General features: G+C 64.8%; 37 protein-coding genes (1 of these 37 running past the window's edge). 18 read left to right on the top strand and 19 right to left on the bottom strand.

Annotated elements, in window-relative coordinates:
- The 3 genes from RQH62_RS11995 to RQH62_RS11985 all read right to left on the bottom strand — a co-directional run.
- Positions 1 to 695, bottom strand: a 695-nt coding sequence (locus RQH62_RS11995) for a BapA/Bap/LapF family prefix-like domain-containing protein (protein ID WP_311268987.1), incomplete at its 3' end; no start/stop codon positions are given.
- A gap of 197 nt (positions 696 to 892) precedes the next feature.
- Positions 893 to 2,524 (bottom strand): Na+/H+ antiporter, encoded by a 1,632-nt coding sequence (locus RQH62_RS11990; protein WP_311268986.1) that lies wholly within the window; start codon positions 2,522 to 2,524, stop codon positions 893 to 895.
- 129 nt (positions 2,525 to 2,653) lie between these two features.
- Entirely contained in the window at positions 2,654 to 4,789 is a 2,136-nt protein-coding gene (locus RQH62_RS11985) for a TonB-dependent receptor (RefSeq protein WP_311268985.1), read from the bottom strand.
- A 79-nt stretch (positions 4,790 to 4,868) separates the two neighbouring features.
- On the opposite strand from RQH62_RS11985, the gene RQH62_RS11980 reads away from it, so the two are divergent.
- On the top strand, positions 4,869 to 5,405 hold the full coding sequence (locus RQH62_RS11980) for a hypothetical protein (RefSeq protein ID WP_311268984.1): 537 nt from the start codon (positions 4,869 to 4,871) through the stop codon (positions 5,403 to 5,405).
- Between the two features lie 29 nt (positions 5,406 to 5,434).
- Positions 5,435 to 6,376: a cytochrome-c peroxidase gene (locus RQH62_RS11975; RefSeq protein WP_405053543.1), complete on the top strand. Its 942-nt coding sequence runs from the start codon at positions 5,435 to 5,437 to the stop codon at positions 6,374 to 6,376.
- Between the two features lie 3 nt (positions 6,377 to 6,379).
- On the opposite strand, the gene RQH62_RS11970 is transcribed toward RQH62_RS11975, so the two are convergent.
- The 4 genes from RQH62_RS11970 to RQH62_RS11955 form a co-directional block, all read right to left on the bottom strand.
- Positions 6,380 to 8,275: a methyl-accepting chemotaxis protein gene (locus tag RQH62_RS11970; protein WP_311268982.1), complete on the bottom strand. Its 1,896-nt coding sequence runs from the start codon at positions 8,273 to 8,275 to the stop codon at positions 6,380 to 6,382.
- A gap of 99 nt (positions 8,276 to 8,374) precedes the next feature.
- A complete protein-coding gene (locus RQH62_RS11965; protein WP_311268981.1) occupies positions 8,375 to 9,121 on the bottom strand; it encodes an SDR family oxidoreductase in 747 nt (248 codons plus the stop codon).
- Positions 9,118 to 10,059, bottom strand: coding sequence for a 2-hydroxyacid dehydrogenase (locus RQH62_RS11960; RefSeq protein WP_311268980.1), 942 nt, complete (start codon positions 10,057 to 10,059; stop codon positions 9,118 to 9,120). Before RQH62_RS11960 ends, RQH62_RS11965 begins: the two co-directional genes overlap by 4 nt.
- Positions 10,060 to 10,074: 15 nt before the next feature.
- On the bottom strand, positions 10,075 to 10,836 hold the full coding sequence (locus tag RQH62_RS11955) for an SDR family oxidoreductase (RefSeq protein WP_311268979.1): 762 nt from the start codon (positions 10,834 to 10,836) through the stop codon (positions 10,075 to 10,077).
- A gap of 140 nt (positions 10,837 to 10,976) precedes the next feature.
- Between RQH62_RS11955 and RQH62_RS11950 the strand changes: the two genes are divergently transcribed.
- The 7 genes from RQH62_RS11950 (at position 10,977) to RQH62_RS11920 (ending at position 16,737) form a co-directional block, all read left to right on the top strand.
- Positions 10,977 to 12,032, top strand: a complete 1,056-nt coding sequence (locus RQH62_RS11950) for an L-idonate 5-dehydrogenase (RefSeq protein ID WP_311268978.1) — start codon at positions 10,977 to 10,979, stop codon at positions 12,030 to 12,032.
- Entirely contained in the window at positions 12,029 to 12,364 is a 336-nt protein-coding gene (locus RQH62_RS11945; RefSeq protein WP_311268977.1) for a hypothetical protein, read from the top strand. The genes RQH62_RS11950 and RQH62_RS11945 overlap by 4 nt, the downstream gene beginning before the upstream one ends.
- Before the next feature lie 45 nt (positions 12,365 to 12,409).
- A complete protein-coding gene (locus tag RQH62_RS11940) occupies positions 12,410 to 13,495 on the top strand; it encodes a LacI family DNA-binding transcriptional regulator (RefSeq protein WP_311268976.1) in 1,086 nt (361 codons plus the stop codon).
- Position 13,496: 1 nt separating this feature from the next.
- Entirely contained in the window at positions 13,497 to 14,378 is an 882-nt protein-coding gene (locus RQH62_RS11935; protein ID WP_311268975.1) for an NAD(P)-dependent oxidoreductase, read from the top strand.
- On the top strand, positions 14,375 to 14,869 hold the full coding sequence (locus tag RQH62_RS11930; RefSeq protein WP_311268974.1) for a gluconokinase: 495 nt from the start codon (positions 14,375 to 14,377) through the stop codon (positions 14,867 to 14,869). The genes RQH62_RS11935 and RQH62_RS11930 overlap by 4 nt, the downstream gene beginning before the upstream one ends.
- 34 nt (positions 14,870 to 14,903) lie before the next feature.
- Positions 14,904 to 16,256, top strand: coding sequence for an MFS transporter (locus RQH62_RS11925; protein WP_311268973.1), 1,353 nt, complete (start codon positions 14,904 to 14,906; stop codon positions 16,254 to 16,256).
- Positions 16,257 to 16,338: 82 nt separating this feature from the next.
- Complete coding sequence (locus RQH62_RS11920) at positions 16,339 to 16,737, top strand: DUF559 domain-containing protein (RefSeq protein WP_311268972.1); 399 nt, start codon at positions 16,339 to 16,341, stop codon at positions 16,735 to 16,737.
- Positions 16,738 to 16,960: 223 nt separating this feature from the next.
- Here the strand turns inward: RQH62_RS11920 and RQH62_RS11915 are convergent, their stop codons facing one another.
- The 3 genes from RQH62_RS11915 to RQH62_RS11905 all read right to left on the bottom strand — a co-directional run bounded on the left by RQH62_RS11915 (position 16,961) and on the right by RQH62_RS11905 (position 21,003).
- Positions 16,961 to 17,905, bottom strand: coding sequence for an oxaloacetate decarboxylase (locus RQH62_RS11915; protein WP_120251673.1), 945 nt, complete (start codon positions 17,903 to 17,905; stop codon positions 16,961 to 16,963).
- A 29-nt stretch (positions 17,906 to 17,934) separates the two neighbouring features.
- Positions 17,935 to 20,781, bottom strand: coding sequence for a TonB-dependent receptor (locus RQH62_RS11910; protein ID WP_311268971.1), 2,847 nt, complete (start codon positions 20,779 to 20,781; stop codon positions 17,935 to 17,937).
- A gap of 90 nt (positions 20,782 to 20,871) precedes the next feature.
- Positions 20,872 to 21,003 carry a hypothetical protein gene (locus RQH62_RS11905; protein WP_311268970.1) on the bottom strand — a complete coding sequence of 44 codons (132 nt, stop codon included), beginning with the start codon at positions 21,001 to 21,003 and terminating at the stop codon, positions 20,872 to 20,874.
- Between the two features lie 59 nt (positions 21,004 to 21,062).
- Between RQH62_RS11905 and RQH62_RS11900 the strand changes: the two genes are divergently transcribed.
- The 6 genes from RQH62_RS11900 (at position 21,063) to RQH62_RS11875 (ending at position 30,245) form a co-directional block, all read left to right on the top strand.
- Entirely contained in the window at positions 21,063 to 22,166 is a 1,104-nt protein-coding gene (locus RQH62_RS11900) for an NAD(P)-dependent alcohol dehydrogenase (RefSeq protein ID WP_311268969.1), read from the top strand.
- Between the two features lie 180 nt (positions 22,167 to 22,346).
- On the top strand, positions 22,347 to 22,820 hold the full coding sequence (locus RQH62_RS11895) for a hypothetical protein (protein WP_311268968.1): 474 nt from the start codon (positions 22,347 to 22,349) through the stop codon (positions 22,818 to 22,820).
- 53 nt (positions 22,821 to 22,873) lie between these two features.
- Positions 22,874 to 23,998 carry a hypothetical protein gene (locus tag RQH62_RS11890; protein ID WP_311268967.1) on the top strand — a complete coding sequence of 375 codons (1,125 nt, stop codon included), beginning with the start codon at positions 22,874 to 22,876 and terminating at the stop codon, positions 23,996 to 23,998.
- 66 nt (positions 23,999 to 24,064) lie between these two features.
- Positions 24,065 to 29,047: a hypothetical protein gene (locus RQH62_RS11885; RefSeq protein ID WP_311268966.1), complete on the top strand. Its 4,983-nt coding sequence runs from the start codon at positions 24,065 to 24,067 to the stop codon at positions 29,045 to 29,047.
- Positions 29,047 to 29,571, top strand: a complete 525-nt coding sequence (locus RQH62_RS11880) for a hypothetical protein (protein WP_311268965.1) — start codon at positions 29,047 to 29,049, stop codon at positions 29,569 to 29,571. The genes RQH62_RS11885 and RQH62_RS11880 overlap by 1 nt, the downstream gene beginning before the upstream one ends.
- A 14-nt stretch (positions 29,572 to 29,585) precedes the next feature.
- On the top strand, positions 29,586 to 30,245 hold the full coding sequence (locus RQH62_RS11875) for a PilZ domain-containing protein (RefSeq protein ID WP_311268964.1): 660 nt from the start codon (positions 29,586 to 29,588) through the stop codon (positions 30,243 to 30,245).
- A gap of 5 nt (positions 30,246 to 30,250) precedes the next feature.
- Here RQH62_RS11875 and RQH62_RS11870 read toward each other — a convergent pair whose 3' ends face one another.
- Positions 30,251 to 30,550 carry a hypothetical protein gene (locus RQH62_RS11870; RefSeq protein WP_311268963.1) on the bottom strand — a complete coding sequence of 100 codons (300 nt, stop codon included), beginning with the start codon at positions 30,548 to 30,550 and terminating at the stop codon, positions 30,251 to 30,253.
- 183 nt (positions 30,551 to 30,733) lie between these two features.
- Here RQH62_RS11870 and RQH62_RS11865 point away from each other — a divergent pair, with 183 nt between their 5' ends.
- Genes RQH62_RS11865 through RQH62_RS11855 form a run of 3 tightly spaced genes read left to right on the top strand, consistent with a single transcriptional unit; the run spans position 30,734 to position 34,298 of the window.
- A complete protein-coding gene (locus RQH62_RS11865) occupies positions 30,734 to 31,390 on the top strand; it encodes a response regulator transcription factor (protein ID WP_311268962.1) in 657 nt (218 codons plus the stop codon).
- Entirely contained in the window at positions 31,387 to 33,903 is a 2,517-nt protein-coding gene (locus tag RQH62_RS11860) for an ATP-binding protein (RefSeq protein WP_311268961.1), read from the top strand. The genes RQH62_RS11865 and RQH62_RS11860 overlap by 4 nt, the downstream gene beginning before the upstream one ends.
- Complete coding sequence (locus RQH62_RS11855; protein WP_311268960.1) at positions 33,900 to 34,298, top strand: response regulator; 399 nt, start codon at positions 33,900 to 33,902, stop codon at positions 34,296 to 34,298. The genes RQH62_RS11860 and RQH62_RS11855 overlap by 4 nt, the downstream gene beginning before the upstream one ends.
- Here RQH62_RS11855 and RQH62_RS11850 read toward each other — a convergent pair.
- The 8 genes from RQH62_RS11850 to ccoO form a co-directional block, all read right to left on the bottom strand.
- Positions 34,295 to 34,510, bottom strand: coding sequence for a hypothetical protein (locus RQH62_RS11850; protein WP_311268959.1), 216 nt, complete (start codon positions 34,508 to 34,510; stop codon positions 34,295 to 34,297). The two genes, RQH62_RS11855 and RQH62_RS11850, sit on opposite strands and share 4 nt — an antisense overlap.
- Positions 34,511 to 34,566: 56 nt before the next feature.
- A complete protein-coding gene (gene ccoS, locus RQH62_RS11845; RefSeq protein ID WP_311268958.1) occupies positions 34,567 to 34,710 on the bottom strand; it encodes a cbb3-type cytochrome oxidase assembly protein CcoS in 144 nt (47 codons plus the stop codon).
- Positions 34,707 to 36,833, bottom strand: a complete 2,127-nt coding sequence (locus tag RQH62_RS11840) for a heavy metal translocating P-type ATPase (RefSeq protein WP_311268957.1) — start codon at positions 36,831 to 36,833, stop codon at positions 34,707 to 34,709. The genes ccoS and RQH62_RS11840 overlap by 4 nt, the downstream gene beginning before the upstream one ends.
- Positions 36,833 to 37,297 carry a FixH family protein gene (locus RQH62_RS11835; RefSeq protein WP_311268956.1) on the bottom strand — a complete coding sequence of 155 codons (465 nt, stop codon included), beginning with the start codon at positions 37,295 to 37,297 and terminating at the stop codon, positions 36,833 to 36,835. Before RQH62_RS11835 ends, RQH62_RS11840 begins: the two co-directional genes overlap by 1 nt.
- Positions 37,298 to 37,300: 3 nt before the next feature.
- Positions 37,301 to 38,728, bottom strand: a complete 1,428-nt coding sequence (gene ccoG, locus RQH62_RS11830; protein WP_405053542.1) for a cytochrome c oxidase accessory protein CcoG — start codon at positions 38,726 to 38,728, stop codon at positions 37,301 to 37,303.
- 150 nt (positions 38,729 to 38,878) lie between these two features.
- On the bottom strand, positions 38,879 to 39,790 hold the full coding sequence (gene ccoP, locus RQH62_RS11825; protein ID WP_311268954.1) for a cytochrome-c oxidase, cbb3-type subunit III: 912 nt from the start codon (positions 39,788 to 39,790) through the stop codon (positions 38,879 to 38,881).
- Positions 39,783 to 39,953: a cbb3-type cytochrome c oxidase subunit 3 gene (locus tag RQH62_RS11820; protein ID WP_311268953.1), complete on the bottom strand. Its 171-nt coding sequence runs from the start codon at positions 39,951 to 39,953 to the stop codon at positions 39,783 to 39,785. The genes ccoP and RQH62_RS11820 overlap by 8 nt, the downstream gene beginning before the upstream one ends.
- A protein-coding gene (ccoO, locus tag RQH62_RS11815; RefSeq protein ID WP_311268952.1) for a cytochrome-c oxidase, cbb3-type subunit II crosses the window boundary here: on the bottom strand, positions 39,950 to 40,603 show its 3' portion. It continues 81 nt past the right edge of the window; 654 of the gene's 735 nt are visible here — the last part of the coding sequence; its start codon lies off the right edge, out of view; the stop codon is at positions 39,950 to 39,952. The genes RQH62_RS11820 and ccoO overlap by 4 nt, the downstream gene beginning before the upstream one ends.

Here is a 40,603-nt window from a genome sequence, read left to right as displayed (position 1 = left end):
GCATCAGCATCAGCATCAGCATCAGCATCAGCATCAGCATCAGCATCAGCATCAGCATCAGCATCAGCATCAGCATCAGCATCAGCATCAGCATCAGCATCAGCATCAGCATCAGCATCAGCATCAGCATCAGCATCTGCATCGGCATCGGCATCGGCATCGGCATCGGCATCGGCATCGGCATCGGCATCCGCATCTGCATCTGCATCTGCATCTGCATCCGCATCTGCATCTGCGTCTGCATCGGCATCCGTGTCATCGATCGACGATCTGCCGTTGGCGGTGGTGCCCAAGACGGTGGCGCCGGTAACGGCAATACCGCTGATGACGGCCGCCGGGATCAAGCCAGATCCCGCGGCGCCTGCACCACCGGCCGCGCCCATCAGTTCATCGAGATCGTTCAGCAGGGAAAAGCGCGGGAAGCGGCTGCCGGAGCGGGCCAGCCACTGGTTGCCATCATTGTCGCGCAGCACCAGGTCGCTGTGGCCGGCATCGAACGGCTCGTAGAAATTGGCGACCTTGATGACATTGCCGTCGGCCAGGTGGATGACCAGATCGTTGCCATTCTGCTCCAGGGCGGACACGGCTTCCCGGTTCAGTTGAAGGCGTACAACGCTGGGATCGTCCAGGGTTATCGTATCGATCGGCGCCTGGCTGACTTGACCCGTCGCCTTGTCGATAACTTCGGCCGCCATTGTCGATCCCTTTCCCTCTCGCGCACGCCGCTGCCGGGCGTGCGCCGGATACGTCATCGCGCTTCCGCACCCCCGGACAGGGCGCAGGATTGCGCGTCATAACGATCCAACGGAGGACAATCGGGGCAGGCCCCAAGGATTCCGAATTCGGATGTGATTTCACATCCGGCCGCCGTCACGCGGCCGGATGCAGTATATCAGCCGCGATAGCGGGCTTCGGCCAGATCCAGTTCGCGCGTAATCTTGCGCGCGGTTTCGCTGCTGAGCAGACGGTCGCGGACCAGCACTGCCAGCGCCGTCCGCTCGGCCTTCACCCCGACCAGGCTCAATTCGCTGACCAGCCTGTTGCCCGCACGCGTCTCGTCGGCCTGCTGGCCGCTCAGCCCTTCGATCCGTTCACGATAGCGGTCCATCACCCGCCCGCCCGCAGCGGCGTAGATATCCGCCTCGCCCCGATCTTCGGCCAGCGCATGCTGGTGCCGTTCCACCGCGCGGATAGCGGCTTCGGCGGTAACGATGCGCGCGCTGTCTTCTTCCGCCTGCTTCGACGGCTCGGGCGGCATGGTCAGCCCCTTGAGCAGCACCGGCAGGGCAATGCTGGCCAGGATGAGCGACACCACAATCACCCCCGCCGCCAGAAAGATGGCCAGATCACGCGCGGGAAAGGGCGTGCCGTCATTCAGCACCAGCGGCAAAGTGAGCACACCCGCCAGCGTGATGGCGCCGCGCACCCCCGCGACGGAGGTCGCCGCGACCAGCCGCCAGCCGGGGCTTTGCACGCCCACGCCCTGCTTCGCCTTGCGCAAGATGGTGAGGCGCAGCGAGGCCCAGACCCAGGCGAAGCGCAGCAGCGCCAGCCCCGCCACGATCGCGCCGGTATAGACGGCCAGCCACCAGGGCGAGCTGTGATTGGTCAGCGCCACCGTCTGATGCGCGCCCTCCAATATGGCGGGCAATTGCTCGCCCAGCAGCACGAAGATGATGCCATTCAGCGTGAACTGGATAGTGTCCCACACCGAGTTGCGGCGCATGCGGGTGGAGGCCATCGCCGCGCGCGAGATTTCGGCGTAGGTCATGGTGACGCCGGCAGCTACCGCCGCCAGGATGCCCGACGCATGGACATGTTCGGCCAGCATGTAAGAGCCGAAGGGAATGAGCAGGCTGACCAGGATCTGCGAACCGACATCCTCGCCCCAGCGCTTCGTCACCCAGGCCTTGACCCGCGACACGGCCAGCGTGACTGCCACGCCGATCAGCAGGCCAACCCCTGCCACCCACAGGAAATTGAGCGTCGCCGCCCCGGCGGAGAAGCTGCCGGTCAGGGCCGCGGCGATGGCGAAGCGCAGGCAGACCAGGCCCGACGCATCGTTCAGCAGCGATTCCCCTTCCAATATGTGCATCATCCGCTTGGGAATGGGCACGCGCGCGGCAATGGCGGACACGGCGATCGGATCGGTCGGCGACACCACGGCGGCCAGCGCGAAGGCGACCGCCAGCGGCATGGCTGGAATCATCCAGTGGATGAAGAAGCCCATGCCGACCACTGTCAGGAGGACAAGGCCCAGCGCCAGTTCCACCACGGTGGACACGTCCTTGAGCAGTTCATCCTTGGGGATGCGCCAGCCGTCGAGGAACAGCAGCGGCGGCAGGAACAGGAAGAGAAAGAGTTCGGGGTCCAGATCGACACGATGCGACGTCGACAGGCCAATCACCGCGCCGAGCAGGATCTGCACCAGCGGGGTCGGAATGGATATGGGCAGCATTCGGGAAATCGCGCCGCTGACGACGACCGCCAGCAGCAGAAAAAGCACGATCGAAACTGTTTCCAAACCAATCCTCCGTTCCTTAGCGCAAGGAACCTAGAGCATTTTTTCTGAAATGGGGAAAGAAGTTGGCTTTTTTATCGTCAGGGAATCGAGCGGCCGGCTCCAGCGACTTGGAACCGGCCGCCCGTTCGATCAGTAGCGCGCCCGGATGCTGGCGAAGAGCGTGCGGCCCGGCTCCGGGAATCCGTCGGTCAACGTGTAATAGTCATCGAATAGATTGCGACCGCCCACGCCGATCTCGACATTGTCGGTGATGGCATAATCGATGCGCAGCCCGGCATTCACATAGGCGCCGGTGCGATAATAACGCTGCGGCGCGCTGGCCGGCAGGGCGGTGAACAGGGTCCAGCGGTTCGACGCCAGATCAATGCTGGGGACGATATGCAGCTTCTCGATCGGTGCCCAGTCGAGATAGGCAAAGCCCTTATGCGTGGGCACGCCGGTCGGGTGGAACAGCGGGTTGGCGGCATAGTCCAGCTTCCGCTTGATCCCGGTATAGTTGAAGCCGGCGTCCAGCCCCGGCAGGATCGTCGCCGACACCGACAGTTCGACGCCATAATATTCGCCCTTGCCGACATTGCGGCTCTGCGACAGGTTGGTCAGCACGCAGCCCGCGACCGGCACCGCCGGCGCCGTGGTCGACGCGGTGCAGGGATAGGTCGGCGTCGGCACGCTGAATATGGCATTGCGCACCCAGCTATAGAAGAGAGCGCCTTCGACCCGAAGCTTGCCCGCCGCCCAGCTGCCGCCGATTTCCGCATTGGTGGCGCGCTCGGCTTTCAGTTCGGGATTGGGGATGGCGGTGTTGAACCGCTGGCTGAACCGTTCGAAGATGGTCGGGAAGCGCGCGCGCGACGACAGGCTGGCGTGCAGGTTGACCGCTGCATTGGCCTGCCAGTCGAACCGGCCCTGAAGATTCCAGGTGTCGGCATCGCGGCGCGGATAATTGTAGATCACAGACGCGCCGGTCGTGCCAAGCGGCGCGCCATATTCCTCCGCCTTGATGAGGTTGCGCCAGTCGAAGCTGCCGCCCAGGGTGAAACGCAGGTCGGGCGTCAGGCGCAGCTCATTTTCCAGCGCGGCGGAGAACGTCTCTTCCGTCTGGGTCTGGCGCGGCTCGGTGGTGCCGACGCCGGCAGTGGAGAAGCTGGTCTGGAATTCGACATGCTTGTCGTGCCGATAATGGAAGGCCACACGCAACGTATCCGCCTCGCTCGCCTCGAAATCCAGCTGCGCCGATCCGCCCCAGGCGCGGTCCTCATAGGGGCTGTCGAACGTATAGGGCCGGGTCTGCGTCGTCATCGTGCGGTCGGTGAAACTGCGCAGGATCGAATCGAACTGGTTGTAATAAGCGCGGGTCTTGAGCGTGGCCCGATCGCCCAGCGCCGTAGTCGACAGGAAATAGATGCTGGTGATATTCCATTCCGGCCAGTCCCAATAGCGCGGCGTCGTCACCGTGTCGCTGATATGCAGCGGCGCGCCCTTCGCCCCCTCCTGATAGGTATAGCTCAGCGCATATTCGTCGGTCGCATTGGGGGTGAAGCCGACCTTGGCATTGATGCGCCAGTCGCGGGTGCGCGAAAAATCGCGCGCGCCGCCATCTTCCAGCGCTATGTTGCGCGGGGTAAAGTCGTTGGGCAGATCCCAATGGTCGGTGAAGCTGCGCGCATAGCTGGCCTGCGCATACCAGCGGTCATGGCGCGTCCCGACCATGGCGGAGACATTATAGCCGGCATAATCGGCATCATTGTCGAAATTCACCGTACCGCGCATGTCGATATCCAGCGCCTTGGTCGGCTTGGCCGTGACCAGGTTGATCGCCCCGCCCATCGCGCCCGGCCCGTCCAGCACCGACGCATAGCCCTTGGCCACCTGCACTTCGGCGATGTCGGTGGTCAGGAAGCGGCCATAGTCCAGCCGGTTGTCGGCGGGCAGGTAGACGCGGATGCCGTCGATCGACAGCGGCACCTGAAACCGGTCGAAGCCGCGCACGAACACCAGCCGTTCGTTGCGCGTGCCACCGCTGTTGCCGGCCGATACGCCGGGCATCAGGTTGATCGCATCGTCCAGCGCATTGCGGCTGAAGGTGTAGATGGCGTCGGACGACAGCGTGTTGCCGTCAATCTCGATCCCCTGCGTCCGTGGCGCGGTGACGATGATCTGGCCCAGCGAGAAGCGATCGCTCCCCTCCTCCGGCTCGGTCTGTGCCTGGGCTTGGCCCGCAAGGGCACTGCCCGCCAGCAACAAAGCGGTGAAAGCGATACGCATAGATTTTCCCCCTTTATCCGGTCATTCGACTCGATATATCCGGCCGTATATAGCGAAATATTTCGGAGGGAAGTCCCAGATGCCGTTCCGCGCCCCGTTCCAGCGCCTCGCGCCTGCCGCCGCAGTGCTGCTCTGCACCGCCCCCGCCGCCGCGCAGATGGACCATGCCCCGGCGCAATGCGTCGCCCCGGCAGACCTGCCCGCGCCCATGGCCTCTTGGCGCAATCCGGTGGCGCTGAAGGCCGGCGCCAATCGGAAGGCCGCCGCGCGCGCCGTCCTTACACCGGGCCAGACGGTGACGCTGGCGCTGCTCCCCACGCCCAAGGTCGACTATCCGGTGCGGCCGGCCAAGCCGGGCGGCAGCGTCAGCCATGGCGGGTTGGCCAGCTTCACGGTGAAAGAGGCCGGCACCTGGCGCGTCGCGCTGGGATCGGGCGCCTGGGTCGACGTCATCAGCGACGGTCAGGCGGCAACCTCGATCGCCCATGGCCATGGCCCGGACTGCACCGGCATCCGCAAGATGGTGGATTATGACCTGAAGCCCGGCCGCTACACGCTCCAGATCGCCGCCAATGGCGAAGACAGCCTGACCCTGCTGGTGACGCACCTGCCGTGAAACCCCTTTTGCTGGCGACCGCGCTGCTGATGCTGGTCGCGGCCGGCAAGCCATGGCGCTGGGATCTGCCCACCGGGGTAGCGCCGCCGCCCGTCCCCGCCGACAACCCGATGAGCGCGGCCAAGATCGAGTTAGGCCGTCGTCTCTTCTACGATGCGGACCTGTCGGCCAACGGCACCATGGCCTGCGCCGCCTGCCACGAGCAGAAGCGCGGCTTTGCCGATGGCAACGCCACCCGACCAGGCGTGCATGGCGATCCGGGCCGGCGCAATGTGCCGGGGCTTGCCAATGTCGGCTGGCTTTCGCCGCTGACCGCCGCCGATCCTGCCCTCACCCGGCTGGAGGATCAGGCGCTGGTGCCGTTGCTGGGCACGCAGCCCGTGGAAATGGGCATGAAGGCACTGGAGGCGGAATTGCCGCGCCGGCTGGGCGCCGACGCCTGCTATCGTACGATGTTCGCCCGCGCCTTCCCGGCAGAAAAGGGGCGAATCGACACCCGCACCGTCACCGCCGCGCTCGCCGCCTTCCAGCGTACGCTGATCGCACAGAACAGCCCCTATGATCGCTATAGCAGGGGCGAAGGCACCATGCCCGCCGCAGCGCAACAGGGCCTCCACCTGTTCGACCGCCGCTGCGCATCCTGCCATGGCGGGCCGGACATGACCGACCTGCGCTATCATGGTTTCGGACCGGCAGAAGCGCGCGACCCCGGCCTGATCGAAAAGACCGGCCGGGCGGAAGATGCCGGTCGCTTCCGGACGCCGTCGCTCCGCAATGTCGCGGTGACTGGTCCATGGTGGCATGACGGGTCGGCCCGCACCATGACCGACGCGATCCGCCGCCATGGCTTGGCGCTTCCCGAAGAGGCGATGGCCCCGCTCACTACCTTGCTCGACCAGATGACGGATGTCCGTTTCCTCACCGACCCCCGCTTCGCCATGTCCGATCGCGCCTGCGGCAAGCGGCTTTAAGGCTCAGCCCCGGCCTTCCTGCCGCAACGCCTCGGCAAATTGCCCGGCCCGCGCCTGCAACTGTTCGGACCGGTCGCGCAATTCGCCTGCCGCACTGTTGACAGCGCGGGCCGTGCGTTCGGACGATCCGATCACCCATTCCAACTGGCGGATCGCAGCGTCCGTATCGCTCATGCGCGCCTTGGTACCCATCACCGCGTCGCGGATTTCCCCAGCGACCAACGACTGATGGTCCAGCGCCGCGCGTGACGATCCGGTGACACGCGCAATCTCCCCCACCAGATCGCGCACCGCATGGACGCCCGATGCCGCGGTCTGCGCGGTATCCTGCATCATCCGCAGCACGGCGGTGATCGACGCGGTCGACTGGCTGGTCAGTTCAGCCATCTGGCGCACCTCATTGGCGACGATGGCAAAGCCCTTGCCGCTTTCACCGGCCCGCGCAGCCTCGATCCGGGCATTGAGCGCCAGCGTGTTAGTGCGCGCCGCAATCTCCGCGACCGACGATACCACCGCTTCCACCGCGATCGTGTTGGCGCTCAGGTCCGCCAGCCGCGCGACCAGATCGTCGATCGTCCGTTCCGCCCGCCGGGTGGAGGCCACCGCCGCGCTGACATTGCCGTCCAGGCTGACGGTTGCCTGGCTCAGCGCCTGATTGCCATCGACCACGATATCAATCGATTCGGTCGAATGTTGCGCGGAACTGGCGACGATCGCCGCCGCATCGCGCCCGGCTTCCGCCCCACGCTCCAGTTCGCCCGACTGGCTGTTGAGCGCCATGGCAATTTCCAGCATCGGTCGCAGCACGCTATCGAAATCCTGCTCGAACAGCGCCAGCGTCGCCAGCGACCGCGCCCGGCCCTCCTCCTTGCGCCGCTCCCGCTCCTCGTCCCGCTCCTCGGACACACGGACCACCGTCTGCTCCTGCTCGCGCAGCCGGGTCATCAGCGCCTGCGCCTCCCGCTCCGCCTGCATCGACAGGTCGGACGCGCGACGGCTCTGCTCCGCCTGCACCTGCGCTTCCGCCTGCTTTTCCAGCAACAACTGGTTCAGGCGCCGGGCGAGCAGATATTGCGCCAGCCCCACCAAAGTCGTGATAACCGCCAGCCCCAGTGCCAGCAGCCAGCCATTTTTCAGCATCGCCGTGCCGGGCCGGCGCGGGTTCCAGCTGATATAGCCGGTCACCGCCGGCTCGGAAAACAGGTCCAGTTGCGGGCCATCCACATCTTGGCCACCGGTTTCCCAGCGCAACCGGTCGATCGCCATGGACTGGCCGATCTCTTCGAGCAGGCGACCGGCAACGGGTTGCAGCCAGATCAGATAGCGTTTGGGGTCGCGCGCGTCCTTTATCTTTCCATCGGTCGGCCGGATACGCGCGACGCCCAGAAAATAGGGTTGTGCCTTGAACAGGATGTGGCTGACGATCGGCGTGTCGGTACGGTCCGCCGCGCGATATAAGGCCGGCAGGTCCGCTCCGCGAAAGGCCTGCAAGGGCGGCTCTTCACCCTGATCCCAATGGCTGTAGAGGACATGGCTGGCGGCATCGCTGATATAGATGCCCCGCATCGGCATGGTGAAGGATTTCCACACGCCCGGCCCGACATTGTCGTTGGTCCACACCGGATCGACCGTCCGCACCATATGGGCATAGAGTTCGTCCCACAGCGCATAGCCTTTCAGCCAGCTGCGGAAATTCTTCGCTTTCGCGTCGATGGCCGACTCCACCGCCTTGCTGGTATAGGCGATTTCGGTGCGGTCTTCCTCCCGCGCCTGATGGATGCCGAACAGCAGCAGCGATCCGATCAGCAGCAACGCCGCCAGCGCATAGCTGGTCAGGATCTTGGCCGGAAAGGACAGGTTAACCGGACGCCGACCCGAATGGACAATCTTGAAGTGCAACGGGCCGAACTCTCCACGGTTTCCCCATGCCCTAACGTAAGATCGTAAATAAGCCTTTAGTGCTCACGCATGAGCAAGACGAAATGCAGACGGGTTATATTAGCCCCGGCCGACAAAGGGCATGTTGGTCGCCATCAATGTCATGAACTGCACATTGGCCTCGGGCGGCAGTCCGTCCATATAGGCGACGGCTTCCCCCACTTGACCCACGTCCATGACCGGTTCGGGCTTCCGTTCGCCATTGGCCTGCGGCACGCCGGCCGACATGCGATCGCCCATGGCGCTGCTGGCATTGCCGATATCGATCTGGCTGCACGCAATGCCGAACGGACGGCCATCCAGCGATGCCGATTTGGTGAGGCCCGTCACGCCATGCTTGCTGGCGGTATAAGCGATCGAGTCCGGGCGCGGGCTATGTGCAGAAATGGAGCCATTATTGATGATGCGCCCGCCCTGCGGCACCTGCGCTTTCATCGCGCGGAACGCCGCCTGAAGGCACAGGAAGGCCCCGGTCAGGTTGGTGTCGATCACCCGGCGCCAGTCGCCTTCCGCCAGCGCGTCGATCGGCACGTCGACCACATTGACGCCGGCATTGTTGAACAGCAGGTCAATCCGGCCGAATGCCGCGACCGTCGCGTCGAACAAAGCGGTCACGCTGGCCGCATCGGTGACGTCGGTGGGGACCGCCAGATGATCCGCCCCCCCCAGCAGCGCCCGCGTTTCCGCCAGTCCCTCCGCGCGCCGCCCGGCCAGCGCCAGTCGATAGCCGCGCCGGTCGAGCGCGACCGCCACCGCCCGGCCAATGCCGCTGCCCGCGCCGGTGATGACAGCGACGCGCCCGGTCATTTCAGCGCACTCGGTAGCGGCGCCCCGGCCAGCAGCGCATCCACATTGGCCAGCACCAGATCGGCCATCGCCTTGCGCGTTTCGGCGGTGCCGCTGGCGATATGGGGCGCCAGCACCGACCGGTCGCTGGCGATGATCCCGGCGGGCACGACCGGTTCGTCGGCGAACACATCCAGCGCCGCGCCCGCGATCGTCCCGCGCTCCAGCGCCGCCACCAGCGCATCCTCATCCACCACGCTGCCGCGCGCGACATTGACCAGATAGCCTTCCGGCCCCAGCGCCTCCAGCACCGCGCCGTCGATCAGGCCGCGCGTCTCCTCCGTCGCGGCGCAGGCCAGCAGCAGCACATCGCTGTCCCGCGCCAGTGCATGCAGGTCAGGCTCGAACCGATAGGGCGCATCTTTGGGCATACGGCCATGATAGGCGATCGGCCCGAATGCCGCCAGCCGATCCGCCGTCGCCCGACCGATATGGCCCAGCCCGACGATGCCGAACCGCCGCCCCGTCACCTTGCGCTTCAGCGGAAAGCCTTCCTCCAGCCAGCGCCCGTCGCGCACGAAGCGGTCCGCCGCGGCAAGCCCACGCAGCAATCCGATGGTCAGGCCCACCGCCAGATCGGCGACGTCATCGGTCAGCACGCCGGGCGTCGTACTGACGGCCACGCCGCGCGCCTGTGCATAGGGCACATCGACCTTGTCGAACCCCACGCCATTGATGGCGATCAGCCCCAGCGACGGCAGCGCGTCGATCAGATCATTGGTGCAGCCCAGATGCCCGCCGGTCACGACGATATTGGCACTCTCGGCCTCCGTCGCCAGCCACGCGCGCTGCGCCGCCGCGTCCAGTTCGAACCAGCGCACCACCGGGCCACGTTCGGCCAGTTGCGCCTCCAGATAATCCGACAGCGGGCAAAGCTGCAACGCGACCCGTTTTTCCATGATCCCGTTTCCCCTTTAGATGACGGACAAGATGCCGCCATCGACGTAGATGGTCTGGCCGTTGACGAAATTGGATGCGGACGACGCGAGGAACACGGCCGCGCCGTGCAGTTCCTCCAGCCTGCCCCAGCGGCCCGCCGGCGTGCGCTGGCACAGCCATGCGTCGAACACCGGGTCTTCCACCAAAGCCTTGTTCAGCGGCGTATCGAAATAGCCCGGCCCGATTGCATTGACCTGCAACCCGTACCGCGCCCAGTCGGCGCACATGCCCTTGGTCAGGTTCTTCACCGCGCCCTTGCTGGCGGTGTAGGGGGCGATGCCGGGGCGGGCCAGTTCGCACTGGACGCTGCCGATATTGATGATCTTGCCATGGCCGCGCGCGATCATGTGCGGCGCCACCGCCTTGCTGACATAATAGACGCTGTCCAGATTGGTCGCCATCAGCTCGCGCCAGTCATCGTCATTGAAGCTGTCGAGCGGCGCGCGGCGCTGGATGCCGGCATTGTTGACCAGGATGTCGATCGCCCCGACCTCCGCCTCGACTGCCGCGATGCCGGCGTTGACCGACGGCTGATCGGTGACGTCGAACAGGCTGGTGGCCACCGCAATGCCCTGCACCGCCAGTTGCGCGGCCGCTTCATCCAGCGCCGCCTGACTGCGACCGTTCAGCACCACTCGGGCACCGGCCTGCCCCAGCGCCGTCGCGATCGAAAAGCCGATACCGCGCGCCGCGCCGGTGACGAGCGCCGTGCGCCCTTCAAGAGAAAAAAGGGACATGTGGGAAACCTCCATACTTGTCGTTGAGCCTAGAAAGTGACCGGTCACATTGCAATCGGCAATTTTCAATTTTTTATGGTTCATAACTCCATTGCGGCACGATGTGACAAATGATATCGGTCCCATCAAAGGAGAGACTCATGCTGGCTGCGATATGTCATGGGAAGAAGGATTTGCGGGTGGAATCCCGCGCGGAGCCGGCGCTGGCCGCCGATGAGGTCCGGGTCGGCGTTGCCTATGGCGGCATTTGCGGGTCGGACATGCACTATTATCATCGCGGCGCGGTGGGCGACTTTGCGGTGCGCGAACCGATGGCGCTGGGCCATGAAATTTCCGGCGTCGTGCTGGAGGTCGGATCGGCCGTCACCCATGTCGAACCGGGCATGAAGGCGGCGCTCGACCCCAGCCGCCCCTGCCTCACCTGCGACTATTGCCGCGCCGGCCGCATGAACCTGTGCACCGACATGGTCTTCCTAGGCAGCGCCGGCCGCTTCCCCCATGTGCAGGGCGGCTTTGCGCAAACGCTGATCCTGCGGGGCGACCAGATCATCCCGGTCCCGGCCGATGCCGACCTGCTCGCCTTGTCGGTCGCCGAGCCGCTGTCGATCGGCCTCCACGCGGTGAACCGCGCCGGTCCGCTGATGGGCAAGCGCGTCATCGTCACCGGTTCCGGCCCGATCGGTCTGCTGACCGCGCGCTGCGCGATCCATGCCGGTGCGATCGAAGTGGTCTGCACCGATGTCGAGGATGCCGCGCTCGCCGTCGCGCGCGACCGCATGGGCGCCACCCGCACCATCAACGTCGCCACCGATCCAGACGCGCTGGCCACCTATGCCAGCCCCGCCGGCCATTTCGACGTCGCATTCGAAGCATCCGGCGCGTCCTCCGCCCTGCTCTCGCTCTTCCCCATCGTCCGGCGCGGCGGCCGCATCGTGCAGGTCGGCATGCTGCCCCCCGGCACCGCCCCCATCCCGGTCAACCCGCTGCAATCGCGCGAGATCGAGTTCGTCGGCGCCTTCCGCGCCAACGGCGAGTTCCGCCTCGCCGTCGACCTGATCGTCAGCGGCGCGATCGACGTATCGCCGATCCTGTCGGGCACCTTCCCGCTCGAACAATCGGTCGACGCTTTCGAACAGGCCGGCGACCGCTCGCGCTTCGTCAAACTCCACATCGCCATCAACAAGGATATCCTGTGATCACACGCACCGCCATTTTCGAAGGCATAATCAAGCCGGGTTTCGAGGATCGCTTCCGCGAGGAGGTTCGCACCCGTCTCGCGCCGCTCTGGGGCCAGTTCCCCAATGGCAGCAACGTCCGCCTCTTCTTCGTGGATCAGGTCGATGAAGGCGCCCCGCCGATCGCGATGATCCAGCAGGTCGATTATCCTTCGCTCGCCGCACTGGACGAAGCGCTCGCCTCCCCCATCCGCACCCAGGCCCGCGCCCTGACGCTGGAATTGCTGGAGATGTTCGAGGGCCGTTTCTACCACGTCATCAGCGGCGGCAACGTTGTGGCCGCCGCCGCGTGACGCTGATATGCGACAAGCATCGCAGCCATCAGGAAAGCCCCGCCCATGAGCCGTCCCCCCCGCGAAACCGCCGCAGTTCCCGCTGAGCCGAAACCCGGCCGGCGCACGTCGCAACGCCCGACCATCCGCGACGTATCGCGGCTGGCCGGCGTGTCACGCATGACGGTATCGCGGGTGCTGAGCGATCCCGAACTGGTCCTGCCGACCACGCGGGACAAGGTGCTGAAGGCCGTCGCCGACCTGGGCTATGTCCCGGACAAGACCGCCGGCAGCCTGTCCAGCCGCCGCACCGGCTTCATCGCGCTGATGCTGCCGACGCTGACCAACGCCAACTTCGCGGCGGTCGCCCATGGCCTGACGGAGGCGCTGCGGGAGGCCAATTATCATCTGCTGATCGCCTATACCGATTATGACATGGCGGAGGAGGAACGGCAGCTCCTCAACCTGCTCGCCCGCCGGCCCGAAGCGATCGTGCTGACCGGCGCGATGCACCGGCGCAATGCGTCGCGCATGCTGATGGCCGCCGACGTGCCGGTGGTGGAGATTGCCGACCTGCCCAGCCAGCCGATCGAACATGCGATCGGCTTTTCCAACTATCAGGTCGGCCGCACCGCCGCCCGCTATCTGCTCGATCGCGGCTTCACCCGCATCGGCGCGCTGGCCGCCTCACCCGACGGCGAAGTCACCGACCATCGCGGCGAAGAGCGCATGCGCGGGTTCGAGGATGAACTGCGCCTCGCCCGCCTGCCCACCGATGCCGTTCTGCGCCATGGCAGCGCCCCGGTCAGCTTCCACCATGGCGCCACTGCCTTCCGGGCGCTGATCGAGGCACAGCCGGATATCGAGGCGATCTTCGCCGTGTCCGACCTCTCCGCCGTCGGCGCGGTGATGGAGGCGCAGCGCATGAACATCCGCATCCCCGAAGACATCTCCATCATGGGGTTCGGCGACTTCGAAATCGGGCGGGAGATCAATCCGGCCCTTACCACCATCCATGTCGACTTCCGCGCGCTGGGGCTTCGCACCGGCAAGATGCTGGTCGACATGCTCGCCAGCGATGCCACCCCGGCCCCGTCCGTCGTCGACGTGGGCCTGCGCATCGTGGAGCGGGCCTCTATCAAGGACAGATAAGATGCAGATTGCGGTCATCGGCGTGGGTGTCATGGGGTCGGCAATCGCCGGCCGGTTGTTGGACAGCGAGATCACCCTCCACCTCTATGACCGCGATCCTGCGCAAATGGCTGCGCTCGTCGCGCGCGGCGCCATCGCCGCCGCCAGCGCGCGCGAAGCCGCCGCCAGCGCGGTCCATGTCATCATCAGCCTTAACAGCGCCGCCATCGTCGAGCAGGCCGTCTTCGGCCCCGACGGCGTGGCGCAAGCCGCAGATGCCAGCAAACTCCTCATCGACATGTCCAGCATCGACGCCGGCCGCACGGCCATGCTGGCGCAGCGTCTGCGCGAGGACACCGGCATGGGCTGGGTCGATGCGCCCCTGTCTGGTGGCGCGCGCGCCGCCGCGCAGGGCAAGCTGACGCTGATGGTCGGCGGCACGGCGGAGGATTTCACCCGCGCCCGCACCGTGCTGGATCATCTCTCCACCAACATCACCCTGTTCGGCCCGCCCGGCGCGGGCCAGACGGTGAAGCTCATCAACCAGATTCTCTGCGCCAACTATTTCATGGCTGTCGCCGAAGCGGTCCGCTTTGCCGAAGCGCATGGCGTGGACGCCACGCTGATCCCCGCCGCCCTTGCCGGCGGCCGCGCCGACAGCCGCATCCTTCAGGAATATATGGCGAAAATGGCCCGGCGCGATTATTCGCCGACAGGCCGGATCGACAATATGCTGAAGGATCTGGAAACGGTGCAAGCCTCCGCGCTGGCCACCCGCACGCCGCTGCCCGTCACCTCGCTGATCGCCGACCTGCATCGCATGGCCGTCGCCGGTGGCCTCGGCCCGGCGGACAGCGCCGCCTATATGCGCCTGTTCGACATGGACGGGGAGCAGCCGGCATGACCCGCGCCATCGTGGTGATGGGCGTGGCGGGCTGCGGCAAGTCCACCCTCGGGCGGGCGCTCGCCCACAGTCTGGAGTGGTCCTTCGTGGAGGGCGACCAGTGCCATCCGCCCGAAAATGTCGCCCGCATGACCGCTGGCATTCCGCTGGACGACGCCGCGCGCCAGCCCTTCCTGCGCAATGTCGCCACCGCGCTGACCGCGTCGCACAATGGCGCCGTCGCCTCCTGCTCCGCGCTGAAACGCGACTATCGCGACCTGATCCGCCGGCAGGTAGGCGATGTGCTCTTCGTCCTGCCCCATCTGTCCCGCGCCGATCTGGAACAGCGCATGTCCCAGCGGCCCGGCCATTTCATGCCGACCAGCCTGCTCGACAGCCAGCTTGCCACGCTGGAACCGCCCGACCCGGACGAGCGGGCATTGGTCATCGACGGCAATCTGCCCGTCGCCGATCAGGTCCGCCAGATCGAGGCCGCGCTGCAACATTCATAAAGGGGCTGCCGTCGCCAGCCCGCAAGATAAGAGGATGACCATGGCCCTGATGCCCCAGCCGGACATCACCCCTGACACAGCCGACCAGCGCTCATGGCCGAACCCGCGCCGGGCGTGGACCGTGGCGCTTTTGCTGTCGCTCGCCTCGATCGCATCGCAGTTCGACCGGGTCGTCCTCAACCTGACCGTCGAACCGGTGAAGGCGGAATTTGGCCTCGACGACACCAGCTTCGCGCTGTTGCAGGGGGTGGCCTTCGGCATCTTCTACACGCTGGGCGCGGTGCCGCTCGGCCGCCTGGCCGACCGCTATGAGCGGCGCATCGTGCTGGGCATCAGCCTCTTTTTCTTCAGCCTCGCCTCCATGGCGTCGGGCCTGTCCCGCAACTTCTCGCAACTCTTCCTCTCGCGCGTCGCGGTCGGCTGCGGCGAGGCCAGCGTCACGCCCAGCGGCCTCTCGCTGCTGAGCGACCTGTTCCCGCCCGAAAAACTCGGCCGCGCCGTCAGCGTCTTTTTCCTGAGCGCCCCCTTCGGCATCGGCCTGGCCTTCATGGCCGGGGGCAAGCTGCTCCAATGGCTCACCGAACGCTGGCACGGCTCTGGCCTGCCCTTTGGCCTGGAACCCTGGCAGGCCGCCTTCCTGATCGTCGGCGCACCCGGCCTGCTGCTCGCGCCCCTGCTGCTTTTCATGAAGGAGCCGGAACGGCGCGGCCCAGGTGGCGCGGCCCCGCTCAGCATCGCCGAAGTGCTGGGCGTCATCCGCGCCCGCCGCCGCGCGCTCATCCTGATGTTCGCCGGCTTCTCGATGGTGACGGTGGTGAACTTCGCCTATAATGTCTGGACGCCCGCGCTGTTCGCCCGCGTCTATGGCTGGACCCCGGCGCAGGTCGGCATCGGCTTCGGCCTCATCATGATGATCTGCGGCACGGGCGGCACCTATTTCGCCGGCTGGCTGAGCGACCGGCTGACCCGCGCCGGCCATGTCGACGCCCATCTGCGCGTCGCCGCCTTCGGCTTCCTCGCCTGCGGCATCTTCGGCACGCTCGCCCCATTGATGCCCAACGCCTGGGCCGCACTGGCGCTGATCGCGCCGGCCATGTTCCTCAGTTGCATGCCCGTCCCCTGCGCCGGGACAGCGCTGCAACTCATCCTCCCCAACCGCGCGCGGGGGCAGGTGACGGCGCTCTACATCATGGTGATCTCGCTGGTGGGTATCGGCATCGGCCCGGTGGTGATCGGCTTCATGACCGACCATCTCTTCACCGCCCCCACCGACATCCGCTATTCCCTCGCCATCGTCGTCGGCTGCGCCGCCCCGATCATGTGCGTGCTGCTGCTGCTGGCGTTGAAGCCGTACCGGGCGCTAAGGCTGGCGGGACTGGAGGGATAGGTCAGATATCTTCCCCCCTCCCTGAAAGGGAGGGGCCGGGGGTGGGTAGGCACGCGAAGCGTGCCTTGATACCATCGCCCTCATGCGCCGCGTTCCAGAACATATGACCGCCAATGCCCGCGCCCTGCGGAATGGCCAGACCGACGCGGAACGGCTGGTATGGAAACAACTGTCTCGCTATCGGCCACGCTTTACCCGACAGCTTGTCGTCGGCCCCTATATATTGGACATGGCTTGCAGGACAGCAAAGCTAGCGCTGGAGTTTGATGGCTCCCAGCATGGCGATGCCCAAGCCTATGATGCGCACCGCACGGCTTTTCTGGAAGAAGGCGGCTGGACAGTTCTGCGATTCTGGAACAGCGATGTGTTTGAGAATCTGGACGGTGTGCTGTCTGCGATATTGGACAAGACCGCCGAATGCCTCGGCGGAACCCACCCCCAACCCCTCCCTTTCAGGGAGGGGAGAAGAAGAGCCAACTAACGGCTAATCCTGTCCTATTCCCACCCCATCTGCTATCCCTCACCCCGCTCTTTCACAACGTCCGCTCGCCCACCCCCCACGACATAAAATGTCCAACACTTATTCGAAAATGTCGCATTCAGCGGGAAATGTGCGAAGTTAGGCGCCGACGTTCCTACAACAGGCACAAAAAAAGCCCGGTCGCGTGCAGTCGACCGGGCTTCGAGGGGAGAGGATCTACGCCTTAAAGGCGGTCGTCGATCGAGGAGCGGACGAAGCCTTCGGGGAAGCTCTCCACCTGATTGCCGACGATCGTATATTCCTTGGCGCGGCCCGAGAAACGGCCTTCCAGTTCCATATAGCTTTGCGGATCGAACAAAGGCGTGGCGCTCATGCCCATGATGCCGGTCGCATCGACCTTCTCGCAGGTATAGTCGCAACCCTGCTGGGCGAAATTCCGGATGCCATGTTCCAGCATCCCGTCCATCGCGGCTTTCAGCGTATAGTGCATCGTCATCATGTTGAAGCCGAGCGGATGGATCTGGTCCACCGTCACCGCGGGCTTGCCGTTGATGTTGCGCACGTCGGGGAACATCTTCCACCCCGGCACCCGCGCCGACACATATTGCGCATGTTCCAGCGTGCCGATCTTGACCACGGTGGTCATCTTCGCGCCCAGTTCATGCGCCAGCCGCATCCGTTCGCAGCCTTCGTCCATCTGTGTTTCCGGGTCGGCATTGGTCCGGGCGATCAGGAAGCAGTTGGTGCCCTCCAGCGCCGCGAGCGCCGCCCGCACCTTTTCCAGATAGCGTTCGCGCGGCAGCAGGCCGGTGGATTCCTCCATATCGTCGGCATCCTCCAGCTGAAGCGCGGTCGCGCCCGCCATCGCCATGCGCCGGGCGCTGCGATAGACGGCCAGCGGCCCGCCAAAGCCATCCTCGATATCGGCGGCCAGCGGAATGGGCGATGTCTGGCTGATGCGGCTGGTGATCCATTCCACATCGGTCAGGTTGCTGAAACCATAGTCGATCACGCCGTTCATCGCGATCGACACTTCGCCGCCCGACAGCATCATCGCTTCGAATCCGACCATCTCCACCGCCCGCGCCGACGCACAGTCATAGACGCAGGGGGCGACGATGCACTTGTCGCTGGTTTCGAGCAGTTGTTGCAGAGACTTTTTTGCCATGTGCTTGCCAATTTCCCTTGTTGAAACACTTACATGCGGATGCGGGCGCCGACCTTGAAGTAGCGACCGATCGGATCGAAATAGACCTGGTTCGTACCACCCTGCGCGCTGGCGGCGAGCGGCGGATCCTTGTCCAGCAGGTTGTTGACCACGCCGAACAGCTCGAATTGGTCGTTCACCTTCACCGTCGCGCCAAGATCGAGATAGAAGCGGCCGGCGACACGGTTGCTGTTCACGCTGTTGGACTTGTCGGCGGAATAGCCGTCATCCTCCGGGCCGATCAGGGTGGTGTCGAAAACCCCCTTGGGGATATATTTGCCGTGCAGGTTCAGCGCCACGCTGCCCAGATCCCACAGCACTGTGCCGTCCACGATCCAGTCGGGAACGCCCGTCGTGGTGCCGGGGCGATAGCCGGTCTGGCCGGTGCGATCGATGCCGCCAATTTCCAGCTTCAGATAATGGGTGGCGAGCAAGCGGAAGTCGAGGCTGCCCAGCTTGCCGACATCGGTGCGATAGCTGGCCTCGATATCGATGCCGCGATTGCGCACCTGGCTGACATTCTGGAGCACGTCACGGACGCTGGTAAGCGCGCCGGACGAATCCCGCTGGACATAGTCGCACAGCGCCGTCTGCCCCTCGTTGCAACGATCCACCACTACCTGCGCGCCCAGCGTCGAGATCGCGCCTTGCAGGTCGATGTCATAATAATCGACCGAGAAGCGGAAGTTGCGCAGGAAACCCTTGGGCGCCAGCACCACGCCGGCCGTCCAGGTATCCGCCTTTTCCGGCGACAATTGCTGGTTGGCGCCCGAATAGCTGTCCACCTGAACCTGCTGGCCCTTATTGACCGGATCGACGATCGTCGTGCGGCCCAGCGTCACCGGACCGAATAATTCGGTCAGATTGGGCGCGCGAATGTCACGCGACCGGGTGACGCGGAAACGCACCTCCTCGACCGGTGCATAGACGCCGCCCAGCTTCCAGGTGGTCGCATTGACGCTGGTGGTATCCAGGCCGGGGCTGGAGCGGCGATAATGGGTGCGACGGACCGCGCCATTAAACTCCAGCGTCTGGGCGAAGGGCACGTCCTTCAAGACCGGCGCCAGCGCCTCGACATAGGCTTCGGCCACACGGATGCTGCCATTCACCGCCTTGCCATTGAACGACCAGAAGGCGTTGGCGGTCGATAGCGCATCGGCCGTGCCGACCGCCTTGTCGCTGCGATATTCGCCGCCTGCCGCGATCGAGAAATCGCCGCCCGGCAGCGCGAACAACGCGCCGTTGATGTTGGCGGCGATGACATGTTCGGTCGTGTCGGTGGTCTGATATCCCGCCGGTGCGATATAGGCGGCGGCAGCCTGCGAGATATTGCCGGAACCGAACAGGTTGATCGGCGCGCAACTGGCATCGTCATTGGCGGTGCTGGCGTCGGCATTGATGCCGCACACCACCTGCCCGTTCACATTGACCGCATTGGCGGCATTGGTGACGCGGGAGGCGACGACATTGCCGGTATAATCCTGCCGGAATTCGTTGCGGCCATATTGATAATAGGCGTCCCAGCGCCAGTTGTCGCTGATCTTGCCTTCCAGCGACAGCACCGCGCGATAGGTCTGGTTGTCGCTATGATTGACCGATCCCCCCAGATCCATCAGCGCGCGGCCAAGGCTGAACGACATGATATTGTTCGCATCCATGATCGCGGCCACGCCATCGGGCAGATAGGCGTTATTGCGCTGGATCGTCTGCGTCGTGCGAGCGACCGATCCGATCACCATGCCCTTCGACCGGGCATAGGACAGGTCGACGCTGGCCTTCAGCGCATCCGAAAATTCATAGGAGGCCTGGCTATAGGTCACGAAGCGCTTCACCGGCGGGATCAGCAATATGCCATCCAGAAAACCGTTGCGCACAGATTCCTCACCACCCTGGGTGAACAACGGCGATGGATTGGTGCCATAAATGGTGCCGAAATCATAAGCATGCGTCGTGCCATCGGGATTGAACGCCAGCCCGCGCAACGGCCCCGAATTGGCGACGATCAGGCCGCCCGACGAGATATTGCCGGTGCCGGCCGGACCGCCACGGATGCTAGCGGGCAGGCCACCGGCGCCCGCCGGTGTATTGCCGATCAGCTGTTCGCGCGGGCACCAGCTGCGGGTGTAGCAATCGCCCATCCCGTCCGACTTGTCATATTCGCCCGCGATCATGAAATGTCCGCGATCGTCGGCGAATTTCGTGCCCCAGGCAAGCTGGGCGTTCTGCTGCCCATAATCGCCCCGGCTGGAAATGCCGGCCTGGATCGAACCTTTGAGGCCCGTCAGGTCGCGGTCGAGAATGAAGTTGACGACGCCCGCCACCGCGTCCGAGCCATAGGCCGCCGACGCGCCGCCGGTCACGACTTCAGTGCGCGACACCAGCGAACTGGGGATCAGGTTGACGTCGATCGTCCCCTGCGTGGTCGACGGCACGAAACGCTTGCCGTCCAGCAGCACCAGCGTCCGGGTCGCGCCCAACCCGCGCAGGTCGAGCACGCGCGCGCCGATATTACCACCAACCGCCTGCTGCGTCGCCGGCGTCACCAGCGGACGGAAGGACGGCAGTTCGTTGAGCGCGTCGCCGACATTAGTGATCGCACGCTGGGCCAGCCGCTCCTCGCCCACCACTGTGACGGGTGTGGGCGCATTGAAGCCGGACCGGGCGATGCGCGATCCGGTGACGACGATATCGGCCGCCGCCACATCATCTGCCTCCGCCTGTTGCGGGGCCGGCTGCGACGCAGCCTCCTGCGCCATGGCCGGCACGACCAGCGCGCACAGTGCCGCGCCGCCGCCCATCAGCCCAACTTTGAAGCGATTCACCCAAATGCGACGCATCAATTCATCCTCCCAACACTGCCGGATCTGCCATCCGCTTGCTCGTGATATCGGTCACATTAACGAACATGCGGGAACAAGGCAATCCCCTTACAGGCAGGAAATGACATAGGCTTTAACCCTGATAATTTCGCGATTATCCAAGATTTTTGGCTTTTTGCCGTTTGATTTCGAAAATGGGCGAGCGAAAAATCCATCGGCGCGAATCACAGACTTGGCCATGAAACGACGATTTGATATCGGTCCCATGAAATGCCCATGAGCAGAAGGAAGAGGATCATATGGATATTCGCGCCGCCATCGTCGAAGCATCGGATCGCCCGATGGTCATCCGCCCCCTGACCATCGACGCCCCCCGCGCCGGTGAATTGCTGGTCCGCCTGGTCGCCACCGGCGTCTGCCATACCGATGCGACCATGTGGCAACAGGGCGTCCCCGTACCCCAGCCGGTGGTGCTGGGTCATGAAGGCACCGGCATCGTCGAACAGGTGGGCGAAGGCGTGACCGACATCCAGCCGGGCGATCCGGTTGTGATGAGCTATAATAGCTGCGGCACCTGTCCAACTTGCTGTTCGGATGATAGCAGCTATTGCCACGACTTCTTTCCGCGCAACTTCTTCGGCACCCGGCCTGACGGCAGCAGCGCGCTGAAAGCGGAAGATGGCTCTCCGGTCTTCGCCAATATCTTCGGCCAGTCCTCCTTCGCGACCCATGCCATCTGCCATGCGCGTAATGCGGTGGTTGTACCCCGCGACCTCGACCTGCGGATCGCAGGGCCGCTGGGCTGCGGCATATTGACCGGCGCCGGCGCGGTGCTGAACGCGCTGAAAGTCCAGCCGGGCCAGAGCGTCGTCGTGCTGGGCGCCGGATCGGTCGGCCTGTCCGCGATCATGGCAGCGAAGGTCGCCGGCGCGAGCGCCATTATCGCAATAGACCTCAATCCGGACCGGCTCGCACTCGCCGCCGAACTGGGCGCGACGCTGACCATCAATGGCCGTACTGGCGATCCAGTCGCCCGCGTACTGGAAACCGTTCCAGCCGGCGTGGACTATGCCATAGACTGCACCGGCCTGCCTGCCGTTATCCAGCAGGGCATCGCCATGCTGGGCGTGCGCGGCACCTGCGGCATCGTCGGCGCAGCGGCACCCGGCACGCTGTTCCAGGCCGATGTCTCGCACGTCATGAGCGGTGGTCGCACGATCCGCGGCATCGTGGAGGGAGACGCCGATCCCAAAAGCTTCATCCCCCATCTGGTGGCGCTGCATCAGGCTGGTCAATTCCCCTTCGACCGGCTGATCCGCTTCTATCCGTTCGAGGCCATCAACGACGCCTTTCATGACTCCGAGAGCGGCGCCGCGATCAAGCCGGTGCTGCTATTCGACTGACCTATCGGGCGGCCTGTCCGATGAAGCACTCACCTCATCGCACGGGCCGCTTTCCGCTACGAAAATCCCATGACCCTTAGACCATGGTCGAACTTCGCTCCAAGGCGGACCGGCCGGTAAGAGTTCGTTAGCTGCAAAATCATCCAAGGGTTCCAGTGCCTCATAGCAAGGACTGAACCCATGGCCCGTACATTGATTACCGCTCTAATCGCCGCTGCGGCCGTCGGCACGCCGGCAGTCGCTGCACAGGGACCGTTGCAGGTCGCCTCCAAGATCTTCGTGGAACAACGCGCCCTCGACAAGGCGGGCGCCGTCAGCACCTCGCTGGCGCCGGCCACCCGCGCCGTGCCCGGCGATCATGTCCTCTTCGTGCTCGCCTATCGCAACACCGGCGCGCAGCCGCTGTCCGACATCGTGCTCGACAATCCCGTCCCCGGCGCGATCACCTATCGCGCGCCCGGCGCCGGATCGACCGCGCCGCTCCTGTCGGTCGACGGCAAGACCTATGGCACGCTCGCCCAGTTGCGCGTGCCGACGGCCGGCGGCGGCAGCCGCGTGGCCACATCCAATGATGTTCGCCATATTCGCTGGCGCATCGCGACCGTCCCTGCCGGAGGACAGGGTCAGCTCGCCTTCAAGGCTGTCCTCAAGTGATCGCTCCCCCGGGCGCTCGCGCGCATGACCCTCAAGCAACAGGAACCCATAAAATGATGTCTCGCTCTCTGCGGCTGATGCTGCTGGGCGGCGCCGCCATGGTTGCGACCGGCACGGCGCATGCCCAATCCGGATCGACGGCCACCGCCGCCGGCACGGAAGTCTCGAACACCGCCACCGTCACCTATACCGTCAACGGCGCTTCGCAGACCACCACGTCCAACACCGCCAAGTTCGTGGTCGACCGCAAGGTCGATTTCACCGTCATCACCGACCAGACCGGCGCCACCCAGGTCAATCTGAGCCAGCAGGCGGCCGTCACCAAGTTCAAGGTGACCAACCATACCAACGGTATCCAGGATTTCTGGCTCGATCCCGATCAGACCACCCTGTCCGTCGGCATCCTGACCGGCACCGACGATTTCGACATCTCCTCAATGAAGGTGTTCGTCGATAGCAATGGCAATGGCGTCTATGATGCGGATGTCGATACCCAGACCTATATCGACGAACTGGCGCCAGAGGCATCGGTCGCGGTGTTCATCGTCGGCAACATTCCCTCGACCGTCGGCATCCATGAAGCGCAGGTTTCGCTGCATGTCATCGCGGCGGCCGGCGGCGCATCGGGTACGAAGGGCGCGATCCTGATCCCGACCGACCTCAGCCTCGGTAACGCCGACAATGTCGTCGATATCGTGTTCGCCGACGATGATAGCGACGGCCTGCTCAATCTGGGTGACGCCGCCCGCAACGGCCAGGGTCGCGCTTATGCCTCCTATGTCATCGGTACCCAGAATGTCGCGCTGACCGTCACTAAGTCCGCGCTCGTCCTGTCGGATGGCGTCAACGTCGCCAATCCCAAGGCGCTGCCGGGCGCGACAGTGCAATATTGCCTGCTCGTCCATAATGGCACGGCGCTGACCGGCGCCAGCGGCGTGGCATTGACCGATATCGTGCCGACAAACACGACCTATGTGCCGGGCTCGATCAGCGTCGGCCTGCCGGGCGGTACCTGCGTCCTTCTGGGCACGACCGAGGATGACGATGCCGACGATGCGGCCGAAACCGATGGCTATACCGCCAATTATAATGCCGGGACCAAGACCGTGACCGCCAATGTCGGCACCGTCGCGGGCCTCGCCTCGGTGGCTGTCGCCTTCAAAGTGACGATCAACTAACCTCCCCCACAGCAAAGGAAAAACCCACGTCGTGCGCCTTGACCCGCGCGCGCCGATAGGAAACCTATGCCCAAAATCCGCGCTTCTGCCAGCCTGACGGCTGCCCTTATGGGCCTTGTCGCCGCGACCCCGGTCGTGGCGCAGGGACAGACGCGCGTGTCCAATACCGCGACGCTGACCTGGCAGGCCCCCACCGGCCCGGTCAGCGTCGATTCCAATACCGTAATTTTCGACGTCGAATCGCGCGGCAAGCGCCCGACCCGGTTGAGCTTTCGTCTGCTCCCCGTCGGTTACAGCCTGCAAGGCATGCGATGCGACACATCGCCCGCCATCAATTTCACCCCCGCCCCGATCGACGCTGCCGACTTTGCGCGCGCACCGGTGGCCGAATCCATCGACACCCATGTCCCACTGATTCTGGTGCTGGACAATCCGGGCGGCAATCATGATCCCAATATGCGCGAAACCGCGCGGATCAATGTGCATACCCAATATCTGACCAGCACGATCCCGTTGCTGGAAACCGGCCCCGATACCGGCGTGTTCGCCGGCGGCGTACCACAGGGCAATGACGGCTCCGCTTCCCCTTGCGACCCGACGCTCGATCGCGGTGCGGAACTGATGCTCAGCTTCACCGAGGATGAGTATAGCTATGGATCGACCACCTCGATCCTGATCGACCCGACCGGCTACGTGTTCGATTCGCAGACAGGCGCACTGATCGACGGCGCAACCGTGACCCTGCTTGACGATAGCGACCGCCCTGCCAGCGTCTTTGGCGACGATGGCGTCAGCGCCTATCCCGCCACCGTCGTCAGCGGCGGCAGCGCGACCGACGCCAGCGGCCGAACCTATAAATTCCCCCAGGGCAATTACCGTTTCCCGCTGACGGCACCGGGTCGCTACCATCTGCGCATCACCCCGCCTGCCCATTATGTGGCCCCATCGACCCGTAGCCGGGCCGAACTGGAAGCGCTGCGCGACCCCAAAAACCATCCTTTTATGCTGAACGAGGCGTCTTTCGGCGGCATATTCACGCTGAAAGACCCCGAACCCTTCATCGCCGACATCCCGCTTGACCGGATCGGCGATACGCATCTGCTGCTGACCAAAACCGCGTCGGTGCGGGAGGCATCGCCGGGCGATTTCATTCAATATCTCGTTCGGGTCGACAATCGTTCGGACAGCGACGCAAGCGGCATCCACCTGACCGACATCCTGCCGCCCGGCCTGCGCTACGAGCGTGGATCGACCCGTGGCGCAGAAGAACCGATCGTCGCAACCGATGGCCGCACGCTGGACTTCAGCGTCCCTACCTTGCCCGCCGGCAAGACGGCGGAGGTGCGCTATGTCGTGTCCGTCGCGCCAGGCGCACCGCGTGGCGAAGCGCTCAATCGCGTGCTCGCCTCCGGCTCGGCCGGCGCGACCAGTAACGAAGCTGCCGCTTCCGTGCGCATCGGCGCGCTGCTCTTCACTGACGGCTTCACCGTCGTCGGTCGCGTGACCGAAGGCGATTGCAACAGCCCCGCCAGCGGTCGCAAGGGCGTGGCTGGCATCCGTATCCTGATGGAAGATGGCAGCTATGTCGTCACCGACAAGGATGGCCTCTATCATTTCGAGGGCGTGCGCAACGGCCGCCATGTCGTCCAACTCGACAGCGCCAGCCTGCCCGCCAGCCATGCGCCGTCGCTGTGCGATGCCGACACCCGTCAGGCGGGCAGCGCCATCTCCCGCTTCGTCGAAAGCGATGGCGGCCTGCTGAAGCGCGTGGATTTCCAGCTGCGCCTGACCGGTATCGCTGCCGCCAGCATGGCCGACGCCCTGCCGGTCGCGCCTGACGCGGGTGAAGCTGCGGGCAACCGCGAATGGTTGACCGGGCAGGATGCCGGCATCGCCCTGCTTTTCCCGGCACAGGGTTATAATCCCCGCTCGCCCTCCACGCGCGTCGTCGTCCAGCATCATGCCGGGCAGAAGGTTGCGCTGCGCCTGAACGGCACGCTGGTCGATGCGCTGGCCTATGACACGACCGACACGGATGGCGACATCGCCATCGCCAAATGGTCGGGCATCGGCCTGGAACCCGGCGACAATGCGCTGGAAGCCACGGTGATGAACGAAAACGGGACCGTCGCGCAGACGCTGCATGGCACCGTCCATTATTCCGGCCCGGCCGCCAATGCGGTGCTGGTTCCCGAAGCCGGCAAGCTGGCCGCCGACGGCCTGACCAGCCCGATCCTGGCCTTCCGCCTGACCGACCGGACTGGTCGCCCGGTGCGCGACGGCACCACCGTTCCCGTGACCATCGACCAGCCCTACAGCATCGCGGTCGATGCAACCGTCGCGGGCGCCCGCCCCGGCGATCGGATCGGCCGCAACAGCGGTACCGCGCTGGTGATCGGCGACGAGGGCATCGCCTATCTGGCGCTGCAACCCACGACGCAGGCCGGCGCGCTGCGCGCCACCGTGACCCTGACCGACGACCGGCAGCAGCGCGTGATCGAACTGCGCAGCCGCCTGACTGCCGTCGCGCGCGACTGGACCGTGGTGGGCTTCGGGTCGGGCACGATCGGTTACGACACGCTGCGCAAGCGGTCCGCCCGCCTGCCAGCCTCCAGCCACAACAGCCTGATCACCGACGGGCAGTTGGCGCTCTATGCCAAGGGCCGGATCAAGGGCAGCTGGCTGATGACCATCGCCTATGACAGCGACCGCCAATATGACCGGTCGCGCGGCTTGCTGGGTCAGATCGACCCGGACCGCTATTACACCGTTTATGGCGACGCCACCCGTCAGGGTCAGGATGCGCCCACCGCCCGCAAACTCTATTTGCGGCTGGAGCGGCAGGATTTCAGCGCCCTGTTCGGCGATTTCGAAACCGGCATGACCCAGACGCAGCTGACCCGCTACAGCCGCACGCTGAACGGCATGAAGGCCGATTTTGCCAATGATCGCCTCAGCTTCAGCGCCTTTGCCGCCAACAGCGACGACCTGCATGCTCGCGACGAGATTCAGGGCAATGGCCTGACCGGCCCCTATCGCCTGTCGGGTCGCGACATCGTGCCCAACAGCGACAAGCTGAGCATCGAGGTCCGCGACCGCCTGCGCCCCGAGCGCATCCTGTCCTCGACGCCAATGACCCGCCATATCGACTATGATATCGACGCCACCATCGGCACGATCCGCTTCCGCGAGCCGGTGCTGGGCCGCGATGCCGCCAACAACCCGGTCTTCATCGTCGTCGATTATGAAACCTATGGCAAAGGCAAGAAGCTGACCGCCGGCGGCCGCGCCGCGATCAAATTCGCCAAGGGCAAAGCCGAAGTCGGCGTTTCGGCGATCAAGGACAATAGCCATGGCAACGGCCTGCTGCTCGGCGCGGACCTGAGCGCCCGTGTCACCGACACGACCCAGTTGCGCGCCGAAGTCGCCGCCGGCAGCCGCGATGGCCTGTCCGACGGCCGTGCCTATCTGGCGGAGGTCGAACATCACAGCAAGGGCGCCGATGTTCTGGCCTATGCCCGCCAGCAGGACGATGCCTTTGGCCTTGGGCAGCAGAATCTGGTGGAGGCCGGCACCCGCCGCGTCGGTTTCGACGGCCGGGTGCAGATCGCCGACAAATGGGCCGCCACCGCTTCGGCCTGGTATCAGGACCAGCTGATCGGCGCGGGCAGCCGTGTCGCTGGCGAAGCGCGCATCGAATATCGCCGCGAGAGTGGCACGCTGTTCGCCGGCACCCAGTTCGCGATGGATCGCGGCATCGACGGCAAGGACCGCGACAGCCGCCTGTTCACGCTGGGTGGCACGCAGGCGATGCTGGGCGGCAAGCTGACCCTGACCGGCCAGACCCAGTTCGCACCGGGCGGCGACAAGGACAGTGTCGACTTCCCCGCCCGCCAGCAACTGATCGCCGCCTGGCGCGTCAAGCCCGGCATCCGCCTGATCGGCGGTTACGAGATTGCGCAGGGTGCCGACTTCACCGCCCACACCGCGCAGATCGGCTTCGACGTCCAGCCGTGGAAGGGTGGCAAGGTCACCACCGCCATCAACAACCAGACGTCGGGCGAAAATGGCGGCCGCCTGTTCGCCAATTACGGCCTGATCCAGTCGCTGCCGATAAGCGAACGCTGGACCATCGACGCGACCTTCGACGCCAGCACCACGGTGCGCGGCAAGATCCCCGCCGGCGGCGTGGTCCAGCCCTTCCAGACCAGCGGCTCCGGCAGCGTCAGCGGCGGCGCGCTGAGCGGCCTCTATGGCAATGACGGCGATTATGCGGCGGTGACGCTGGGCGCCAATTATCGCGCCGACCTCTGGTCGTGGAATGGCCGGGTGGAATATCGCAAGTCGGATCAGAACAGCCGCTTCAACATCACCAGCAATGTCGTCCGCGCCCTAGGTGAGGGCAAGACGCTGGCCGGCACCGTTCGCTACTCCACGCTGGGCCGGACCAGTGGCGCACAGGCCAAAAGCCTGACCACATCGGTCGCGCTCGCCTGGCGCCCGCTCGACAGCCACTGGTCGCTGTTGGAGCGCTTCGAATTGCGCAAGGAAAGCGCGGATTCGGGTATCACCGGCGGCAATGTGCTGGGCGTGCCGGCGGGCAGTGGCGTTGGCCAACGCACGCTGCGCCTTATCAACAACTTCGCCGTCAATTATCGCACTGGGCCGGAAGGCGCCCGCCACGCTGTCGAGGCGACCGTCTATTATGGCGCCAAATGGGTGCGCGGCAGCTATGGCGCGGACGATTATGCCGGCTATATCGACGTCACCGGTTTCGACCTGCGCATGGATATGGGCAAGCGGTTCGATGTCGGCGTGCAGGGGTCGGTGCAACATGCCTGGAGCCGGGGCGCCTTCGCCTTCAGCGGTGGACCGTCGGCCGGGGTGTCGCCTGCGCCGAACGTGTGGATCAGCGCCGGCTACAACATCGCCGGCTATCGCGACCGCGATTTCGAGGATGATCGCTATACGCGTCGCGGCCCCTATGTGACGATGCGCATGAAATTCGATCGCGGCACCGTCGCCGGGCTGCTTGGAAAGGGACGCTGATGCGCACGCGCGCCCTCCTCCTCTCCGCCTTGCTGGTCATGCTCCCTACGGCAGCACTGGCCGATCCGATCACAGCCACCAAATCGGTAGCCATGGTGTCCGACCCGATGGGCAATCTGATCCCCCGCGCCATTCCCGGCGCGGTGCTGGATTATACGGCCACCCTCGCCAACCCCCTCGCCAATGCCGGCAAGACGGTGCGCGGCATCGCGTTCGAGGACCAGTTGCCCGCCAACGTCATCCTGCGCGTCAGCGATCTGGGCGCCAGCGGCAGCGGGCCAGTGATCTTCACAAATGGCGCGATCGTGCTGGGCATTGGCGACAGCGGCCTGACCTACAGCTTCGGCGGCTTGTCCAGCACAAGCGATGGAATCGAATTTTTCAACGGCACCAGTTGGACCTACATCCCGGTGCCCGACGCCGACGGCTACGACGCCAATGTCCGCGCCATCCGCATCAAACCCGTGACCAATTTCAAGGCGGGCGGATCCTTCACGGTCCGCTTCCGCGTCAAGCTGCGCTGAAACAGGAGTAACCCATGCCGCACGGACTGGAACAGGCATCGCCGACACCGATCCTGACGATATTGCCGGACCTGACCGACGATCTGCCGTTCAATCCGATGGAGCGGCGGCAGGACTGGCGCGCAGCCACCGTCTTTACCATCGGCAAGATCAGCTTTGCGGGCCGCAGCCTGCCCTGCATGGTGCGCGACCTGTCCGACGGCGGCATGCGGATCCAGATGCCCTTCCCGCCAGCGCCCGGCACGCGCATACTGATCGAGATGCGCGGCCTCGAACCCCGGCTCGCTCGCATCTGCTGGACCTCCGGCCATGAGGCCGGGCTGATGTTCGACCTGCGTTGCAGCCCCGCAGACATTTTCGCCGCGCGCAGCAACAAGGCAGGCCGGATCGCACGCCAGCCCCGCTTCGCCTTCCGCCGCGATGCGTCGCTGATTGTCGATGATATACCCGTGCCCGCGCGGATCGAAAATATCTCGGTAGGCGGCGTTCGGCTGGCCGTGCCGACCCTGTTGGAACGTGGCAAGCCGGGGGTACTCGACCTGATGCTGGGCGATCGGCAGGGCATGGCCGGCGAAATCTGCTGGGTGCAGGAGGACAGTTGCGGTTTCCGTTTCATCCAGCCGGTGAGCAGCGTGGCCTTGGCCAACATGCTGGACACACCCGATCTGATCTGACCGGCCTATTCCCCCTGACGCAGCCAGCCGTCGATCGCCACCAACGCGATCCGGCTGTCGCGCAACGCAATGTCGATATCGCCGCCACTCTGATCCACCGCTTGCCAACTGGCGCTCGCATCGACAAACCCCAATGTACCCGCCAACCCGGCAATCCGGTGCGCATTGGCGGTATCCGGCTGGTCGATTGCCTGATGCAATTCCGCCTCCAATCCCTGCACCACTGGCAAAAGAGCGGCGCGCCCGAAGAGGGCAGCCATCCGCGTCAGCGCTTTCGCAGCAAAAGGCGTATCTTCATCCTGCATGATTTCAACAAGTCCCGCCGGTCAAAATATCCAACCCCGGCAATATGCAACCAGACGGGCACTTTTGAAATAAAGATGACAACCAATGTATTTTGCGATTGATACATAGGCGCATTACCATCACAGTCCGGAACAGCGTCATAAACACATTCCTCTTGGAATGAATGAACACAAGGCTGGAGGATGGCAGAAACCATAGCCGGCGGCCGCGTATTGATTGCGGACGATCACCCCTTGATTCGCGAAGGCCTGGGCATGGCCGCCCGCGCGGCGATGCCCGGCGTCACCGTCGATACGGCCGGCACGATCAGCGAGGCGCTCGACTCCCTGTCGCGCCATGGCAAATATCGCCTGATTCTGCTGGACTTCGTGCTACCCGACGCGCGCGGCTTTTCCGGCTTCCTGCAATTGCAGCATCAAGCGGGGCGAATACCGATCGCCCTTATTTCTGCCAATGAAAGCGCCACTTTGGTCGAAAGCGCGCGCGCTTTGGGCGCGGCCGGCTTTCTATACAAGACCCGCCCCTTCGACGATCTTGCCCGCGACATCCGCCGTATCGCGGAAGGACAGACCTGTTTCCCGACGGCCGAAACGGCCGGGGACGGCAGCACGTTGCGCGATCGTATCGCCAGCCTGTCCGGCGCGCAGTTGCGTGTATTGATCGCTTTGTCTGACGGGCGACTGAACAAGCAGATTGCCGCCGATCTCGACGTGTCGGAAGCCACGGTCAAAGCGCATCTGACCGCCATTTTCCGCAAGCTGGACGTCGGCAACCGGGCGCAGGCGCTGCTGGCAGTACAGCCGTTGCTGGGCGACGTCACGGCCGCGCGCCCGGCATGAACGGCGCACCGCCCCGTCCTCCGCGTGGCCTGCCCTTCCTGCTGCTTGCCCTGTTCGTGCCACTGGGCCTGGCCGCCCTTCTCTTCTGGCTGGGCGGCGAATATGGCCGCTGGAACGGCCTGCGTGAGGATGCCGACAGGAGTTTCGAACGGCGCGTGCTGCTGATCGACATTCTGTCCCAGTTGCGCGCCGCGGAATCCAGTCAGCGCGGCTATGTCATCACCCATGACCCCGAATTTACCGCCCGCTATGGCGAATGGCATGCCCATATCGAGCAGGCCTTCGCGAACGCCGACAGGCTTTATCGTGACGTTCCCGTACAGAGGGCAGGCTTTACCGGCCTGCACCGCCTGGCCAAAGCCAAGATCGCGGAAATGGACGAGGTATTGCGCCTCTACGCCACCCAAGGGCCGGAAGCCGCACGCAGGCGCGTCACCGACGGTGAAGGCAAACGGTTGATGGCGCGATTGCAGCATCAATTGGACATGGTGATCCGGGAAGAGCAGCGCATGGGCGACGCCCGTGTCATCGCCTATCGCAGCCGCACCGAGACGTTGCAGCGGGTGATGTGGATCCTGGTCGCGATCAGCAGCCTGTCGCTCGCCATCGCGCTGCTGGGCCTGTGGCGCCAGCGCCTGTCCCAATATCAGATCGAATTGCGCGGATATGCGGCGGCACAGCGTAACGAGACAATCCTCGACAGCACGATCGATCCGATCATCATCATCAATCCCAGCGGCACGATCGAAACGATCAACAAGGCCGCGTCGAAGATGCTGGGCTATGAACCGGCCGATCTTACACGACGCGATTTCGACGTGATTTCGGACATCGCACCTGGCGTCGGCAGCTTCCTCGATCGGATCGGGCTGGTCGATGGCGAGTTGAAAATGCCCTATTGGACCGATCGGCAGGTGCGTCATCACAGCGGCCGCCTGCTGCCCGTCGACATCGCCCTCGGCCTGATGCCACTGCCCGATGGCGACCATATCGTCATGTCGCTGCGTGACATCGTCCAGCGTAAGCGGATCGAACGGCTCAAGGATGATCTTATCTCCACCGTTAGCCACGAATTGCGCACACCGCTGACGTCGATCGTCGGCGCATTGGCACTGTTGCGGCTGGATACGGGCAACCATCTTCAGGAAGAGCAAGCCGGCCTGGTTGCCATCGCCGAAAACAACGCGCAACGGCTCATCCGTCTTATCAACGACATGCTCGACATCGACAGGATCGATTCAGGCAAGCTGCGCATGACCCTGGTCCCGACCGATCTACATCATGTGCTGATGCGCGCCTGCGACGATAATGGCGGTCTGGTCCATGCCGCCGGAGCGACGCTGCACCGGGCCGTCGCCGACGAACCCGTGATGATCCAGGCCGACGAGGAACGCCTGTTGCAGGTAGTCACCAACCTCCTGTCCAACGCGGTCAAGGCTGCGCCGGAGGGCAGCAAGGTCACGGTTGGCCTGCGCCGCAGCGCGGACGGTCGCCGCGCGACCGTCTATGTCGACGACCAAGGGCCGGGCATCCCGCAGGAATTCCGGTCGCGGATTTTCGGCCGGTTCGAACGCGCCGACGCCGATACGGCGGCGCCCGGCACAGGCCTTGGCCTCGCCATCGCGCGCGAGATCGTCAGCCAGCATGGCGGCGAATTGTGGTTCGAGGATGTCGCGGGCGGCGGTACCCGTTTCGCCTTCTCCCTGCCAGTCATGCTGCCCGTCTCCATCCCCCGCGACCGCCTGACCGACAGGGACGGCAGCGCCAGCATCCTCATCTGCGAAAGCAACCCTGCCATCGCCCGGCAGTTGCAATCGCAACTGTCGGAAGAAGGCTATGCCTGCCGGGTCGTCACCACCGCCCGCGCTGCACGGGATGCGATCACCGCCAATGGCTATAATCTACTGCTGCTCGACATGGCGCTCGACGACGCCGATGCCTTTCATTTTGCTCGCGAAGTGCGGCGGATCGAGGGGCCGAAGGAGTTGTCGATCCTGATGGTGTCAACCCCGGCCGGCGATGAAGCCGCGCCGCTTTCCCTCGATCTGGTCGACTGGATCGACAAACCGATCGACCCCAGCCGCCTCAAGGCCGCGATCGCTGCGTCCTTTCGCCATTCCGGGATCGACCGGCCGACCGTACTGCATCTGGACGATGACCAGGACACGCTGGAAATCACGGCCTCCGCGCTCAAGGGCATTGCCTATATCCTCAAGGCGACGACGCTGGCAGAGGCGCGCGCGCTGCTCCGCGTCGAAACGCCGCATCTGGCGATATTGGATGTCCATCTGGAAAGGGGGCTAGGCCTCGATCTGCTGCCCGACCTGGTGGACGAACAGGGCGTGGCCATTCCCACCATCATCTATTCCGCGCATGACATCGACGTGGAAATTGCGGGACAGATCGACGCCATATTGGTCAAGTCGCGCACATCGCTGCCCGATCTCAAGGCAACGGTGCGCCGTGTGGTCGCGACCCGCCATGCCAAGGGAGCAGGAGACGAGGGAGCATGAGCGAAGCGGACAGATTGCGCATTCTCTATGTCGATGACGACAAGGATATCCGGCACATCGTCAAATTGTCGCTCGCGCTCGATCCCGGCATCGAATTGCGCCTTTGCGCCGATGGGGCGGAAGCATTGCATGCAGCGAAAACAGACGGCTGGCGACCCGACCTCGTCATGCTGGACGTGATGATGCCGCGCATGGATGGCCCCACCCTGATGGTCGAGCTGCGCGACCTGCCCGGTTTTGCCGACAAGCCCTTTATCTTCGTCACCGCGCGCGCGCGCGAGGCCGACGTGCAAAGCTATCACGAAGCCGGCGCCAAGGGCGTGATATTAAAACCGTTCAACCCGCTGACCCTGGCCAGCAGCGTCCGTACGTTTGTGACTGGCTCGCAACCCTAGCCGACCTCCTGAATCACATTGCCATTGACCTGATCGGCACCGGTCTGATCCGTCTCGAAAAAGCCAAAGCCCATGGCGATGGCCAGCACCGCGATCACCAGCACAAGGCTGACCACCAATATATTGCGTGTCACCCGTGTGTGCGATCCGCTGCGCGCTTCCGTTTCCGACACATGGGTGACGACCTCGCCATCTTCCCGTTCCTTGTGCATCCCATATCTCCTTCATAGAGAGACAACAGGGGGCAACGGCACGAGTTCCGGATCAATCATTCATCCCCATCGGCCAGCATCCGCATGGCAGCCCCGTCCAAATCGTCATATTGGCCGCTCCGTAGCGCCAGGAAGAAAGCGCCAAGCGCCACCAGTCCGCACATCAGGGCGATGGGAATGAGGAGGACGAGGCCAGTCATTTCGCACTCCCGTTCAGGCGCAGGGCATTGGCGACGACGATCAGGGAGGAGAGCGACATGGCCACCGCAGCCACCAAAGGCGTGACTTTGCCCGCGATCGCCAGCGGCACCGCCAGGATATTATAGCCGATGGCGAGGCCAAAATTCTGCTTCACTACCTGCACCGTCCGGCGCGCAACGCGCAGAGTGACCACTACGGGCGCCAGCCTGTCGCCCAGGAAGACGGCGTCGGCAGTCAGCTGGCTGGCATCGCTGGCCGATGCGGGCGCCATGCTGGCATGCCCCGCCGCCAGCGCAGGCCCGTCATTGAGGCCGTCGCCGACCATCAATATCTTCTGCCCGCGCCGCTTCAGCCGTTCGATCAGCGCCAGCTTGTCGGCGGGGCGCAGATGGCCGATCGCGGTCGTGCCGGTCGCGCGCGCGACATCTTCCAGCGCTTCGGGCCGATCACCGCTGGCAATCAGGATCGTTAGTCCATCCGCGCGCAGCGACGCCACGACCTCAATCGCATCGGGCCGCAGCGTATCGGCAAAGCCGAGTAAGATCGCATGGTCGCCCCGCCGATATTCGCTGGCTAGACCGAACAAGCTGATAAGGCTGCGCGGCCGGGCGAGCGACACATTTTCATGCCCATGGCGCGCAAATATGCCTTCACCGGCAATCTCGCGCACATTCTCGATCGCGGCCGCCTCGCCCCCGTCCAGTGCCTGCCGCAGCGCATTGCTGAGCGGATGGCGACTGACGCATGCCAGCGCGAGCAGGATAGCCCTGTCCTGCGCATCCAGTCGGTCGAGATCGCGCGGCACCGGCCGCCCCAGCGTCAGCGTGCCGGTCTTGTCGAACACGACTTCGTCCACCTCGGCCAACCGTTCCAGCGCCGATCCATCCTTCACCAGCACGCCGCGCCGCATCAGCGCGCCGCAGGCCACCACCTGCGCCGCCGGCACCGCCAGCCCCAGCGCACAAGGACAGGTGATGAGCAGCACCGCGACGGCGATCAGCAACGCCTGATGCACGCCCGCGCCGGCCATCATCCACCCTGCGAAGGACAGCGCCGCCAGCAGATGCACGCACGGCGCGTAGAGCCGCGCGGCTCGGTCGGCCAGCCGCACATAGCGCGACCTGCCCTGCCCCGCCTGCTCCATCAACCGGGCGATATCGGCGATCACCGTATCGGCGCCCGCCGCCGTGACCATGACATGGATCGGCCCGTCGACATTCAGCGCGCCGGCCTGCACCAGATCGCCGGGGCCGGCGCGGACAGGCGCACTCTCGCCGGTCAGGAAGGCGACGTCCATGCCCGATACGCCTTCGACTACGCGCCCGTCCGCCGCCAGTCGTTCCCCCGCCGCGACCAGCATGTGCATCCCCGGTCGCAAGTCGGAGGCCTTCGTCCAATGGCTATGCCCCTGCCCGTCCAGCACCAGCGCGCCCGGCGCACTTTGTTTCAGCAAAGCCGCCACCCCGGCGCGCGCCCGCGCCCGCATCATGCTGTCCAGGCATCGGCCCGCCAGCAGGAAGAAGAGCAGCATCACCGCCCCGTCGAACCAGGCATGATCGCCGCCCGTCAGCGTCTCATACAGGCTCATCCCGGTCGTCAGCAGCACCCCAATGCTGATCGGCACGTCCATATTGGTGCGCCCCTGCCGCACGGCGGCGAAGGCGGAGCGAAAGAAGGGTTGGCCGGCATAGGCGACCGTCGGCAGCGCGATCAGCGCGGACAGCCAATGGAACATCTGCCGCGTCGCCCCGTCCGCCCCGGACCAGATGGACACGGACAGCAGCATGATGTTCATCGCGGCAAAGCCCGACACCGCCAATGCCCGGATCAATGCACGGTTCTCGTCTGCCGCAACATCGACACCCGGATCGGCCAGCGGTTCGGCGTCGAAGCCGATCGCGGCGATCGCCGCCTTAAGTGCGGGCGAATCCAGCATCGGATCATGGCGAATGGCGACGCGCCTGGCGGTCATGTTAACCCGCGCGCCGTCGATCCCCGGCACTTTGGCAAGTTCTTGTTCGATCTTGGCGATGCAGCTTGCGCAATGCAGCGCGGGGACGGCGAACAGGCTTTCGACGCTGGCGGGCGCGATAGCGTCCGCAACAAGAGGTTGGGTCGCCATCAGAAAACCTCCCGCAACAGATGCTGTTCGCCATGATCGATGTCGGCGCGGACCTGCCAGCGCCCGGCGGGCAGGCGGGCGTCACTGACATAGTGCCCCGCCGCCGCCTCATGGAACATAAGCTGTATATCGGGCGCTCGGCCCAGCGGATGCTCCGCTACCGCATCGATCCGGACGCCCGTCACCGCCACGCCCTTCGCATCGGTCAGCGTCAGCGCGACATGGCGGTCCGCATCCAGCACTATATCATCCTGCCAGCCGAGCCGGTCCTGCACCCGCGCCTGCGCCAGATAGCGATTGAACTTCTGGCTTTCGACATAGCTATTGTCGACCACCGTGCCGCCAAAGGAACGCACCGCGATGGTCGCCATCAGGACATTCACGGCGATCACCACGGCAAAGAAGGCGACCAATAGGCCGGTCATGTGCCAGCCGGTGAAGCGTCGGACGGGTCGGGTCTGCATGGCTTAGGGCCTTTCGAAACGGGCGAGTTCATGGTCGCCGCCGCCTTCGCGATCGGTGGCGCGGACGGTGAAGGTAAAGTCCTGGCGGGCGGTGCCGGCGGCGGGCGCAGCGATGAAGAGGCGCAGCTTGGCCACGCTGTCGGCGGGAACGGTAGCAGTGACGGTGGTTGCGGCCTGCTCGCGCGGCATGGCGTCGGTCCACAGCATCGCGCCGGACAGCCCCTCGACGGCGACCGTCACCGGGCGGGGCCGCGCCTCCATATTGCGGATCTTGACCATATAAGCGTTGCGGATCGCCCCGTCGGACAGGCGCACGAAGATCGGGTTGCGATCCTGCTGCGCGGCGATGTCGATCCGGGTACGCGCGCCCAGCGCGAACAGCATCGCCGCGCCGATCGACACCCATACCGTCGCATAGGCAAGAGTGCGTGGGCGGAGCAGCGTTTTCAGAACAGGCTTGGGCGCTGCACCCATTTTTTCCGCTTCCGCATCCTCCTGCGTGCAATAGTCGATCAGGCCGCGTGGCCGCCCGACCTGCGCCATCACCGTGTCACAGGCATCGATGCACAAGGCGCAAGTGATGCAGCCGACCTGTGCGCCATCGCGAATATCGATACCGGTCGGGCATACCGCAACGCACTGGTTGCAGTCGATACAGTCGCCGAAGAGGTCGGGACTGGCCTGCGCCTTCTTCACACTCCCGCGCTTTTCGCCGCGCCAGTCCTTATAAGTGACGACCAGCGAGGTTTCGTCCAGCATGGCGGTCTGAATACGTGGCCAGGGGCACATATAGATGCACACCTGTTCCCGCATGAAGCCGCCCAGCAGGAAAGTCGTCGCGGTCAGCACGGCCACGGTGGCATAAGCCACCGGCGCAGCGCCGCCGGTCCAGAATGCATGGCTAAGGCCGGGCGCATCGGCGAAGTAGAAGATCCAGGCGCCGCCGGTGGCGAAGGCGATGGCCAGCCAGATGCTCCATTTGGCAAGGCGGCGGGCCAGCTTCGCCGCGCTCCAAGGTGCCTTCGCCAGCCGGATCTGCGCATTACGGTCGCCATCGATCGCGCGCTCGACATGCTGATACAGGTCGGTCCACACCGTTTGCGGGCAGGCATAGCCGCACCATGCCCGGCCCACCGCCGACGTCACCAGAAACAGCCCGATCCCGGCCATGATGAGCAGCCCGGCGACATAGTAAAATTCATGCGGCCAGATTTCGATCGCGAACATGTAAAAGCGTCGGTGTGCCAGATCGACCAGCACCGCCTGATCGGGCGCGTAAGGCCCGCGATCCCAGCGCAGCCAGGGCGTGCCCCAGTAGATCGCCAGCGTCACCGCCATGATCGCCCATTTGAGGCGCCGATAGAAACCATCGACCGCCTTGGGATAGACACCCTTGCGCTTTTCGTAGAGGTCGGACGCGCCGGTCGGCATCAGCATCCTCTCCTCCCCGATACGGGGAGGGGGACCGCCGCGAAGCAGTGGTGGAGGGGGCGTGCCCCCAGACGCCAAATTTGCGTCCGAAGGCTAGCCCCCTCCGTCAGCCCTTCGGGCTGCCACCTCCCCGTGCCGGGGAGGAATGCCTCACTGTGCCGCATGGCCTGCTTCCGCTGGCGTCGATTCACCCCCGCCCAGGCTGTGGACATAGGTCGCGAGCATGCGGATCGTGGCCTTGTCCAGCTTGTCGTCCCAGCGCGGCATCACGCCCTGACGGCTGTTCCTCACGGTTTCATGGATCGTCTCCGCGTCGCCGCCATAGAGCCAGATGCCGTCGGTCAGGTTCGGCGCACCCAGCGCTCGGTTGCCCTTGCCATCCGGGCCATGGCAAACCGCGCAATTGTCGGCGAAGACCTGTGCGCCGCGCTGCGACGCCGCGCTCGCCTTGTCCTGACGGCTGATGACTCGGACATGGGCGACGACATCGTTGATCTGTGCGCTGGTCAGCAACTGGTCACGGCCGAAGGCGGGCATCATCGATACGCGCGTTTCGGCGTGGTCGGGGTTGCGCACGCCGTCGGTGATCGTCTTTTCGATCGTGGTGAGGTCGCCGCCCCACAGCCAGTCGTCATCGTTGAGATTGGGATAGCCCTTCGCGCCCGCCGCACCGGAGCCATGGCACTGGACGCAATGGACCTTGAACGCGGCGCGCCCGCCCTCGACCGCTGCCTGCATCAGTTGCGGCTTGGCGGACAGGTCGGTGATGGCCGTATCGGCGATCGCCCGCCGCAACGGCGCGACTTCCGCTTCGCGCGCCGCCAGTTCCTTGTCCAGCGCCCCTCGGCTCGACCAGCCCAAAACCCCACGCGTATAATCGTGCAACATCGGGATCGCCGGATAGGCAATCACATAGCCGATGGCGAAGATGATGGTCGCGTAGAAAGTCCACAGCCACCAGCGCGGCAGCGGCGTATCCAGTTCGGCGATGCCGTCCCACTCATGCCCTTTGAGTTCGGTGCCGGTGGCGACGTCGATTGTCTTGTCCTGTCCGTCAGCCATGGTCGGCCTCTATATGGTCATTCTTGAAGATCATCGTGGCGGCGTCGCGGCTGTGCCGGCGGCCACGCGGCAGGAAGTGCCAGCCGACGAGGACGAGATAGGTCGCCCCCATGAAGACCAGCCCCCAGCTGTCGGCGAAGTGGCGCAAGGCGTCGTAGCTCATCGCGGCGTCTCCTGGGGCTTGGCGGCGTCCACATCGACCAAGGTGCCGGTCATCTGGAGGTAGGCGACCAGTGCATCCATCTCGGTCAGCTTGGCGGGATTGCCGTCGAAATCGCGCTGCTGCGCCTTGGGATAGCGTTTGAGCAGGTCGGCGGCGTCGGCATTAGGATCGGCCTGCGCCTTCAGGTCGTCATTGGCCTTGGCCACATCATCCTTGCTATAGGGGACACCCACCCGCGTCAGTGCGGTCAGGTCGTCGCGCATATCGCCTGCCTTCAACTCTCGCTCGGCGAGGAAGGGATAAGTTGGCATGATGGACTCCGGCACCACGGCGCGCGGGTCTTTCAAATGCTGGACATGCCATTCGTCGGAATAGCGACCGCCCACGCGGGCAAGATCCGGCCCGGTGCGTTTCGACCCCCATTGGAAGGGATGGTCGTACATGCTCTCCGCCGCCAGGCTGTAATGGCCATAGCGTTCCGTCTCGTCGCGGAAGGGGCGGATCATCTGGCTGTGGCAGTTGTAGCAGCCTTCGCGGATATAGATGTTCCGGCCCGCCAGTTCGAGCGGGGTATAGGGGCGCATGCCCTCCACTTTCTCGATCGTATTGTCGATCCAGAAGAGCGGCGCGATTTCCACGATGCCACCGAT

Origin of the sequence: Sphingobium sp. WCS2017Hpa-17, from assembly GCF_031843765.1 — a bacterium.
Classification (GTDB): Bacteria; Pseudomonadota; Alphaproteobacteria; order Sphingomonadales; family Sphingomonadaceae; genus Sphingobium.
This window is presented reverse-complemented; position numbering and strand designations above follow the sequence as displayed.

Bases quoted from the DNA above. Each gene is read 5' to 3' on its own strand.
- RQH62_RS11985 (WP_311268985.1), bottom strand. From the start codon at position 4,789: ATGCGTATCGCTTTCACCGCTTTGTTGCTGGCGGGCAGTGCCCTTGCG.
- RQH62_RS11980 (WP_311268984.1), top strand. From the start codon at position 4,869: ATGCCGTTCCGCGCCCCGTTCCAGCGCCTCGCGCCTGCCGCCGCAGTG.
- RQH62_RS11975 (WP_405053543.1), top strand. From the start codon at position 5,435: ATGCTGGTCGCGGCCGGCAAGCCATGGCGCTGGGATCTGCCCACCGGG.
- RQH62_RS11965 (WP_311268981.1), bottom strand. From the start codon at position 9,121: ATGACCGGGCGCGTCGCTGTCATCACCGGCGCGGGCAGCGGCATTGGC.
- RQH62_RS11960 (WP_311268980.1), bottom strand. From the start codon at position 10,059: ATGGAAAAACGGGTCGCGTTGCAGCTTTGCCCGCTGTCGGATTATCTG.
- RQH62_RS11955 (WP_311268979.1), bottom strand. From the start codon at position 10,836: ATGTCCCTTTTTTCTCTTGAAGGGCGCACGGCGCTCGTCACCGGCGCG.
- RQH62_RS11950 (WP_311268978.1), top strand. From the start codon at position 10,977: ATGCTGGCTGCGATATGTCATGGGAAGAAGGATTTGCGGGTGGAATCC.
- RQH62_RS11940 (WP_311268976.1), top strand. From the start codon at position 12,410: ATGAGCCGTCCCCCCCGCGAAACCGCCGCAGTTCCCGCTGAGCCGAAA.
- RQH62_RS11935 (WP_311268975.1), top strand. From the start codon at position 13,497: ATGCAGATTGCGGTCATCGGCGTGGGTGTCATGGGGTCGGCAATCGCC.
- RQH62_RS11930 (WP_311268974.1), top strand. From the start codon at position 14,375: ATGACCCGCGCCATCGTGGTGATGGGCGTGGCGGGCTGCGGCAAGTCC.
- RQH62_RS11925 (WP_311268973.1), top strand. From the start codon at position 14,904: ATGACCATGGCCCTGATGCCCCAGCCGGACATCACCCCTGACACAGCC.
- RQH62_RS11920 (WP_311268972.1), top strand. From the start codon at position 16,339: ATGCGCCGCGTTCCAGAACATATGACCGCCAATGCCCGCGCCCTGCGG.
- RQH62_RS11915 (WP_120251673.1), bottom strand. From the start codon at position 17,905: ATGGCAAAAAAGTCTCTGCAACAACTGCTCGAAACCAGCGACAAGTGC.
- RQH62_RS11910 (WP_311268971.1), bottom strand. From the start codon at position 20,781: ATGCGTCGCATTTGGGTGAATCGCTTCAAAGTTGGGCTGATGGGCGGC.
- RQH62_RS11905 (WP_311268970.1), bottom strand. From the start codon at position 21,003: ATGGCCAAGTCTGTGATTCGCGCCGATGGATTTTTCGCTCGCCCATTT.
- RQH62_RS11900 (WP_311268969.1), top strand. From the start codon at position 21,063: ATGGATATTCGCGCCGCCATCGTCGAAGCATCGGATCGCCCGATGGTC.
- RQH62_RS11895 (WP_311268968.1), top strand. From the start codon at position 22,347: ATGGCCCGTACATTGATTACCGCTCTAATCGCCGCTGCGGCCGTCGGC.
- RQH62_RS11890 (WP_311268967.1), top strand. From the start codon at position 22,874: ATGATGTCTCGCTCTCTGCGGCTGATGCTGCTGGGCGGCGCCGCCATG.
- RQH62_RS11885 (WP_311268966.1), top strand. From the start codon at position 24,065: ATGCCCAAAATCCGCGCTTCTGCCAGCCTGACGGCTGCCCTTATGGGC.
- RQH62_RS11880 (WP_311268965.1), top strand. From the start codon at position 29,047: ATGCGCACGCGCGCCCTCCTCCTCTCCGCCTTGCTGGTCATGCTCCCT.
- RQH62_RS11875 (WP_311268964.1), top strand. From the start codon at position 29,586: ATGCCGCACGGACTGGAACAGGCATCGCCGACACCGATCCTGACGATA.
- RQH62_RS11870 (WP_311268963.1), bottom strand. From the start codon at position 30,550: ATGCAGGATGAAGATACGCCTTTTGCTGCGAAAGCGCTGACGCGGATG.
- RQH62_RS11865 (WP_311268962.1), top strand. From the start codon at position 30,734: ATGGCAGAAACCATAGCCGGCGGCCGCGTATTGATTGCGGACGATCAC.
- RQH62_RS11860 (WP_311268961.1), top strand. From the start codon at position 31,387: ATGAACGGCGCACCGCCCCGTCCTCCGCGTGGCCTGCCCTTCCTGCTG.
- RQH62_RS11855 (WP_311268960.1), top strand. From the start codon at position 33,900: ATGAGCGAAGCGGACAGATTGCGCATTCTCTATGTCGATGACGACAAG.
- RQH62_RS11850 (WP_311268959.1), bottom strand. From the start codon at position 34,510: ATGCACAAGGAACGGGAAGATGGCGAGGTCGTCACCCATGTGTCGGAA.
- ccoS (WP_311268958.1), bottom strand. From the start codon at position 34,710: ATGACTGGCCTCGTCCTCCTCATTCCCATCGCCCTGATGTGCGGACTG.
- RQH62_RS11840 (WP_311268957.1), bottom strand. From the start codon at position 36,833: ATGGCGACCCAACCTCTTGTTGCGGACGCTATCGCGCCCGCCAGCGTC.
- RQH62_RS11835 (WP_311268956.1), bottom strand. From the start codon at position 37,297: ATGCAGACCCGACCCGTCCGACGCTTCACCGGCTGGCACATGACCGGC.
- ccoG (WP_405053542.1), bottom strand. From the start codon at position 38,728: ATGCCGACCGGCGCGTCCGACCTCTACGAAAAGCGCAAGGGTGTCTAT.
- ccoP (WP_311268954.1), bottom strand. From the start codon at position 39,790: ATGGCTGACGGACAGGACAAGACAATCGACGTCGCCACCGGCACCGAA.
- RQH62_RS11820 (WP_311268953.1), bottom strand. From the start codon at position 39,953: ATGAGCTACGACGCCTTGCGCCACTTCGCCGACAGCTGGGGGCTGGTC.